50 protein-coding genes and 1 riboswitch (1 of these 51 running past the window's edge) are annotated in these 57671 nt (G+C 45.3%); of the genes, 11 read left to right on the forward strand and 39 right to left on the reverse strand.

Annotated features, from left to right (window positions below; all coding sequences use genetic code 11):
* Window positions 1-539: 539 nt before the first annotated feature.
* From C7R73_RS10875 to C7R73_RS10900, 6 genes are all read left to right on the forward strand, one after another.
* Window positions 540-1934, forward strand: coding sequence for an L-cystine transporter (locus tag C7R73_RS10875; RefSeq protein WP_106450532.1), 1395 nt, complete (start codon window positions 540-542; stop codon window positions 1932-1934).
* Between the two features lie 326 nt (window positions 1935-2260).
* The gene (locus tag C7R73_RS10880; protein ID WP_106450533.1) at window positions 2261-4135 is read left to right on the forward strand and encodes a heavy metal translocating P-type ATPase; all 1875 of its coding nucleotides are present in this window, start codon (window positions 2261-2263) and stop codon (window positions 4133-4135) included.
* Window positions 4136-4217: 82 nt separating this feature from the next.
* Entirely contained in the window at window positions 4218-4928 is a 711-nt protein-coding gene (locus C7R73_RS10885; protein WP_106450534.1) for a Crp/Fnr family transcriptional regulator, read from the forward strand.
* A gap of 110 nt (window positions 4929-5038) precedes the next feature.
* Window positions 5039-5329: a hypothetical protein gene (locus C7R73_RS10890; protein ID WP_106450535.1), complete on the forward strand. Its 291-nt coding sequence runs from the start codon at window positions 5039-5041 to the stop codon at window positions 5327-5329.
* Between the two features lie 48 nt (window positions 5330-5377).
* Window positions 5378-6301, forward strand: coding sequence for an exonuclease domain-containing protein (locus C7R73_RS10895; RefSeq protein WP_161525930.1), 924 nt, complete (start codon window positions 5378-5380; stop codon window positions 6299-6301).
* Between the two features lie 11 nt (window positions 6302-6312).
* Window positions 6313-7167: a MurR/RpiR family transcriptional regulator gene (locus C7R73_RS10900; protein WP_106450537.1), complete on the forward strand. Its 855-nt coding sequence runs from the start codon at window positions 6313-6315 to the stop codon at window positions 7165-7167.
* A 366-nt stretch (window positions 7168-7533) separates the two neighbouring features.
* Here C7R73_RS10900 and C7R73_RS10905 read toward each other — a convergent pair whose 3' ends face one another.
* The 7 genes from C7R73_RS10905 to C7R73_RS10930 form a co-directional block, all read right to left on the reverse strand.
* Complete coding sequence (locus tag C7R73_RS10905; protein WP_205076515.1) at window positions 7534-8424, reverse strand: DMT family transporter; 891 nt, start codon at window positions 8422-8424, stop codon at window positions 7534-7536.
* 182 nt (window positions 8425-8606) lie between these two features.
* Window positions 8607-8735 carry a hypothetical protein gene (locus C7R73_RS13895; RefSeq protein ID WP_256327902.1) on the reverse strand — a complete coding sequence of 43 codons (129 nt, stop codon included), beginning with the start codon at window positions 8733-8735 and terminating at the stop codon, window positions 8607-8609.
* Between the two features lie 50 nt (window positions 8736-8785).
* A complete protein-coding gene (locus C7R73_RS10910) occupies window positions 8786-10006 on the reverse strand; it encodes a MalY/PatB family protein (protein ID WP_205076516.1) in 1221 nt (406 codons plus the stop codon).
* Between the two features lie 305 nt (window positions 10007-10311).
* Window positions 10312-12120 carry a DUF4153 domain-containing protein gene (locus C7R73_RS10915; RefSeq protein ID WP_106450538.1) on the reverse strand — a complete coding sequence of 603 codons (1809 nt, stop codon included), beginning with the start codon at window positions 12118-12120 and terminating at the stop codon, window positions 10312-10314.
* A 45-nt stretch (window positions 12121-12165) separates the two neighbouring features.
* Entirely contained in the window at window positions 12166-12996 is an 831-nt protein-coding gene (locus tag C7R73_RS10920; RefSeq protein WP_239992628.1) for an ABC transporter permease, read from the reverse strand.
* Window positions 12993-13922 carry an ABC transporter ATP-binding protein gene (locus C7R73_RS10925; protein WP_106450539.1) on the reverse strand — a complete coding sequence of 310 codons (930 nt, stop codon included), beginning with the start codon at window positions 13920-13922 and terminating at the stop codon, window positions 12993-12995. Before C7R73_RS10925 ends, C7R73_RS10920 begins: the two co-directional genes overlap by 4 nt.
* Window positions 13923-14116: 194 nt before the next feature.
* Complete coding sequence (locus C7R73_RS10930) at window positions 14117-15100, reverse strand: lactate/malate family dehydrogenase (RefSeq protein ID WP_106450540.1); 984 nt, start codon at window positions 15098-15100, stop codon at window positions 14117-14119.
* 158 nt (window positions 15101-15258) lie between these two features.
* On the opposite strand from C7R73_RS10930, the gene C7R73_RS10935 reads away from it, so the two are divergent.
* Both C7R73_RS10935 and C7R73_RS10940 read left to right on the forward strand, forming a co-directional pair.
* Window positions 15259-15915: a TetR/AcrR family transcriptional regulator gene (locus tag C7R73_RS10935; RefSeq protein ID WP_106450541.1), complete on the forward strand. Its 657-nt coding sequence runs from the start codon at window positions 15259-15261 to the stop codon at window positions 15913-15915.
* Window positions 15916-16020: 105 nt separating this feature from the next.
* Window positions 16021-18042, forward strand: a complete 2022-nt coding sequence (locus tag C7R73_RS10940) for an ABC transporter ATP-binding protein/permease (protein WP_106450542.1) — start codon at window positions 16021-16023, stop codon at window positions 18040-18042.
* Window positions 18043-18113: 71 nt separating this feature from the next.
* Here C7R73_RS10940 and C7R73_RS10945 read toward each other — a convergent pair whose 3' ends face one another.
* Entirely contained in the window at window positions 18114-19517 is a 1404-nt protein-coding gene (locus tag C7R73_RS10945) for a hypothetical protein (protein WP_106450543.1), read from the reverse strand.
* Window positions 19518-20531: 1014 nt separating this feature from the next.
* Between C7R73_RS10945 and C7R73_RS10950 the strand changes: the two genes are divergently transcribed.
* On the forward strand, window positions 20532-21344 hold the full coding sequence (locus C7R73_RS10950) for an AraC family transcriptional regulator (RefSeq protein ID WP_159072203.1): 813 nt from the start codon (window positions 20532-20534) through the stop codon (window positions 21342-21344).
* Window positions 21345-21366: 22 nt separating this feature from the next.
* Here C7R73_RS10950 and C7R73_RS10955 read toward each other — a convergent pair whose 3' ends face one another.
* A complete protein-coding gene (locus C7R73_RS10955) occupies window positions 21367-21942 on the reverse strand; it encodes a P-loop NTPase family protein (RefSeq protein WP_106450545.1) in 576 nt (191 codons plus the stop codon).
* 138 nt (window positions 21943-22080) lie between these two features.
* Between C7R73_RS10955 and C7R73_RS10960 the strand changes: the two genes are divergently transcribed.
* On the forward strand, window positions 22081-22659 hold the full coding sequence (locus tag C7R73_RS10960) for a GNAT family N-acetyltransferase (RefSeq protein ID WP_106450546.1): 579 nt from the start codon (window positions 22081-22083) through the stop codon (window positions 22657-22659).
* 122 nt (window positions 22660-22781) lie between these two features.
* Here the strand turns inward: C7R73_RS10960 and C7R73_RS10965 are convergent, their stop codons facing one another.
* The 11 genes from C7R73_RS10965 to C7R73_RS11020 all read right to left on the reverse strand — a co-directional run bounded on the left by C7R73_RS10965 (window position 22782) and on the right by C7R73_RS11020 (window position 32060).
* Window positions 22782-22958, reverse strand: coding sequence for a hypothetical protein (locus C7R73_RS10965; protein WP_414718270.1), 177 nt, complete (start codon window positions 22956-22958; stop codon window positions 22782-22784).
* Window positions 22959-23047: 89 nt separating this feature from the next.
* Window positions 23048-23638: a hypothetical protein gene (locus C7R73_RS10970; protein ID WP_106450548.1), complete on the reverse strand. Its 591-nt coding sequence runs from the start codon at window positions 23636-23638 to the stop codon at window positions 23048-23050.
* Window positions 23639-24118: 480 nt separating this feature from the next.
* The gene (locus C7R73_RS10980) at window positions 24119-25318 is read right to left on the reverse strand and encodes an ABC transporter permease (RefSeq protein ID WP_106450550.1); all 1200 of its coding nucleotides are present in this window, start codon (window positions 25316-25318) and stop codon (window positions 24119-24121) included.
* Window positions 25315-25998, reverse strand: coding sequence for an ABC transporter ATP-binding protein (locus C7R73_RS10985; RefSeq protein ID WP_106450551.1), 684 nt, complete (start codon window positions 25996-25998; stop codon window positions 25315-25317). Before C7R73_RS10985 ends, C7R73_RS10980 begins: the two co-directional genes overlap by 4 nt.
* Window positions 25999-27243 carry an efflux RND transporter periplasmic adaptor subunit gene (locus C7R73_RS10990; protein WP_106450552.1) on the reverse strand — a complete coding sequence of 415 codons (1245 nt, stop codon included), beginning with the start codon at window positions 27241-27243 and terminating at the stop codon, window positions 25999-26001.
* A gap of 3 nt (window positions 27244-27246) precedes the next feature.
* Window positions 27247-27744: a hypothetical protein gene (locus C7R73_RS10995; protein ID WP_106450553.1), complete on the reverse strand. Its 498-nt coding sequence runs from the start codon at window positions 27742-27744 to the stop codon at window positions 27247-27249.
* Window positions 27745-28746: 1002 nt separating this feature from the next.
* Window positions 28747-28944, reverse strand: a complete 198-nt coding sequence (locus C7R73_RS13850) for a hypothetical protein (RefSeq protein WP_239992629.1) — start codon at window positions 28942-28944, stop codon at window positions 28747-28749.
* Between the two features lie 629 nt (window positions 28945-29573).
* Complete coding sequence (locus C7R73_RS13750) at window positions 29574-29735, reverse strand: hypothetical protein (RefSeq protein WP_161525931.1); 162 nt, start codon at window positions 29733-29735, stop codon at window positions 29574-29576.
* A gap of 544 nt (window positions 29736-30279) precedes the next feature.
* A complete protein-coding gene (locus tag C7R73_RS11010) occupies window positions 30280-30768 on the reverse strand; it encodes a hypothetical protein (protein ID WP_106450555.1) in 489 nt (162 codons plus the stop codon).
* Window positions 30769-30848: 80 nt separating this feature from the next.
* The gene (locus C7R73_RS11015; protein WP_106450556.1) at window positions 30849-31124 is read right to left on the reverse strand and encodes a class IIc cyclic bacteriocin; all 276 of its coding nucleotides are present in this window, start codon (window positions 31122-31124) and stop codon (window positions 30849-30851) included.
* A gap of 81 nt (window positions 31125-31205) precedes the next feature.
* Window positions 31206-32060: a helix-turn-helix domain-containing protein gene (locus C7R73_RS11020; RefSeq protein WP_106450557.1), complete on the reverse strand. Its 855-nt coding sequence runs from the start codon at window positions 32058-32060 to the stop codon at window positions 31206-31208.
* 2391 nt (window positions 32061-34451) lie between these two features.
* On the opposite strand from C7R73_RS11020, the gene C7R73_RS11030 reads away from it, so the two are divergent.
* The gene (locus C7R73_RS11030) at window positions 34452-35321 is read left to right on the forward strand and encodes an Rgg/GadR/MutR family transcriptional regulator (protein ID WP_161525932.1); all 870 of its coding nucleotides are present in this window, start codon (window positions 34452-34454) and stop codon (window positions 35319-35321) included.
* A 279-nt stretch (window positions 35322-35600) separates the two neighbouring features.
* On the opposite strand, the gene C7R73_RS11035 is transcribed toward C7R73_RS11030, so the two are convergent.
* From C7R73_RS11035 to glmM, 19 genes are all read right to left on the reverse strand, one after another.
* Window positions 35601-36371 carry an energy-coupling factor transporter transmembrane component T family protein gene (locus tag C7R73_RS11035; RefSeq protein ID WP_106450560.1) on the reverse strand — a complete coding sequence of 257 codons (771 nt, stop codon included), beginning with the start codon at window positions 36369-36371 and terminating at the stop codon, window positions 35601-35603.
* Complete coding sequence (locus C7R73_RS11040) at window positions 36368-37855, reverse strand: ABC transporter ATP-binding protein (protein WP_106450561.1); 1488 nt, start codon at window positions 37853-37855, stop codon at window positions 36368-36370. The genes C7R73_RS11035 and C7R73_RS11040 overlap by 4 nt, the downstream gene beginning before the upstream one ends.
* A 14-nt stretch (window positions 37856-37869) precedes the next feature.
* The gene (locus C7R73_RS11045; protein ID WP_086630042.1) at window positions 37870-38448 is read right to left on the reverse strand and encodes an ECF transporter S component; all 579 of its coding nucleotides are present in this window, start codon (window positions 38446-38448) and stop codon (window positions 37870-37872) included.
* 36 nt (window positions 38449-38484) lie between these two features.
* Entirely contained in the window at window positions 38485-39159 is a 675-nt protein-coding gene (gene tenA / locus C7R73_RS11050; RefSeq protein WP_106450562.1) for a thiaminase II, read from the reverse strand.
* A 147-nt stretch (window positions 39160-39306) separates the two neighbouring features.
* A riboswitch (TPP riboswitch) is annotated at window positions 39307-39432 on the reverse strand.
* A 173-nt stretch (window positions 39433-39605) separates the two neighbouring features.
* The gene (locus tag C7R73_RS11055) at window positions 39606-40268 is read right to left on the reverse strand and encodes a transaldolase family protein (RefSeq protein ID WP_106450563.1); all 663 of its coding nucleotides are present in this window, start codon (window positions 40266-40268) and stop codon (window positions 39606-39608) included.
* Window positions 40269-40274: 6 nt separating this feature from the next.
* Window positions 40275-40643, reverse strand: a complete 369-nt coding sequence (locus tag C7R73_RS11060) for a PTS glucitol/sorbitol transporter subunit IIA (RefSeq protein WP_106450564.1) — start codon at window positions 40641-40643, stop codon at window positions 40275-40277.
* A gap of 73 nt (window positions 40644-40716) precedes the next feature.
* On the reverse strand, window positions 40717-41724 hold the full coding sequence (gene srlE / locus C7R73_RS11065) for a PTS glucitol/sorbitol transporter subunit IIB (RefSeq protein WP_106450565.1): 1008 nt from the start codon (window positions 41722-41724) through the stop codon (window positions 40717-40719).
* Window positions 41725-41787: 63 nt separating this feature from the next.
* Window positions 41788-42336, reverse strand: coding sequence for a PTS glucitol/sorbitol transporter subunit IIC (gene srlA, locus C7R73_RS11070; RefSeq protein WP_106450566.1), 549 nt, complete (start codon window positions 42334-42336; stop codon window positions 41788-41790).
* 40 nt (window positions 42337-42376) lie between these two features.
* Window positions 42377-42829 carry a transcriptional regulator GutM gene (locus C7R73_RS11075; RefSeq protein ID WP_106450567.1) on the reverse strand — a complete coding sequence of 151 codons (453 nt, stop codon included), beginning with the start codon at window positions 42827-42829 and terminating at the stop codon, window positions 42377-42379.
* On the reverse strand, window positions 42830-44710 hold the full coding sequence (locus C7R73_RS11080; protein WP_106450568.1) for a BglG family transcription antiterminator: 1881 nt from the start codon (window positions 44708-44710) through the stop codon (window positions 42830-42832).
* A 15-nt stretch (window positions 44711-44725) separates the two neighbouring features.
* The gene (locus tag C7R73_RS11085) at window positions 44726-45529 is read right to left on the reverse strand and encodes a sorbitol-6-phosphate dehydrogenase subunit (protein ID WP_106450569.1); all 804 of its coding nucleotides are present in this window, start codon (window positions 45527-45529) and stop codon (window positions 44726-44728) included.
* A 382-nt stretch (window positions 45530-45911) separates the two neighbouring features.
* Window positions 45912-47720 (reverse strand): glutamine--fructose-6-phosphate transaminase (isomerizing), encoded by a 1809-nt coding sequence (glmS, locus tag C7R73_RS11090; RefSeq protein WP_106450570.1) that lies wholly within the window; start codon window positions 47718-47720, stop codon window positions 45912-45914.
* 451 nt (window positions 47721-48171) lie between these two features.
* A complete protein-coding gene (locus C7R73_RS11095; protein ID WP_106450571.1) occupies window positions 48172-49320 on the reverse strand; it encodes a mannitol-1-phosphate 5-dehydrogenase in 1149 nt (382 codons plus the stop codon).
* Between the two features lie 12 nt (window positions 49321-49332).
* Window positions 49333-49770 carry a PTS mannitol transporter subunit IIA gene (locus C7R73_RS11100; protein ID WP_086630053.1) on the reverse strand — a complete coding sequence of 146 codons (438 nt, stop codon included), beginning with the start codon at window positions 49768-49770 and terminating at the stop codon, window positions 49333-49335.
* A 16-nt stretch (window positions 49771-49786) separates the two neighbouring features.
* The gene (locus C7R73_RS11105) at window positions 49787-51529 is read right to left on the reverse strand and encodes a PTS mannitol transporter subunit IIBC (RefSeq protein WP_106450572.1); all 1743 of its coding nucleotides are present in this window, start codon (window positions 51527-51529) and stop codon (window positions 49787-49789) included.
* A 394-nt stretch (window positions 51530-51923) separates the two neighbouring features.
* Window positions 51924-52358 carry a PTS mannitol transporter subunit IIA gene (locus C7R73_RS11110; RefSeq protein ID WP_106450573.1) on the reverse strand — a complete coding sequence of 145 codons (435 nt, stop codon included), beginning with the start codon at window positions 52356-52358 and terminating at the stop codon, window positions 51924-51926.
* Between the two features lie 33 nt (window positions 52359-52391).
* On the reverse strand, window positions 52392-54425 hold the full coding sequence (locus tag C7R73_RS11115) for a BglG family transcription antiterminator (protein WP_106450574.1): 2034 nt from the start codon (window positions 54423-54425) through the stop codon (window positions 52392-52394).
* Window positions 54409-56100 (reverse strand): PTS transporter subunit EIIC, encoded by a 1692-nt coding sequence (locus C7R73_RS11120; protein WP_106450575.1) that lies wholly within the window; start codon window positions 56098-56100, stop codon window positions 54409-54411. Before C7R73_RS11120 ends, C7R73_RS11115 begins: the two co-directional genes overlap by 17 nt.
* A gap of 250 nt (window positions 56101-56350) precedes the next feature.
* Window positions 56351-57671 carry the 3' portion of a phosphoglucosamine mutase gene (gene glmM / locus C7R73_RS11125; protein ID WP_106450576.1) on the reverse strand. Its footprint extends 32 nt past the window's final position, so the window shows 1321 of its 1353 coding nt (coding positions 33-1353); its start codon lies beyond the right edge, outside the window; the stop codon is at window positions 56351-56353.

Here is a 57671-nt window from a genome sequence, read left to right on the forward strand (position 1 = left end):
TCTGTAAAACTGTTTAAATATTTTACTGTCCTATTGACGGGTGGCATACCAATTTAGAGGTGGCCCCTGCTTTTTGTTGGCGACGATGTCCTAAAAAATAGATTCCGGAAAATTATTCATCTTTTCCGCGCCCACCACATCAATCGCCAATCCACTTATTCCTGAATCGAGGGATATCAGTTGCTTTCGAAAAATAAGCATGTTATCATGAAAACACAAATGAAAATATGTTGTGCGTTGAAGAGAAGAAGTACCTTTCACGGTCATCAAAGAGAGCCTCAGTCGGTGAGAAGAGGCATGGTCAGGAAAGCGAAAATGCGTCTCGGAGCAAAATGATGCGTTAGTGTCATTTCGGTTTGTACCCGATAACGTACTGAAGTATGGCTGATTTTGCGTACTTCATAAGGCACAATCCGCGAGGGTCGTGCGAATAAGGGTGGATCACGAAGAGCTTTCGTCCCTGTATTCCAAGCATTTGGAGTATAGGGACGAGGGCTTTTTTACGTTCTCGGGATAGATAAATAAAAGGAGGAATTCAAATGGACATCATTTCCATTGTCATTATTTTAGCCGTATTTGCGGCATTGCTTTTCGCACTTTATCGTTTGGGCGCCAAACATGTCAAGTTCTCCAAACGCGTTTTCATCGCGTTAGCTTTGGGGGTTATCTTCGGGGCCGCCATCCAGCTGCTATTCGCATCGGACAGCGCAATCACCCTGACTGCCATCGATTGGATCAACATCGTCGGTAACGGTTATGTCCGCTTCCTGCAGATGCTGATCATCCCATTGATTTTCGTATCGATCGTGGGCGCTTTTACTCGCATTGAAGAAACCAAAAATCTGGGCAAAATCAGTGGATCCGTACTCGGCACTTTGCTGGGTACAACCGCCATCGCTGCCCTTATCGGATGGGCATCCGTCATCCTCTTTAATCTTGACGGCGCACAATTCACGCAAGGTTCCGCTGAAACTGCCAGGATTGAAGCCTTGACTACCCAACAGACCCAAGTCGCTGACTTGACGATCCCTGGCCAAGTGCTCAGCTTCATCCCGACCAACATCTTCCAGGATCTGGCCGGTCTGCGCAGCACAAGTACGATCGCCGTCGTGGTCTTCTCCGCTTTTGTCGGGATCGCCTATATGGGCATCAAGAAAAAACAACCCGAAAATGCCGCTTTGTTCAATAAAGGCCTGCAAGTCATCCAATCGATCGTTATGCGCATCGTTACCTTGGTCCTGCGCCTGACTCCTTACGGAATCTTGGCCTTGATGACTAAAATGATGGCGACATCCAGCTACCAAGCCATCGTCAACTTGGGCCTGTTCGTGATCGCTTCCTATGCCGCCTTGCTTGTTGTCTTGCTGGTGCACAGTTTGATTCTGGCAGCTGTCGGCGTCAACCCAATCACCTATTTCAAGAAAGCTTTCCCGGTATTGAGCTTCGCCTTCACTGCCCGTTCCAGCGCCGGCGCACTGCCATTGAACGTTGAAACACAAACGAAAGCGTTGGGCGTCGATGATGCCTCCGCCAACTTCGCCGCCAGTTTCGGCCTCTCCATCGGTCAGAATGGTTGCGCGGGCGTCTACCCTGCCATGTTGGCGACCATTGTGGCTCCAACTCTGGGCATTGACGTCACCAGCATCGGTTTCGTACTGACGCTCATCCTGGTCGTGACAATCAGTTCCTTCGGGGTTGCCGGTGTCGGCGGCGGTGCGACTTTCGCAGCGTTGATCGTATTGGGCGCGCTGAACTTGCCTGTCACAATCGCCGGATTGGTCATCTCGGTTGAACCGGTCATCGACATGATGCGTACCTTAACGAACGTGAACGACAGCATGTTGGCGGGCGTCGTTTCTTCCCGCAACATCGGGGAATTCGACTCCTCCATCCTGAACGACAATGCTGCTGTTGTTGATGGGGATGCTATCTAGTCTTTTCTTCTATATAATATTCGGCCCTACCGAAGAACTCAGCTGTCTGCAATTTGCAGGCAGCTTTTTTGTGTTCGGATACCATTGAGCCACGGAATCGATGCGTTCCTCCGGCGAGGCTTCCCACATAGGAGAACGACGGTAACTTGCGGCCTCTTCTCCTGCGAGCAGGTTCTCGTCGGAGCACAAGTCTTAAATGCGGGCCGTACTCCGGCGTAGCCTCCGTTCGCCGGAGCTGAGTGACTAAAGCTTGACCATAATCAAGTCGCTTTCCTGCCTGATGACGTATGATTAGGCTATAGGAAATACAAGAGGAGGTCATCCAAATGATCAAATGGATCAACAAATACAAAAATCGCATCACCGCACTCTCAGGAATCCTGATTGCGCTCGGCTTCATCCTGAAAACACTGGGATATGCCGCTGCTGCTGAATACGCGCTCATCCTCGCGACGCTAATCGCGGTGGTGCCGATCATGTACAAAGCCTACCTGGCGCTGCGGATGAAGGCTTTCAGCATCGAATTGCTGGTGACGATTGCCGTCATCGGTGCGCTGTTCATCCGCGAATATACGGAGTCTTCCGTTGTGACTTTTCTGTTCCTGTTCGGTGATTTCCTGGAAGCACGCACCTTGGAAAAGACCCGGTCTTCTCTGCGGTCCTTGATAGACATGGCACCCCAAGAAGCCATAGTAATGCATGGCACTGACCAAGTCGTCGTGCCCGTCGAGGAAGTTGCTGTCGGTGATCGGCTGTTCATCAAACCGGGCGGCAAAATCCCTGTCGACGGCATCATCGTGAATGGTCAGGCGGCCATCAACGAAGCCGCTGTGACGGGAGAAGCGATTCCGGCCAATAAATCCTTGGATGACAAAGTCTTTTCGGGGACATTGGTGGACGACGGCTTCATCGAAATGATCGCGGAAAAGGTCGGCGATGACACAACTTTCGCAAAAATCATCGAATTGGTCGAAGAGGCGCAGGAATCCAAATCCAAGGCCGAACGTTTCCTCGATGCCTTCGCCAACTTCTACACGCCTGCCATCGTGGTGCTCTCCGTCATCGTTTACGTTTGGACGCGTGACCTGCATCTTGCCATCACTTTCCTTGTGATCGCCTGCCCTGGCGCCCTCGTGATCGGTGCACCGGTTTCAAACGTAGCCGGCATCGGTAACGGCGCCAAATACGGCGTGCTGGTGAAAGGCGGCGAGGTCATGGATCGCTTTTCTAAAGTCGATACGCTCGTTTTCGACAAGACCGGCACCTTGACGAAAGGCAAACCGGAAGTGACCGACATCCATATCATCGGCAACATCGACCGCAGGGAACTGCTGCAGCTGACGGCTTCGGCGGAGCGCATTTCCGAACACCACCTCGGGCAGACAATCGTGAAATACGCACACCAACAAGGGCTGGAAGCATCTGTTGCGCCGAAAGATGTGGAAGTCATCAAAGGCCACGGATTGAGAGCGACAGTTGAAGGTCACCTTCTCTTCGCCGGAAACCGCAAACTGATGGCACAGTCCGGAATCTCGATAAATGAAGCCGCAGAAAGCTATGCGATTGCACGCGAAAAAACCGGCAATACAGTCGTTTTCGTGGCCATTGACGGCACGCTTGCCGGGCTCTTCTCCATTGCCGATCAGATCCGCGAGGACGCACCGCAGGCTTTGGCCGAGATGCGCCGCAACGGCATCAAACAGATCATCATGCTGACGGGGGACAACCGCCATACCGCCCAAGCGGTCGCCGAACAATTGGGACTGGATGCCTTCCATGCCGAGCTGTTGCCGGAGGACAAAGTGCATTTCGTCAAACAACTGCAGGCGAATGGCGCCGTCGTGGCGATGGCCGGCGACGGCATCAACGATGCGCCTGCCATCGCGACAGCCGACATCGGCTTGGCCATGGGCGAAGGCGGGACCGACATCTCGATGGAGACGGCCGATGTCGTGCTGATGGCAGACAAGCTGATGCAGTTTTCCCACGCTTATTCGCTGTCAAAGGCGACCATGCGGAATATGAAACAAAATATCGCCATTGCGGTCGCGGTCGTCATATTCCTTTTGGCAGGCGTGCTGATGGGATCCGTCCATCTCGCCAGCGGCATGTTCATTCACGAAGCCAGCATCCTAGCCGTCATCCTGAACGCCATGCGTCTGATCGGTTTCGGCCGGAAAATTAATGCCGCCCCAAGATGAAATTCGCATGCAGCCGCCGGGTTGCGGTACAATTTAAGCAACCAAGACTGCATGACCCGTTCCGAAAAGGAGAATCCACCCTATGAACAATACCCATAAACCGGCGCACACTTGCAGCGGAGACTGCACCTGCAATGCACATCGTTCCTGCATTTCGCTTGTGCCGATCTTCAATCACCTGGAGCCGGATCAGATGGACGAAATCATGTCCGTCACCCATCCGGCGACCTACAAAAAAGGCGAACTGCTCTACCGCCCCGGCGAAGCGTCGGATACGCTCTACATCCTCCATTCCGGCCTGATCCGCATCTACCGGCTGGCCGAATCCGGGAAGGAACAGCTGGTCCGTTTCCTATATCCGGGCGATTTCACAGGAGAGTTGGCCCTCTTCAGCGAATCGAAGCACGAAGCCTATGCCGAAGCGGTGAAGGAGACCCAAGTCTGCCGGATGAAAAGGAGCGATCTGCAGCACTTTTTATTGAAATACCCGGCCATCTCCCTGAAATTGCTGCAGGAATTCTCCAACCGTCTGGAAAAGTCGGAAAGGCAAACGACCTACGTGGCGACCGAAAAAGTCGAAGCCCGTTTGGCCCTGTATCTTGCCGAACTGGCCACGAAGGACGGCGACACCATAACTTTGCCGATGTCGAAGAAGGATCTGGCTTCCTACCTCGGAACGACTCCGGAAACGATCAGCCGCAAGATGGGTTCGTTGGAGGACCAGCATCTTATCAAGCAATTGAGCCACCGCGAAATCGTCATCCTCGATCTCGATGGCCTGCTATTTTTATGAAACACTCCCGCCTTTCCGCATAATCGGAAAGGCTTTTTTGTCGGATCACAACCGTATTACGAAGAGGGACTTTGTGGTAGAATGGGTTTACGAAAAAGGGGGAAATTTTGATGACAGAAAAAATGAAGCAGGGGCTTTTGTTGGCCTTTGCAACGGTTGTCGGCTTCGTGGTCGGCTACCTGAATCCGGCGACTTCCCAAGCACTCTTATCAGGCATCGGCTGGATTGCGGGGATCGGCATGTTCTTCCTCTTCCGACGTTCCAATAAAAACCCGTCACGGGACTATACAGCAAGCTGGGCCTATCAGTTGATCCGCATGCTGTTGTTCTTCATCATCGGCGCGGCTTTGGGCAGCATGATTCCTTATTACCAACAGATCATGGCCTTGCAGCAGCAATAGGCCATCTATTCATTTTTCACTAAATAACCAAAAGGAGTATGTATGCACATGGATTACGTCGCCATTGACTTTGAAACTGCAAACAGCCGTGGTGACAGCGTCTGTTCCATCGGCTTGAGCCGCTTTTCCGACGGGAAGGAAATCGACCGCTACTATGCGCTCATCAATCCGCGCCAGTATTTCAGCCGCGGGAATATCCAGATCCACGGCATCACCGAGGCCATGGTCGCCAGGGAACCTTCCTTCGACGAACTTTATCCTGACATCCGTTCTTTTATCGGGGAAGATCCGCTGGTGGCCCACTTTGCCCAATTCGACATGAGCTGCCTGCAGCAAACGATCGAAACCTACAAACTGCCGAAGATGCAGAACGAATTTTTCTGTTCCTGCAAGATGGCTCAGCGCATGCTGGACCTGCACAATAACCGGCTGCCGACAGTCTTGGACTACTTCGGCATGACGATCGATAACCACCATAACGCCGTGGAGGATGCGGTCGCCTGCGGGTTGATCACCAGCAAAATGCTGGCGCAATACGACTACGACATTCAGGGATTTCTGGACGAATACCAATACCGGATGGGGAAATTGTTCTCGCATGCTTTCGGAGTGGCGAAAGGCGGCAGAAGCACCCCCGCCAAACGGGGGAAAACAGCCGCACCGCTGAAGCCGAAGAGCCTGCTGTTCGACAAGGATCACGTCTTTTACGACAAGCACGTCTGCTTTACCGGCCGTTTCCAAAAACTGAAGCGCAGCGATTTGGCGCAGCTCGTCGTCGATGTCGGCGGCCATTTCGATGCCAACCTGAGCTACGAGTCCCTTTACCTGGTCGTCGCCGACAGCGATTGGCGCAAAATCGGTACCCCAAGCGAGAGCCGCAAAATCCAATCCGTCCGCGAACTGCAAGGCAGCGGCCACAATCTGACCCTGCTTTCCGAATCGGACTTCCTGCGCATTTTTTTGAAGAAATGAGGTGACAATAGATGAATATCTTCAGCAAAATGGACAATTTAGTGAGCCTGACCGAAAACGAGAAAATTTTGGTTTCCTATATAAAAGAAAATCCCGAAGCTTTCGTGAAGATGACTTCCGCGGAAATCAGCGAAGCCAGCTTCATTTCGAACGCAACGATTTACCGTTTATGCAAAAAGCTGGACCTGGCCGGCCTTTCCGAACTGAAGATCCTGGTATCTTCTTCGGTAGGCGACTATCTGAAGGAACGGACGACCCTGGATTTCAACTATCCGATCCACCCCAACGAAACCCAATACCAGATCACGCGGACGATGCAGGAACTCTATGAGCAGACCGTGGTGTCCTCGCTCAACAATCTGGATCTGGAGCAGCTGCGGCAGGCAGCTTCTTTGATGAAAAAGATTCCGACTATCGACCTATACACCTCTGCCGGGAATCTGTTTTTCGCCGAAAACTTCAAGTTCCAGATGCAGGAAATCGGCAGATTCGTCAATGTCCCGATCGAGGAGTATCATCAACGTTTGACGGCAGCCGCCAGTGATCCTTCGCATCTCTCCATCGTTGTTTCATACGGCGGCAGAGGCACGGTCATTCCCGAAATCGTGAACATTCTGAAGAATAACCGATCGCCCATCCTGTTGATCACATCCACTGAAGAGATCTCTTTCGCGAGTGCTGCCACGCACCATCTGTACATGAGCTCGAACGAAAGTCATTACAATAAGATTTCCTCATTTTCGACCAGGCTTTCTTTGTTGTTCTTGTTGGACTGCCTCTATACCAGCTATTTCAAACTCGACTACGAGCACAATGTCACACTGAAGATGGATTACTACAAAAAAATCAGCCGGATTTCTTTGTGATGGTCCATAAGGGCTGCAACTCCTTCTGAAAGGATCCTCTCAGTGTTCAAACTATACGGATGCAAGTTGTGAGAGATTTCTTTCATTCCGGGTTCGGCATCTTTTTTTACAATTAATTATGGCTTATACTGAATGCATCCATAAAAGAGGAACCTTCATTTCTTAAGGAAATCCTCCCGGCGTGAGATCGCTCAGTCAGTTAGCGTCGGAAAAACGACTCCATTCTTGAGAAGAAATTGTCTTACCCGCGTACTGCCATACGCAATGAGACATTCTGCTCTACGAAACCCGGACAAATTTGTTCGGGTTTTTGTGTTTTTACGGCAAAAAGCGGAAACGAGGTAGCCTCGTTTCCGCATTTTTTCTCTAATCTTCGCTGACCGCTATTTGTTTCTCTTTGTTGCCAAGAAATTCATTCAGGAAGGCTGCAGCCAGGATCAGAACGCCTCCCGCCAATTGCACAGGCGACAAGTCTTCTTTCAGGAATACCGCGGAAACCACGATTGCCGTCACCGGATCGACATAGCTGAGCACAGCGAATGTCTGGCTCTCAACCGCTTGGGCGCCTGCAAACATCAGCACATAGGCAATCCCTGTGTGGATGATCCCCAAAACCAGCAGACTGACGATGGAGCCTCCCGTCAATTGTCCCAATCCAAACCCGGAAGTAAGCGCGACATACGGGGTCAATATTCCTGTTGCGATGACGAGCGTCAAAGCCGTCAGGGGGATCCCGCCAAGGCCTGCGATTTTTTTGTTGGACATGATGGCTACGGCATAGAAAAACGCCGCAGCCAACCCGAATCCGATCCCGACCGGATGATTGTACGTCCCCGCGTTTGGGCTAACGCCGATGATCAAGAACATCCCCAGCATCGCCAGCAGGACGCAAGCGATTTTCTTCGCGGTCAAGGATTCCTTGAAGACGAACGGCGCCAACAGCGTCATGAAAATCGGCTGGAAATAATAGCTCAATGTCGCATTCGATACCGTCGTATAACGGAAAGCTTCAAACAGCAGAATCCAGTTCATGCCGACCGCAAAACCCGAAAGCAACAGAAATTTGGCATTTTTTCTGACCAACGCCAAAGGGATGCTTTCCTTGCGCACCCACAAGGTCGCCCAGAGGAACAGGCTCCCCAAAGCGCCCCTGAAGAAGGCGACCTGATTGGAAGCCAGATCGATATTCTTAACGAAGATGCTGATTGTCCCGAATATCAGCATCGACATCATCACTTTCCCTTTTCCTTTCGACACAACCCCACACCTTCCCTTAATTGATGAAAATAGTACACCCATCATATCACAGAGTTTACCTGCCGGGACAGGTCTGACGCAAAAAAATACGGAACGCGCAGCCACCCGCGTTCCGTATTTTTGAATGAATCATTTGCCCTAAACCATTACTTCATGCGTTCCTCATGCGACTTTGTCCGAAACTAGTCGATTGCCGCAGTGATGATGGAAGCCTCCCTGATTTCTTCTACTTTTTTTGGTTTCTTTGCCTTTTCAGGTTTCTTTTCAGCGAAATAACGGACAACGGATTCCCATCTAATAAAATTTTTCATGGTATTGCTCCCTCCTTCATGATGAAACGCACATCTTACTGGTTTACTGGTTACTGTTGCATTCGGTACAATGCTTGCCCGAGACGATTGAGCGTGTCTTCAATCACTTTGGTCGGCGCCGCCAAGTTGATGCGTTCGTAGCCCTCGCCTCCATCTCCAAAAATATAACCTTCATCGGTAAAGAACTGCGCTTCCTCGCGCATGAACCGTTCCAGTTCTTCCGGTTCCAATCCCAACGTATTGAAGTTCACCCATTGCAGATACGTCCCCTCAACCAAGGGTGCGGTTATCTTGGGGAAATTTGCAGCGAAGAAGTCACGCACCAGATGTTGGTTCCTGTCGATTACCGGAATCAGATGGTCAAGCCACTGTTCGGCTTCATCGTAGGCGATTCGGCACCCTTCCAACCCTAGTGTCCCGACCATACCGCAGGCGACACTTCCGAGCGCATCGGACATTTTCTTCCGCAAAGCCTCATTTTGGATGATTAGGTTGGAAGTGCACAGCCCAGCCAAATTGAATGTTTTGGAGGGCGAAGTGCAGGTGATCGTCCTTTCAGCCACTGCGTGGGAAAGTGTCTGGAAAACCTTATGTTCGTATCCAGGCATGATCAGGTCATGATGGATTTCATCCGCGACGATGATCATGTCATAGCGCAACACGATATCCGCCAAGCGCGCCAGCTCCTCTTCCGTCCAGACCCTTCCGACCGGATTATGCGGGCTGCAGAAAATAATCAGTTTGTTCTCCTTCTTGCGGCAAAGATGCTCAAGCCCTTTGAAGTCGATCGTGTAATCGTCCGCGCGATTCAAGAGAGGATTCCTGACGACTTTCCGTCCCGCATTTTCGATGGCTCCAAAGAAAGGATAATAAACCGGCGTCATGATGATGACACCCTCACCCGGCTGGGTATACGCCCTGACTGCCGCATAAAATGCTGAAACGACACCAGGACTGGTCAAGATCCATTCCTTCTCAACCTCAAAATTGTGCCGGCGCCGTTGCCAATCGATGACCGCTTGATAATAGCCTTCCGTAGGTACACTGTAGCCCAATATGTTGTCTTCCAAATATTCCTGTAAGCCTTTGGTGATTTCGGGCGCAGTCCGGAATTCCATATCCGCTACCGTAAGAGGCACCACGTCATCCGCTACATCCGGCATCCATTGATACATCTGTTGCCATTTCACGGAGCCTTTGTTTTTTCTGCTGAGGACCGACTCGAAATCATATATTTTTTTGTTTCCTTCAATCTCCATCCCATACACCATATTATCTCTCCCTTCCCACTTGTGTAAGATTTAGTCACACAAGAGTCGGATCAGCACCTCATTTCAGGATGCAATTCAATTATTAAACTAACTATAAGGTGATTTTTGGCCATTGTCTACTTTCCCATAACAAACTAGGTAATAAAACCTCACACGCCATTAAAACTCCTTCTTAAATCCCTATCCAATTACCTTTCTTCCGCGTCACCATTCCTCACATGGCCTTTCGCTGAAAAAAAACAAAAAAGCCCCGGATACGCTATATTTGCGCATCCGGGACTTCAGAAGCATTTTTCCTGGAAAATTTACTTGAATTCAATGAAGAGGTAGAGATCTCCACCTATGAAATCCGGTGTGCGTTCCAAAGAATTGACCAAAATATTCATTCTGATGCGGTCATTTTCGGTGGTTATCGTCGCATCCTCGACCGTCAGATTCCCTTTATCGAAGCCGGAAGTCGTAGCCTCCTCGAAAATGGCATCGTACACTTCGCGGGTATTATAAACGATCAATTCCTCTCCTGCCGCATCCTTTACAGTCAAGACATAATACGTGCCATCCAACCTTTTTTCCAATTGGTATTGTTGTCCATCCGCTTCAAAATCGGTAGTTTCGACGGGGCTCGTTTCGACTTCAGAATAGTAAAGGTACTGATGGACCATAACATCAAAGTTTGCAATTCCAAGGACGGGCTCGGCATCCCAATTCAGGTAGACGAATTCACCTTCGCCTTGCGGATACTCCGTGTCGGAATAAGTCATGTCAAATCCGTAGGTATCGCTGAAATCACTGTAGACATTGAAATCGCTCGGTAAGTAGGCTACCTCTTTATTGTAGCCCATGTTGTCGATGTAGGAAGCGACCTTTGTGATGACGATCTTATCGCCGATGGAAACATCACTTTTCGGAACGATTGCGTTATTCACCAACATATCATTTTCAATCAGTTTCTGTTCCAAAAAGCCGATTTGGTTGTTCTTGCTGACGGTAAAGGCATCAACCGGCGGAATGATGGAAATAGCCGAAAGCACAAGTAAGGCGATGGCAATCAAACCATTATGCTTCGGTTTCATGAAACTGAAGATCACACCGGCGATCGTCGCGAAGATGCCGAACAGGATGACATAATATCGGCCATGCGTGACGCCCATCTCCCGTATTTTCAGGAAGGAGGCGATGGTCTGAAAGACGACTATCGGAATCAAGACCTTTGGAAAAATCTTGCGGAAAAGGTCAGCAAATTTATTCTCGAGATTACAGGCGAGGATATAAACGATGATGACGATGATTGCATAGGAAACAAGCAGCGGCTCCAGAAGATTGGTTGTCCAGAACTCCCCTCCGATGTTCCTGACGACATAGACCACGAGGATCAACGTATAGATGGCCGTCAATGGGATGACGATGTAGGAAATCAGGATTTCCAGGAAACGCGGCACCATAAATTGGCGATCGAGCGTTTCCCCGCGCTTTGCCCATGCCTCATCCGGAATCATTTCTTCGCGTTTGCCCGGATAGAGCGGCGTCATCGACAAGAAATAGATCGGCGCGAACAAGGAAAACACTATATTCATCAGATGCGAGAGAATCTTGAAATCGATATTGAAGAGCAGGTAATCAGTGGCGTAGAAAATGGCGCTGATTCCGCCGATCAGCACTCCAGTGAAGAGCACTGTCGTAAAGAAAGCTTTCATAGCCGACAAAAAACTCCGGTGGAAAGGCACCTTCACACTTTTGATCGATGGTATCCAAATAAAAGCAATCATAAGAGCGAACAGCGCCACACCCGTTTTTATAGTTATGGCTATATTGTACTGCGTCTGCGGTCCGACCGCGAAGAAATAACCGATCGTGAGCAGCACCGCGCCGCCCATCAGCAGATAGCGTGTATTCAGTTGCGTATAGAAACGTTCATAAACCATTTGGCCGACGATGCTCAGCATAGCCCCCACCAAAAAAGTCAACAGATAGCGGGCATAATCCTCGCGTGGATTTTCGATCATGAAGCTGTTCAACACTGCGACTGCGATCAAAAATAGCACGGTCAGTGGATAACGACTGATGGAACGCCCCATTCCTTTGTAGGCCTTCCAAAACGCGTCTTTGAATTTCATTTTTGTCACTCCTCACTTACAATATGGTCGATAGGAAAAAGAATTTTATTCAACCTTCTCTGCTTTCCTGCTTTTCTTTCGCTTATGCGTAAAATCGGCCCGCTGGAACGTAACTGTTGCCATGGTGAGGAAGACAATGCCACATCCGAATACGGCAAGGCCACTCATCCATGGCTTGAATATGAACCCATTGAAATTCAACGCTAATCCATTTTTTACCATTTCGGCGTCGGTTCCATTGTTTTCCAAAACAATCGCTCGAAAAAACATGGTCGTATAGGTCATAGGATTCGCATAAGACAGGTATTCCAAAAGCTTCGGAAAAAGGCTCACAGGAACGTATGCACCAGATAAAAAAACCAGCGGAAGAACTACCGCTTGGCCAACGATTTGGTAGGTTTGCGCATCCCGCACAATCGTCGCAACCCAAAGTCCCAGCGCAGAATAGACCACCCCTACCAAGAACATGGACAGGAAGACCAACACGATTGTGTGCGGCCTTTCGAATCCCAAGCCGGTGAACATCCCGATCACAAAAATGCTGAAGCCTTGCATCGTCGCAATCAGGGCACCTGCCAACAACTGTCCGAATGCTACTTGGAAGCGATTGATGGGGCTGACCAGTATTTCCTTCATGTACCCTGAACCGATGTCCTCAATCGTAGTCGCCGCGATGTTCAATGATGTTTGAAATACGGTGGCGATCGTCACACCGGCAATGACATGATTGACGGAATTTTCTTGCAGCTGACTTTGAAAAAGGGAGGACAATACATAAATGAAAGCAAAAGGCGTAAGAAAAGTAACCAGCAAGCGGATCCGGTTGCGCATGAAGTTACGCAGATTGCGCAAGCATAATGTCCAGACGGCTCTCACCCCGCATCACCGCCTTCACGGATTTTTTTTCCTGTAATTTCAAGAAAAACGTCATTCAGGCTCCCTTTCGTAACCTCCAAATCCAGAACATCCTCCTTCAATGAATGGATTGTTTCAATAAATTTTCCCATGTCGTCCACCTCAAGGTGCAAGTATCCCCCTTTCTTTTCATAGCGGAACTCCTGCTGCAATAAATAGATTTCAGCTTTTGGGGAATCCTTCACCTTCAATACGGCCCGCGTTTTGGTATACCGAGTTTTCAAAGCTTGCGGGGTATCATTGACGATGATTTTTCCGTCGTCCATGATAGCGATCCGATCACACACTTCCGCTTCTTCAATATAATGGGTCGTCAAAAAAATCGTTATATTTTTCTCCTTCTGCAGCTTCATGATATATTCCCACATGCGATTTCGAGTCTGCGGATCAAGGCCCGTCGTCGGTTCGTCCAAAAAAAGAACTTTCGGATAATGGACAAGCGCGCGTACAATCTCAACCCGACGCTTCATCCCGCCGGAAAGGGTAGAGACGAGACTATTCCGCCATTCCAACAAATCAACGAGATCCAGCAATATTCCGATTCGTTCCCCTATCTCATTCCTTGGCACCCCATAAAGGATGCAGTGAGCAACCAGATTTTCTTGCACAGTCATCTGTTGATCCAGTGTAGGTTCCTGAAAAACGATGCCTATCGCTTTGCGGACTTTTTTCCGTTGCTTAGAGACATCTTCTCCATCAATCAAAAGCACCCCCGAGGTTTTATCGATCATCGTACACAAGGCATTGATCGTGGTGCTCTTGCCTGCACCGTTCGGACCCAGAAAAGCAAAGCTGCTGCCTTCTTCCACCTTGAAAGAAACATCCTCTACCGCAAGATAATCCCCATAATATTTCGAAAAGCCCTTCACCTCGATAATGGCTGCCATCACTCCACCTGCCTTCCCAAAAATAAGGTAAGCGTATCCAACGCTAGGATTGTCGCTGACAAGATAAACCCTCTACACCATAATTATGGATATCCATGAGCACCTTTGTCAAATTTTGCGATGCCTTTAAGGCCGTCGCACCAAAAATTCCGCAATCAAAAAAAGAGCATAGCTTTCCACTATGCTCCTACTTCTTAATCTTTGAAGGGACCCGTCTTCGCATCCTTCATCGCCAATTGGATATAGTCGATGGAAGCATTGAGTTTGGCGGTTTCCCACTCGTTCAAAGCAACCCCGAATTGTTTTTCTACGCCGTTACGGCCGATCAGGCAAGGCATGCTCAAAGCCACATCGCCGTCGTGACCGTACTGTCCGCGCAAAATCGCGCAGACGGGGTGGACGCTCTTTTCATCCAGCAGGACGGCTTGCGCTAAGGTGATGGCGGATTGCGCAACCCCCGCATTCGTCCAGCCCTTGCCGTTCAGGACGTCATAGGCCGACTTCACAACCGCCGCCCCGATCGCTTCGGGATCCAACGTTTCCACTTCCGGGAAATGGGTTGCGAACTCCTCATAGCAGATGCCGTTTATGGCCAGTCGGCTCACCACCGGAAAGGCGGTAAATCCGTGCTCGCCCATCATGTAGCCGGTCACGCTCTTAGGATCGACACCGTACTGTTGCGAAATCACTTTCCGCAGACGGGCAGAGTCCAGCATCGTGCCGGTCCCGAAGATCCGTCCTTCCGGATAATCGAATTCGCTGGCCGCGATATAGGTCACCGTGTCCAATGGATTCGTGATCAGAATGATGATGGCCTCTTTTGTATATTTGGTGATTCCCGCCATCACTTCCCGGATGACCGCCGCATTTTTCAAGGTCAAGGAGGCGCGATCCGGAATGGCATTTGGATTGTTATCATCCTTCAGGACACTCGGCCCGGCAGCGATGATGATGACGTCCGCATCCGCACAATCGGTGTAATCCCCCGCGTGTACATCGACATTGGACATATAGGTCAATGCTGTCGCATGCGCCTGATCCAAGGCTTCCCCATGGGCAACATCCTTCAGAATATCGATCGTCGTGATTTCCGCAAATAACCGCAATTTCATAGCGTCCGCCAACACATAGGAACCTACGTGACCCACACCCACCACAACCAATTTATTTTTGTGCATCTTTTCCCCTCCAGTTCTCATCATACTTTCATCTTAGCACCTTTTCGACGATTTATCACATGTATTTCGTGAAAGAGGGCCAGTCATGGTGTCGGCTTGCAATAATCCGCAGGTCCGAGTACTATGGAAGCAATATCACACAGAGGAGCATACGTTAAATGGAAAAGTTTGTGGAAGCTTTAAAACAAAAAATTCGCAGCAAAGAAGGCCTGTCGCCCAAAATGCAAGATATTCTGGATGCTTGCGTGGTGCTATTCTCGACAAAAGGATTTTCCAACACCAGTACAAAGGACATCGCAAAAGCGGCCAACGTTGCCGAAGGGACCATATACAAGCACTTCGGGACCAAGGAAAATTTGCTTTACGCTACGATTTTCCCGATTCTGCGCGATATCATCTCAACGGAAGCGCTCGCCCAAGTGCAGCAGTTCCGCGATTCTGCGGAGAATGCGCCATTTGAGCGGTTCGTGGAATTCATCGTGCGCAAGGATGTTATGATGCCCGAAGAGCATTTCCAATCCGGCAAAATTTTTATCAGCGAAATGATGTACGACAAACAGCGGTACAAAGAATTCATCACCATGATCCCCAAGGATTTGATAGAAGGCATTTACGCGATACTTGACGGCTATAAAGAAAAAAATGAAATCATCGATTGGCCGAATCCCGTCATTTGGCAATTCATCATGAGTATCCTGTTCGGCAATCACCTGACCCATTACGTCCTTTTCACGGATACAAAGCGCGACAAAGAAGCCGAAATCGCTTATCTGACCCAACAGATCGTCAAAGGCCTCAGACCCGACAAGCAATAGTATTGACAGTCCGTTCCCGAATCGCTATACTTGACTAATCGAACGGTGAGTAAATACTCACTCATCGTCATTTCTTTCAAAATAATAAGGAGGCATCCCATTACTATGGCTTTTGTCGAACTAAAAAATCTGAATAAATTTTACCCGATCAGCGGATCGGAAGACTTTCAGGCACTGAAGGACGTCAACCTGTCCCTGGACAAGGGCGAATTGGTCTCGATCGTCGGGGAGTCCGGCAGCGGGAAGTCGACCTTGATGAACCTATTGGGCGGTCTGGACAGCCAATTCTCAGGCGAAATAACCATTGACGGCCAAAAAATGAGCACGTTCAAGGAAAAAGATTTCGTGAATTATCACAAAGAGAAGATCGGCTTCGTCTTCCAGAGCTTCAACCTTGTTTCCCACCTGAGCGTGCTGGATAACGTCACATTGGCGATGACGCTTTCGAACGTCGACAAAAAAACGCGGGTCGCAAGGGCGAGAGAAGTCCTGAAGCAACTCGGCCTTGATGACCAATACAAAAAGAAACCCAGCCAGTTATCCGGCGGGCAAAAGCAGCGTGTGGCCATCGCCCGCGCGTTGGTCAACGACCCGGATATCATCATTGCCGATGAACCTACCGGAGCCTTGGACTCGCAGACGACTGACCAGGTTTTGGACATCATCCAGGACATCGCCAAAACCGGCAAACTTGTCATCATGGTCACCCACTCGGAGAAAGTAGCGGCCCGCTCCACGCGCGTCGTCACGATCGATGACGGAAAAATCATCGGCGATATCCGTCAAGGCGAAATCGCCTTGCACGACAATGCGTTTGAACTGCAGCAGAAAAGTAAGAGCAAAAATCTCACTTTTTTTGCGGCAATCCGCTTAGCCCTTCTTAATATGAAGGAAAAGTTGGCGCGGAACATCCTGATTGCTCTCGGCGGCAGTATCGGCATCATGAGCATCATCGTGATGCTGTCCCTTGGCGAAGGCGTCAATGATTACCTGACCGAAACGATGAACGCCAATGTCAATCCGCTCGTCAGTGAAGTGCGGATGCCACTCGTCATCGAAACCAATGCCAGCGAAAATACCGATTCATCGACGATGATCATGACTCCCACCGGCGCAGAGATCCCTGCAGGTTCCGCGCCCTCGGGTCCACCAGCAGGAGTGACACAATCCGATCCGTTCGGAGAAGAGAATCTGGAGGAATTGCGGAACATCCCGCATGTTGCCGAAGTCAATCAAGCCTACACTTCGCTTACGATCGGCAGCGACAATGTCATCTTTGAGGAGAATAAATATTCCTTCATGACTTTCGGTACGACCTCTGGCATGACCGATTCCAACATCCTGTACGGAGCGTTCCCTGAAGAAGGCGAAATCCTGATCACAGAAGGCATCGCCAACCAGATGGGCGCTACTGCGGAAGAAGCAATCGGAAAAGAAGTGACCCTCGACGTAACCATAGACGGTGATTCCTTGGAGAAAAATTACATCATCAGCGGCATTTACACAGCCGGCCAAGCCATCGGCGCATTCGAGTCTGTATACATGTCGGCTGATTCCTTTGAAACATTGACCGCAGAGAACAATATGGAAGTGGAGCCCAATGTTGTCTACTTGGTATCCGACGATCCTGATAATACCCAAGCCATCAAAGACGAAGTAGCCGCTCTAGGTTACCGCGGTTCATCAGCGGATGCCCTGGCTTCCACGTTCACCCAGATGCTGGATATTTTCACTTACATCCTTTCTGGGGTTGCCGGCATCTCCTTGTTCGTGTCCGCCATCATGATTTTGACGGTGCTCTACATCAGCGTTGTGGAACGCACGCAAGAAATCGGCGTCATCAAAGCAATCGGTGGCCGGAAGAAAGATATCCGCCGCATCTTCGTTTCCGAGTCCTTCCTGATCGGCCTGTTCAGCGGAATTCTGGGCGTAGGCATCGCCTACCTCATCACCGTTGTTGGAAACATTGTTGTGGAGAATCTGTTTGACACGGCCATCCTGAATATGACACCGGCCTTTGCAGTATTCGGCATCGTCACCAGCGTGATCATCAGCATGGTCGCCGGCTTGATGCCTGCCCAAAAAGCAGCCCGCCTAGATCCAGTAGAAGCCCTAAGACACGATTAAAATAAAGATTCAGAGTTCAACTACGAGCAACCAAAAGAAGCAACCGGATTTTTTCGGCTGCTTCTTTTTATTTATTCCGCAAGTCGGATCTGTGCATAGAAGGCGTTCATCTGTTCGGCCAATTCATCCTCCTGCATTTCATGGAAGATGCTCATGACATTGTACAGGTATCGCAACAACCAATCAAACGCGTCCTTCTTCATGGTAACGCCTTCCTTCGTTTCTTGCTCGATTTCTTTATGCAACGCATCTACCCAATGATCCCCGAGGACAATACGCACCCGTTGGAACTGCTCCCGGAAAAGCTGTTCGGTGGAAACTTCGCCTTCCCCCGCCATCCACTTGTTCCGGTTTGCACTGCGGTAATAACGAGGGATGAATTGCTTGAAATAAGGATCGGATTGCTGCAGCAAGAAAAAGGCCGCTTCATATTTCCGGTCGGTTATGTACCTGTCCAACAAATAGGAAACCAAAATATCCCGAAAATCGATCGAAAGTTTACGGACTACCAAATCCTTGTAAGTGTCGTTGACGGGCACTATATCCAACTTGGCGTATAAAGGCTGCCTGCTTGCCCCCACCACCAATTCTTCGCGTTCCAACAGCTTGTGCGCCTCTTCCTTCGCCTTGTCATGCATTCCACGGGAGCGAAAAACGACGAAACGGACCCATTTCAGCAGTGCGCCTTCTTCGGCTGTCAGCTGAATATCCGGATTACCATCCAAAACCGCCGCAAAATTTTCCAATTTCCGGACCGTATCTGCATAATCATGATGCTCCCACTGAATATAGCTCATCTCATCCTTTTCGTAACGAAAGCTGATGAAAATCATCTGCAGCCACAGTTTTTTTATGTCAGAATAACTGACGCGGAAGTGTAACTGTTGCCGTAACACTTCTTCCATCTGTGCTTTTATTCTGTCAGGTTTCCAACCTGACCCAATTGCCTCAGCTTCAAACAACTGAATGAGTTCAATCGATTTCCTGACATTATATTTTTTCTCTGTCATTAATTTGTTTACAATAGGCCTGAGAATGAGGTGCGACAACTTCGCTTGATTCCTGAAATAAGGGAAAATAAAGTAATCTTCATTCACTCTTTTCCGCAAGATACCCGCATGCAAGGGCTGGTGACCGAGGGGACCGATTATCGGCGAAAAGTCCTTCAACTCATATTCCCCTTCCATGAATTCCAGATTTGCATGATTGAAAGGATATCCCGCAGGAAAGTTTTGTTTGTAATAGAAGAGGTACCATTCGTGCGCTTCTTGTTCGTTCAGCAAGAGCCGATCCACAGCGATGTCCTCATCAGCAAACCGCTTCGCGAAACGTTGCGCCTCGTGGGATAATCGATAATATTGTTGCGTATGCAGGAAATCATGCAACGTGTGCTCTGTCACCGCGACTTTGTCAGCCAGTACATAGTCATGAATCGCGTAATAATACTCAAAAAACAGGTCGTAATCGCCTTTCATCTCTTGCACCTCCGGACCGTAATCCCTTACAATTCTAAGTCCATTTTACCATATTGCTCACAAAACAAAGCAAGAAAGCCTACGCGCCTGATAAAATCGGCTGCCAAATACTGAAAATTGTACAATTAACTGAAAACTGAAACAAACATCCTACATAGAATTTATAAAAATTTATACAAATTCCGTTCAGTTGATATAAAAATGTTCAGTTATTTAATGACGTTTTCACGAGATGGTGCTATACTATACATGAAATACCGTTTATCGCATTAGGGTACAAATATACTACAGCGCCTGAGGAATCCCAACCCATAAGCATTTCCAAAAAAGTATCCCTTCCCGGTCTCTCCCGCCCCTCACTTTTTAATGAGCAGAAATCCCAGCATTCAAAAAACAAATATTTTTACATCAGCTATATTGCCGAATTAGGCACTAACCTTTCACTGGAAACGCCTTTAAATAAACTCCCGATCGTAACCAACTGTTATAATATTGATTTTTGTTCGATTTTTAATAAACAAAAATAGCGTTTCTGCCTATTATGTTCCGACGGTTTTTCGGTTATCCCGAAAACGAAAATCCATGTTGAAGCGGCCATTAAATTGCCCGCCAAAAATGGATAGTGATCACTTCATCCTGAAACTTTTATTGCAATCGGCCGCGATTGGGAGAAGCGGAGCCGATCCCTCAAGCCGTACGCTTTAATGGAAAAATATTTGCCCCCTCTGTCGCATCAATAAATTGCTTTCGTTAACGGCAACATACTTTCCGCAATAAGTTTATTATTTCTAACTTCTCTCTTGTACATGTCAGATTTAATTACAGACATATTACAAATAAGCCTTTTTGTGACAAGGATTAAATTTTGATATTTTTATAAAATGTACTAGACAAACAAAAAAAATAGTATATTATTATTGTTATTGGCTCGTTCGGATGATATGGAATTTGAGTCAATTAATTTTCAAATTGTCGAACCGTTGCTATCAGATAGATTACGTTAGGAGGATAAATATGTATACCATGTCCAACATAAAAAACCTCTCCTTGAAGATTGTACTCGCTGAAAAGAATACAATCACAGCCGCCCAACCTACAAACTACCAAAAATTCCCTTATGTTAAACTTTTCTACGTTACATCTGGGGATGTTTCTTTAATAATGAAAGAAACGACGGAAAAGCTTTCAAAAGATCAATTGATCTTATTGAATCCAAATGTAGAGTACTATTGGGACCTGACAGGAGATAAAGCAGCAGAGATCATCGAAGTCGGTATCCACGGTCTAGAGTTCTCAAAAATCGGGGACGCAGAAAGCGATTTCTCTTATTACCGCCACAACGACGGTGAAAAAGAAACCGCAACCTTCCTGAATCTTTTGCTGGATGAAATGAGCACACGCAACCAAGGCTACGAAGAGGTCAGCAAACGCTTCGTCGAGATCATCCTGATCCACTTGTTGCGTCTGGAAGAATTCTCGATCCGCAACTCGCTGAACAAAAAGAACCACAAAGAAATCCAAACGGTCAAGAATTACATGAAAGTGAACTACCACAAGAACATCACGTTGGATGACTTGGTGGATCTGGTCCACATCAACAAATTCTACTTGATTCGTATCTTCAAGCAGGAAGTCGGCATGTCGCCGATCGACTACTTGATCCATATCCGTATCGATGAAGCGCAAAAAATGTTGCGCAACACCAATATCGCAATCGCCGATATTGCACACTTGGTCGGCTTCCAGTCACCGTCACATTTCTCGAAAACATTCCGGGAATTGTCGAACTGCACGCCTTCGCAATACCGTCGTCAAGGAAACCAATAACACAAAAAGAAGAAGCCGCTGCTTATGCGGCTTCTTCTTTTTGTATATCCACTTGTTCACCCAATGCCCGCAAATAGTCTGCCGCCTCGCGCGGTCTGCGGAAATGCTGGATTTCGATGCCGTCCGGCGCCTTATCCAATAAGGCGACCAAGCCCGGGCGGTTATTTTTGTTGAAATTCCAGATGAATTTCATGAATTCCCAATCGAAGCGCTCCGGACAGCCTTCCCCCATATCGGGACGGGTGCGCTTGCGGTTCAAAACGACCCGTTTCAACGCGCGATAAAGGCACAACCTTCTTGGGTAGTCGAAAAAGATAATCGTATCGGCGCGCTCCAACCTGATCGGCAGACTCCGTTGATAATTGCCGTCGATTATCCAGCTGTCCGCTTGCACAAGTTCTTTTTGGATCCGGTCCTGTTCCGCATCAGCGCGCAATTCCCAATCGGGCAGCCAATATAGTTTATCGAGATGATGCAAGGGATTGCCCGTCAATTGCCGCAGCTTGCGAGAAAAGGTGGATTTCCCCGATCCGCTGCATCCGATGACGACGATTCGCTTCATTGCCTTCCCACTCCCGCTGTCCTTCATCTTCGCCAAACCGATCCCTCCATTCGAACGAGACATTTTCTTCTATCAACCAGTTTACCACAGCAGAAATGCAGTGAACAGTAACTGATGCGCCTCCGCAACTAATGGTATACTGGAATTAAAAAAAAACGGAAGGAAAGATGCAAGATGATGCGCAAAGCCCGAAAAGAGGACTGTCCGGAACTCTACGACCTGATTCACGAAATTTTCGTTGATATGGAATTGCCGCTGCTCGATCTGCTAGAACCGGATGTCCTGAAAGCCGCGATGGTCCGAGCCATGCAAGAGGACGTTTACCGATTCAGCTTCCGGAATGGTCTCGTCTACGAAGAAGCAGGAGAAATCCTCGGTTGCTGCTTCGGCTATCAGGGAGCTTCTGAACCCATCATCGATGCCGCACTCCGGACCGCGTTTAAGGAAATGAAAATCACGGCACCCTGCCTTTTCCCCGACAGCGAAACGTTTGCCGGCGAATGGTATTTGGATTCCATCGTGACGAAAGCGGCAGCGCGTGGAAAAGGTGTCGCCTTCCAATTGCTGCAGGCACTGCCGACACTCGCCTCAGCCGCGGGTGAAACCGTCATCGGCCTGAATTGCGAAAAGGACAATCAGCAGGCAAAAAAACTCTATGAAAAGGTCGGCTTCAAGACCGTTTCCGAGCGGATTTTGAGTGGGCATGTCTATAATCATATGCAATGGGCCTTCTACGGAACAAACATCAAATAAAAAATCAGCTACCATCTGTAAAGCAGTCACGCTATTTATTTAAAAATAATGAAAAAAATATTATAAATAAAGCACAGCATAGCGTCACTAATAACCCTAACTTTTTTAGTCTGTTCTCCATTCTAATCTTTTTCTCCATCTACATTGTATTGAGATTTTGCTTTTGATTTAAGTTTATTCCGTTCACGTCTAACTCTTAACAACTCAAGCAACGTTAAAAATGATGCTGTATAGAATCCAGAACCAATGAAATCTCTATTAATAAAATATTCTATAGCAATTCCTACTAGACTTGCCATAGTTAGACTTATTAGGACATTAAGATACGGATGTTTCTGATAAAATTTCTTATAAAAATTCATGATGTTTAAACCTCAAATCTGTCTATTTATAAAGTTTTATATCTTGTTGCTACAGCTCTTCCAGCACCATCGTATCCAGTGCTCTTATAAAAGCCTACCCATCCATTTCCATTTTTATCCCAGTTATTAGCAACGGCTACTCCTGGAGCACCTCCTAGTTTTGTCCAACTACTAGCCGTCAACAAGCCACCCACTGCAGCAGCAGGCAGACCTACAGTGGCCGCTACAACCCCTATTCCCGAGTACAGAGCTGTATTAACTGCTCCAGCTAGTACGCCTGTTGAAACGGCAATACCTGTGTACTCCCATGCCCCCCAACTATAAACAGCTGTGCTTGCGAGGCTAATTGAGTTTGATTTTGAATTATGTCCATTATCTTCATAAACAGTTACAATGGCTCCTTCATCTGTATATTCTATAACTACATTTTCTGAGAGCGTGTCAATTAATGGTTGTTTAATATTGTATGCTGGATTTGTTTCATTCTCAATAACCCACAAAGGGGTTTGATCTTCATTATTTGATTCTGAGGCACTAGCTGTCGTTCCTGGAATAACTGTCCCCAAAACTAGTGCTGTTAATAATGAAAATTTAAAAACTTTTAGACTCTTTTTCATCTTAATTCTCCATTCTATCATTTTTTCAATACCATTAGAAGATTGACCGTATCCACATTAAACCTCATTTTCTTCATTCAAAGCGTTCTTCTCATTTATAAGTTTCATATTAGTCATACCTTCTTTGTGTGATATCTATACAGAATTTTATTAACTGTCGAAATGAAAAAAATATTATAAATAAAGCACAGCATAGCGTCACTGATAACCTTAACTTTTTTCGTCTGTTCTCCATGTGTCTACCCTCTTTTTTTGACTGTCCTAATAAACATGTACCAGTTAAGTGCTATTCCCAACATTAATAGTATTCCTCCAAAAATGTAAGTATTCTTACTTACGTTCTCAAGGTAACCTAATAAGAAAATAAAAACTAAAGAAATGAGCACTATTCCAAACATCAAATTAACAAATATATAAAGTGATTTTTTCATACGTCATACCTCCAAATATTCAGTGTCACCTAAAATGGCACCTCTTGGATTATCTTAATGTTTCAATCAGGTCTTTTTTAGCAGCTGCTGAAGCAGGCATGACAGAAAAAATTAAACCGATTCCAGTTGATACACTTATGGCTAAAAAAACAGTTGAAAATTCAATCGAAATTGGAATATCAATGATAGATCCAATGATATACGCCAAACTGATGCCTACAATATAGCCCACAATCCCTCCAAATAAGGTCAGTGTGACGCCCTCCAAAAGAAATTGCATCCGAATGGAATTTTGGGTCGCTCCCAGCGCACGTCGAATCCCAATCTCCTTTGTCCTTTCTGAGACAGAAATGTACATCATATTCATTACACCTACACCTGCAATAAATAGTGATATTCCGGCAACTGCTGAAATAAATACGGTGATTGTGCGGAGGATTTTACTGATCCCGTCAGTTAATAACGCGGTGTCGAATACTTGATACTCACCAAAGGCCTTCATTGCGCCCTTTTCCTCGAGTTGTTCAATCACATCCGTTGTCACGGAACTAGGCGTGGTTCCCTTTTCCAACGTCACTGTTAAGGAAGATTTTTCAGCAGTGTCATTGTAATAGTGCAGATATGTTTTTTTGGGAATTTGAATGTTGCTTTCCGGCATAGAAAACATGCTTGCTGACTCCGAACCTTGATAAATCCCGATTATTTTAAACAACTGGCCATCTAATTCAATGCCACGATCCAATGCGTTTTCAGCACTTCCATACATCTCTTTTGCGGTAACGGAATCTATCATAGCTACTTTATCCAGTGTTTCGTTTTCATACGCGGTCAGCTGGCGTCCGATAATGGGATCATTACCCAGATCATTTATTAAAGAAACCTGCTTATTTTGTTTTTTCCCCTTGATGTAAATGCCTTTATAGATGTTCGAATAATCTGGGTCAGGGTAATTTGCAGATTTCACTCCCGCAACTTGCTTTACGGTTGCAATGTCTACATCTGTGAAATAATCCAAACTACCAGAGTTCAGACTATCATTACTTGGCGCATAATTTACTTGTATGGTTACTTCATCAGATTCACCATTCGTTAAACTCTTTAACGTTTCTTTCTCAAATCCGTGCCCGATTGATAAAATAGTGATGACTGAGGCGATCCCAATAACGATGCCAAATATGGTCAACAGGCTTCGTTTTCTGTTTTTTAAGATTGCTTTAGTAGCTGTTCGCCAATTAACGTATACATTCATGGGCGTAACGCCTTATCTTCAATAATCTCACCATCGCGAATACTTATTAATCTTGAACAATAAGGGACCATATCAGGGTTATGTGTAACGAGAATAATCGTAACCTGGTCTTGGATATTCAAATCCACAAACAACTTCATAATTTCCTCGGAAGTATGTGAATCTAATGCCCCTGTCGGTTCATCCGCGATGAGGAATTTAGGTTGGTTGATCAACGCTCTGGCAATTGCCACTCGCTGTTGTTGACCACCAGATAATTGTTTCAGGTGTTTATCCGCCTTATCGGAAAGACCCACTTTCTTCAAAACAGCCATTACCTTTTCTTTTGTTTGGTGAAATTTATAGCCATTATAAAGCAAAGGTAATTCAACGTTTTCAAAAACAGTATTATTTTCGATCAAGCTAAAATTTTGAAACACAAAACCTACAGTTTGATTACGAATTTTTGAGAGGATTTCATCCGAAGAAGTCAATAAAGCCTTTCCCTCGAATAAGTACTGTCCTTCGAATTGTTTATCGATGAATCCCAGTAAATTAAGTAATGTTGATTTGCCCGAACCGGACGGGCCCATAATGGCAATCATTTCACCTGGAGAAATCGCCAGATTGATATTTTTTAGGACATGCAGGCGTTCTTCGTCATTCTGATAGTATTTATTCACATTAACCAAACTGATCATCTAATTCACCATCACTTCTTGGCCGTCTTTTAAATCTTGGGATGGATTGGAAATGATTCGGTCCTTTTCTTTTAATCCCTCTGTAACAACAAAAACACCCTCTCTATTTTCTGCCAGGATGGCTTGTTTTTTGACAGTTCCTTTGGAGTAAACAAAAGCATACTGCTTCCCATCTTCGTTCAGGATCGCCTTTTCGGGTATACGCAGTTCATTAACGGGTACATTGATTTGACAACTATACCCATATTGCAAATTTTCTGATGGTTTTACTTCGAAGGAATAATTTGCCAAATTAGATTGTGCAGTTGCAGTCCCATCCGTTGCTGCAGACTCCGGCAATGGACTTATTTCTGTAATCGTACCTGCGATTTTTTTATTGCTGTTCAGCAATTGGATTTCCACAGCTTGATCTTTTGTTAAGTATCTATAATCATACTCGGAAACTAACGCTTTTATGATCGTGTCTTTACCCAAAATTCTAATAACGGGAACACTCGCATTTGTTTTCCCTTTCGGTTCAACGATGGCGGTCCCGTCAGTTGTCGCTGCTACATTTGTTGTAATTTTATTCTGGGCAAGTTCCATGTTTTGAGTGGACGTGGATAAATCCAAGTTCGCGGAATCCAGTGCCTGCTGCGCTTGTGAGATGACTTCTTCCTGAGAATAAATAGCTTCTTTATACTGATCCATTTTAGCTTGTTCTTCTTGGCGAATGGTTTGACCTTCCATTGAATCTTCATCAGCATTATTGAATGTATTGAATGCTTCATTCAAACTATTTTGAATGTTTTGTTTTTTTGCATACGTGTTGTCTAGATTTTCTTGCGCATTATTCACCGCTAAAGTCAGTTTATCGAGCGTTTGTTGCTGTTCCGTTATTTGATCTTGTACAGTTTCGTTTTGATAGACCAAAACCACCGTTTCTGCACTGATTTCTTGATTATTGGTTACTAATATGTCGGAAACCTCGCCCTTTGTCTGGTCAAAGTAGAATTCCTCTACATTTTGAGCCGCGACGGATCCATTAAAGATTAAATCATCGGCGTTTTTTATCGTTACCGCGTCATAGGAAGCCACTGCAGGTTCCTGCTGCTGTTTTTGATCGAAATAAAATGCAACGCCGATTGCTGAAATGGCGACTATACTCCATGCGGCACTGAAAATTATGCGCTTTTTTTTGGACAATGGTTTCATGTTAAATCCTTTTTTATTCGTTTGTTCAGCCTTTGCCTTGTCTCTCTTCATTTCTTACGCCTCTGTTTCGGCTTTAAATAGATAGATTATGGACAAAATCGCTGGTAGGGAAACAAGCGATTGTAGCCCAATACCTACGATAGAAATCATGCTGGCAAATTCGGTAAATCCTTGAATTTCTATTTTGGGAGTAAACAGCAAGGAATAAATAATCCCGGTTACTATCCAAAATATATGGAGGTAGTACGGCGTTTTTGCAGTTGAGATGCCTTCTTTTAGTTTTTTATGTGCAGAGATGAGCATGATCAGGATTGTAATCGAGATGATTACGCCGATAATGGCATAAGCTTTTGTTCCGATACTATTTGCTTGTTCATATAATTGCGTGGCTGAAGATCCGTAGACAGCTTCTGTGTAGAGCGCTTTGTCAGGATTTAAGACTCCCGCTAGCCCTATAATTGATGTGAGCAGCCCAAGAGCTTTTAAAACTAATAACACCATATTCCAATTTTTAACCTTTTTAAGGTAATTCTTTTTGTCTTTTGTCTTCATTTTAGATTGCACACCTTTTCATCAAGAATTTTTAATATTAATTGGTTAATAAAGAAAGGGTTATCAAAACCCAAACATTTACTCTATTTCTTTCGGATAATCAAATGAAAAAAAATGGATTTTTTATAAAAAGAGTGCTGAAGATTCTGGTCTAGAATCTTAGCACTAAAATACTGAGCTACCTTTCAAATCGCACTTCAATCCTTTAGGCAGTAACGTGCTCTTACTGATTCCGAGCATTTTTCTACCTTTTTGTAAGAAGGTTCTTCAACCTTGGATTCCTGATATAAATTTAGGGTGGAGCGCTGAAAGCTTGATAAATCAGTATTTACCTATTTAATCTCGTAATAAATCATTATGGAGATTTATTACGAGGCGGATAAAAAAGACCGTAGGTATGATTCTTTTCGTGCCACTTTATAATAATAATCCGAGAATGAAGGTTCAATTAGTTCATGGATAGATTAATTTGTTGCTGAGCGAATTTATTCGGATGGCCTTCCCGGACGCTGGATTTCTATTTAATAAGTTCGTTTCCCATCACAACCAATTCCCATTCGAAAACCGAAATTTTTTTGAAAATAAACCTTCCAGTCTGCTTGTTGCGAGTTATGTGTTTTCATTTCAAGAGCGTAGGTTTAATCTGATCATTTATGTCTTCAAATTTATTCCCTAATTTTCCATCGCCATGACATACCCTACATATTTTTATTCTGGGATTGCGACTTGGCTATTACCATTAATGTCTACAGCGGTGCATACAGCTCCTCCTTCGGTAGCGGTGGGTGTAGCGAAGGAGGAGCCAGCAGAAGGCGAGCGGCCCTCTCCAGTTAAACCTTATGTTGCATAGTATTCATCTGGATTGATATTTTGGAATTCATCTACTACTTGGTACCCATTAATCGTATAAGTGTATCTATAATAACTTGGAACGTGGGTAGTTGTGTTTGGATAAGTGATAACAGCCTCGAAGTTAGTTGCGCAACCTGCTTGTTGGATTGTTCATTCCATATAAGCCTGATCCTCATAACGGTTCAGCACACTGTCTTGTTGAGTAATATTATAGGCATTGACCACACCCACTATGGAGTCCGCAATGACATGTCCTTCATCGAGATTTGAGTTCTCTGTACCAGGAACTTTTGCTTCATCATAATAGCCTCCTTCAGAATTAACTGGTTCAGTGGTATTATCTCGCAATATAATTTCTACTGCGACAGCGTGTAGATGGACACAAGCCGATTGCGCCTCTTTAAGTATTACGAGAAAAATATAGCTAGATCGGTTAAAACATTGATATATATGCGTTTTCACATAGCTATATATAAGACACACAACTAGGTATAGCGAGTCTCGAAGTACTATCCAAACATTGATTTGATGGATTTTTTACTTGTTCCTAGTAATGTGTTGGCGGGAAAACAGGTTTAAGATAGCAGGTAATCTCATTCGTACAGGACGTAGACAACTGCTGAAACTCAGCTCCTACCAGTACACAAGGAACTATTCTATCAAGTCCTCAGAAATATCCAACAGCTCTTTTAGTAAATGGAATAACCCAAATTTAAAATCGACTTTCTATTCAAGGAACGAGTGCGCCAAAACATGGCTGAACAGTCATGTTTTACCTAAATAAGTTAGATTTCTCAACCTGTTGGAATCAGAAATCTAATAAAAATTATGGATTTCAGTAAAACTTATTGCAATAGATCATTTTTTTATAAGTATGAATTGTGCAGGGGTATAGTCGCGAGATAAAAACATCTGATGTTTTCCCAATTAAGTTTATGTGACAGCACTTAATTGGGAAACATAGCCTTAGTATGCGATTATTTAAATTGATTATTTTTGTAGAGGCCCGTAATAGTAACTATTAAAGTAAATATAACTCCTAAAATTGCATCGGCAGGAGAAAAAAAATACAGTAGAATAGTAATCAATAACCCTACTAATATCAAAAGTTTGAACATATTTAATGTTTTTTTATTCATAATTTTCCTCCTAATAATATGCTATTTAAAATAGAGTAAGCATTAATCAAAAAAATTAACACTGAAAAACAGAGTGAAAATAATGGTTTACTATCTTCTTGGAAAATAATAAAGTAAATAATAACACTTATTGTGATATAACCCATTAAATTTATTGTATTAATTAATGAAACAGTAGGATAGAGTGAAAAAATAAGTGTATAGATAATTAACGATATGTTTATTAAAAAAAATACTAAGTTATATACATTATATATTAATATTTTTTTTCGTTAATATTTCTCTCGAAGGGTAACGCTGCTTTTGTATATATATTTAAAAAAATATTAGTACAAAAAGAAGATAAGTATATAATACCTATACTGAAAATGCTAATAAATAGAACTAACATATTACGACTGATCTGTAATGTATCTAAAGCAAAAAAATAGCTCTGATTATCTAGATATCTAAATGTTATAATATTTTTTATCAACACTATAATAACCAAAAATAGAAAATATATATAGTGCGGAACATGTAGAATCCTTCTCATATATCCCACTTAGTTTCCTCCATTTATCAAATATAACGCAAGCCTGGTGGTAATTTGAGATTCTATAAAAGCTATATTAATTAAATACACATAATATTTAGCAAATAAAATTATGTGTTCTCTAATTCTATAACTTTCAATCATTTCAAATGCATTAACTTCGATATAAAAAAACAATATTATTTCAAAAAACCCATGAGGTAATATTAAAAACAAGTATTCACTATGAATTACTGATAATAATATCCCTAAATTAACACTATTAACGCCAGCTATTAAAAAAATCGCCCTTTTTTCTTTTAATATAGAACAAAAGATAATGACGATAAAAACGGTCGTGTTACTTTTTACAATATCTTTTAAAAAAATTTTATAGGAGCTGTCTGCAAAAGTAACATTCCTTGTAATATCAGTTTTAGTTAATAGAACTAAACCAACAATACCTCCTAAAATAATCATTAATAGATTCAAATATATCAATTTCTTTTTATCATTCATATTTCCCACCATGTAAAATAATAAGAATGATAATATAAGCTGAATGTACACAGGTCTATTATCATTCTTATTTTAGTTGATTAAGCGCTCCAAATACCCATTGCGAAAGTTATTGAACCAACCCACGCAGGCAGAGTAATTCCTGCAAAAAATGCAAATGCGCCTACCAGAGTACCTCCACCTGACATAAAGTCAACCATTTTTCTTATTGTAACAGGTGCTAAACTAACTCCAAATAAATCTGCTACATAGTAAATACTTAAACTGGAAATCGAGGTTAAGAAAAGAATACCCAAAAACAAAATAATAACTCTCTCAGTCTTATTCAGATTCATACCTTCTATTGCCTTAATCATTTTGTCACCTCCCTTCCTAAATAGGATACTTAATTTTATTAATAGCTTTCTTTTTTATGCAAAAAAGAATAATAAAAAAAATTATTCTTCAAAATAAAAATATACTTCTTCAACTACATCTCTTTTTAAACTATCTAAACCTAGCGCTTCCAATAATTTTAAAGCTTCTCCACAACATTCAAGCCAACCGCGTTTCTTTAATAACCTTAAAACAATTCCTTTTCTTGAGTAACATACAGCTAATTGCATAAACATTTTTTTATTTTTGCACTCTTCAATTAAAATATCTAAAGACTTATGAGCAATTAGTAGCTCTCTTTTTTTTATATATAGCAAAATTAAATTTGCTTGTATATTTAAGGATAATTCTTCAGCCTCTTTTAATTCGCTTTTTTTAAGACTATCTATAGCTTTTTCTGAAATATAAACTGCCGTTTCCAAGGGGAATATAAATAATATAGCATTTATTAAACATATTTCATTGTAGTACCATTTATCATGCTTTTTTAAATTTTCCCAAACGTTAATCCCATATTTACGAGCTAGAATAATGTTGTTCTTCTCATTAATAATAATTAACGCTTTTGAAATATTTATTAGATCTTCCAAAGCTATATTATCTATGCAGGCATTTAAAGCTAAAGCTTCCCTCAATATTTCTTTTAATTGCGTTGCGTTATTATACCGAATTTCTGAGAATTTTTTATATATTTTAAGTACTCTTTGCTCAGTTTTTATCATTTCTTGGAATTCATAGTAATTAATCTGCAATTTTTCTAATATATAAATTAATTTAGTTGATCCAATATCCGTTTCTCCTTTTTCAAATTTTGAATAAGATGATTGACTCATAATATTTTTACTAACATATTCTTGAGTAAAATTTTTATTAAGTCTAATTTCTTTTATTAATAGACCTATATGTGAATAATTCAATTTATCACCTTTTCATGTTTATTCGTTTTTGCATAAAAATATAGTTCTTTTTTTAGCTGTCTTATAATGATTATATTATTTATTCTAAAAGTAATGGAGGTGCCATATGTTTTGTTTTAATTTGCCAACAATATTAAATCACCTTTCACATTTTGAACAGTTTAGTAATCCTTTAAGGGCATTACTTTAATTGGGTAGTCAAAGGAACCTTGAAAATTGACGGCAAAAAAAAGCTATCCATACTGAGGTGCTTATCACTGTGATAACTAAAATAATGGCCTAAACGTACTTGAAAGCAAGAAATCTGTTGGATTACCTCGTAAGGACCCCGTATACCATTCTTGGAACAGTCCTACTTTATAACTGGCTTTGCCGTTTTCTACTTTCTTTAAGTGCGTCTACAAAGGAATCCGGATACTTACGCTGAGTTTGTCTGAGGGTGCGACGTTCACGTCACTTGATTTTCCCTTGCTGTGTTCAACAAAATACAATATTAATGGAATCGAAGAAAGAATTTATAACCGGGCTTGTGGATAAAAAATACGGATCGAAGCGCTGCCCATTTCCAAACAACAAACCAGCCTTCTTTTCCAACTGATCAGTCTAAGGCACTAGGTGCATTCTACCATCCTGAAAATCAATCTTCCCTTTCCCAAATGGGAAGATGTTTTTTTAGGATAATGCAGTGTAAGCAGCCATTCTTGATCGCTTGATCCATCATTCCAGAGTATTCCAGATTACCAGATACTCTTATCGCATGAAAAATTATAAACTGGAACGCGAAAAACGTTCCAAGAAAAAAAACACCAGACGAGTCTCGTTAACCGACCGGTGAATCCAACATCCGCTTTCCACTGAAAAACGACATTTTTGAAACCGGCGTTGACATTTTTGGAGCAGAATCTATTTTATTTTCAACAGGTGTATCAACTATTAGTTGGGGCAGTTTTTAGGATTCAGCCTGCAAATAATGCATATAAAAAAGAGATTATAGAAATTATTTAAGGTGGTGAGAAGTAGAAATGAAAAAGTTACTAAATAACAGTATTTTCTTTGGAATTAATATTTTACTTTTACTAGTTTCATTAATATATTTATTTACAAAGTAGAGTTATAATTGTTTGGAAAACGGTATTCTCGTAAATGCTTTGATTACAGTATAGTATAAAGGCAATGAAGGTAATCTTTTAACTTAAAATATTCAAATAACTGACATGAACAATCGAACCGTCAATTAGGAGCCACTTTATTATTTTAAAGTGGCTCCTTTTCATTATGGATTAAATGTTTGTCTCTCAGGCTTTGCTATGGCTTATTCGGAGTGTCTCGCTTTCCTGTTTTTGAAGAGATAGCTGGAATAATTGGGATCGTTGTAACCGATGTCTATTGCCATAGCAGACAACTTGTCTTTGAATACAGCATTTAATATGGTTCTTTTCGGAGATAGTTGAAAGAAACTTTTGCTTGGCGGATATCAAAATGAGTGTGAGGGATCTACTACTCGTTAGTTGGTAGCGAGTTGTGAGCGTAATAAATCATCAATATGATCGTTTATGATAATCAAACGATTTTTCAGCAACTGTTCTTTTTTAGTCAATGCCAAATTCCCGCCCTAATTCTGGAATAATTTAACTTCCAAATCAGTTTCGAGATATTGAATATGCTGCGTATGTCTTTTGTCTTCATTTTAGATTGCTCACCTTTTCATGGAGAATTTTTATTATCAGTTAAACTTTATAAAATTGGTTAAAAAGTTCGTTCTCTATATTTCCCTCAACTTTAACTTCAATCTCGAAATCTTTTTAACAAGGTTAAAAAGACTGATTAATAGCAACAGTAAAAGTAAAATTGAAGGTGTTGCAATGATACTATATATAAAGAATGCCACTAATATAAAGTCGGTAAATATAAAAAATAAATCTTTTAGATACAGATGTATATTGTCGAAAAGATGTTTAAACAATGTTTTCCCTCTCACATATCCAGATTAGCGTTACTAATAACCCTACTTCAGGCTGAATGGTAATATATTTGCAGAAAACCAAAATCTAATAGTTTATCGTTCATATATTTTACATATTCTGATATACTGATAAAGTCAAACGCTCCCATTACATCATGACAAAAGAATGGAACGCTATCAGACTGTTGGAAATCTAAAATTGTACTCTTTTCTGCCACGCCAGAAATTTCTTCAGCAAAACCATGTGCATCTATTCACAGAAAATTATAAAATCAAAAAAATCATAAATCCCCACATAGTAATGCCTCCTAAATAATATTGTTATAAGGAGTATATTTTTACATGGGTGATTAACGGAAAAATGACACGAACAAGAAACTTTTGTTGCAAAGATGAGACGTTTTATAGTGCTGATAAAAGGAGTTCTTATGGAAATTTATGAAGCAGTCGCAACTCTTAGAAAAGATAAGAATATAAAAATTGAAGAAGCGATTGGCAACAGTATGTCCAGAGCCAGCTTTAATCGTTATATTAACGGGAAAACTGATTTGTATACCTCGCATTTTTTGGAACTATTGGAAAAATTACATGTAAGCTTGGAAGAAATTGAATTTATGTGTAATGGGTACACAGATAACGTTGAAAAACAATTAATGAAAGAATTGAAGCATGCGTTTGAAGATCAGAATATTCATGAGCTTAATTTTATACTGCAGCATTGCCGGAACGAGTATGCCCTCGACAAAAATGTATTATATAGTCATTTGGCCTCACTGACAGAGGTCCTTCTGGCAAGGCTTGAACATAAAAATATCGATCTTAAAGAGAATGAATTGTATAAATACCTGGTCAAAACGGAAACATGGACGCGTTACGAACTTGTTATGTTCAATAATTCTATGTTCTATTTCGATGCCGAAGCTTTAAAACAAATATTGCCAAAAGCAATCAACAAATTAGCTTACTATAAAGAAATTAATCCTTATGCAAACGAAGGATTCAGGCTACTAATAAACGCCATCATTGCATTCATCAGTAAAAATGAAATTCATCAGGCGCTAATATATATTCGTATATTGGAAAAACATCCATTGAATGAAGATCAAGCTTATGAAGCTCTCTTACAGAAATTTTTGATTGGAGTTAAACTCATTTTGATTGATGACTCCAAAGGTAATGAAGTAGTTAAGGATTGTATTCAGGCTATGCAATTCTTAAATATGGAAAAGATGGCAACTATGTCTACTGGACTCATAGAACATATTTTGGAAAACAAACAAAAAAATCAGCCACAGTGATTAAACACTGCAGCTGATTTTTTATTATTTCAGATCAAAAAGAAAGGTGGAGCCGTTCGCCGGAGTGCTTTCGACCGGCAAAAACGGTCAACAGCTCCGGCCAGGGTTTCATTCGCCGGAGGAAACCGGTAATAACTGGGCTCTTCTCCGATGCAGCTTCAGCTGGTCGGAAGACACCATCTGAATGTGGGGTCAACTCCGGCGAAGCCTCATTGGCCGGAGCTGGGCGGAGTTGGTCGGAGTTGGGCAACACCCAAAACTTCTCCGTGCAAAAACACCTCACCCCATCCAATGCTTCGCCCAAAAACTCATGACCGCAAGCAGCGCCATATATGCCAGGAAAACGAAATCGTTGCCGGAAAATCCGATCTCATAGTAATAAGTTCGCTTCACATTGCCGGAAAACCGTTTCGCTTCCATCGCCACGGCGATGCGATGCGCGCGCCGGATGCTCCCTGACAACAACGGGATGGTGTAGACTTTCATCTTGAAGAGGATACCCTGCAAGCCGTTCACCTTTTCGCTGCCGCGCACTTTGCGGGCATTGCGGATCGTTTCGAACTCCTCCGTCATGATCGGGATCAACCGCAGCGCGGCCATGAAGCTGTAGGCGTATTTCGGATTCAGCCGCAGCTGCTGCATCAACGAATAAAACAAGTTGACCGGCCGTGTCGTCAATGCGAAGGTCAAGCCCAAAACAGCGAATACACCTGCGCGTAGACCAATCAGCATACCCCGCAAAAAACTTTCCTCGGTGATGCGGATCAACCCCCATTTGAACCAAAGCGTGTCGCCTTTTCCGAACATAATCATGGCACTGGCAGTGGACACGAAAATGACGCAGAAAGGGATCAACAGCAACAAAATCCGCTTCAACGGCTGTCCCGTAAACAACAGGAACAGGACCAAAAGCCCGATGCCGATCGCCGCCATGCCCTCAAGGTTGCGGACAAACATAACAGCGATGCAAAGCAACAGCGACATGCCCAATTTCAGGCTGGGATTGACCCGGTGAAGCCAGGTCTCTTTGACTAATTCCCATTCCCTCATCCGCATATCCCCCCTTCTAATCGTAATTCAGCGGAGAATGCAGTCCGCATGTCCGTAGCCGATCCGGTGGTGTCCCGGATTTCGCCATCTGCAACACTCCAAAACGTTGTTCCGTAGTTCCGGGAGAGTGTTTCATCGTGGGTCACCATCAGGATGACGGCGCCTTTTTTTCGGTAGCTCTCCAAAAACCCCAGCAAAGCAAAGGTGTTTTTGGAATCCAACCCGAAAGTCGGTTCATCCAAAAGGATCAGCCGCTGCCCTTGGATGATCGTCGCCGCTACGCTCAGGCGCCGCTTTTGCCCCATCGAAAGTTGGAAAGGATTTTTCTCTCGCTGTCCGCTCAACTGGAAAAGCTCCAGATATTCCTCCACAAGCTTCTTGATTTCCGGATTTCCCTTGCCGTCCATCCGGAGCGAATAGGCCATCTCTTCATGGACCGTATTCGCCACGAACTGGTACTCCGGATTCTGGAAAACGAAAGCCACCCTTTCGGCCAACTTTTTCACTTTTTTGATCGGTTTCCCCTCCAGCTCGTAGTCCCCGCTCGTTTTGATGAACTGCATGATGGCATGGAGGAAAGTGCTTTTTCCGGCTCCATTTTGGCCGCGGATGATGATCCATTCACCCGGATAGGCTGCCAGCCTTTCTCCACGGATTTTTGTATCCCCATTGCGGAATCCTTTGAAATCGCGCAGTTCCAGCAGCGGACTTTGCAGCCTAAAGGACTTCTGCTCCCGTTGCAGCGGCGATTCCGCCAGATGTTGGTCCCATACCCCCGGAAACCAGATGCCCTGCTCCTTCATTTCGTCCTTGTAGGCCGAGAAGATTTCTTCGTTCGGTCCATCGGCGATGATGCGGCCGGATGCATCGAACAATACAAGCCGTTCGGCGAATGCCAGCACATGATCGATTTTGTGTTCCACAATGACGACCGTTTTGTCCCTGCAGACTTGCTTCAGGACTTCCCAGATCGTTTCCGTCCCTTCCGGATCCAGCATCGCGGAAGGCTCATCCAAAAAAAGCACCTCCGGATCCAAGGCCAATACCGAGGCAATCGCCAGCCGCTGCTTCATCCCGCCGGAGAGGCTCGCGATGGGGATGTGGCTGTCAGCCAATTCCAAGCCCACCTGCCGGAGCGCGAAGTCTATTTTGGCAGCCATCTCCTCACGCGGAACAGACAGATTTTCGAGCACAAAAGCGAGTTCTTCATCGACGTACGGCATGCAGAACTGACTGTCCGGGTCCTGGAAAACATAGCCCCAGGAAGCCGGCGTCACGAGCTTTTCGGCCTTCATCGGCACTTCGATTGATTGCGGAATCAGCCCGCTCAACACCTGCAGAAGCGTGGATTTGCCGCAGCCTGACGGGCCCAAAAGTAGCACTTTTTCACCGGCTGCGACCGAAAAGGACAGGTCCCTGAACAACAAATCGGCGTCGCCGGGAAATTTCAACTTCAGCTTTTCCACATACGCTTGCTGCGCCATTTCCGCCATCCTCCTTAATCCATATCTGTGAAATCTTCACTCGTCAGCGGGCGGACAAGGTTCGTCACGCCGGTATCCTCCAGGACTTCCGCCAAGTAATAAGCCAGCACGCCGGCAAAGAAAATCGAGCCCGCGAATCGGGCAAGCAAGTAAAGCGCCAAGTTCCAAGGAGCCAGCTCAGCGATCTGCCCGTTCAAAGCATCCACCAAAAGCGAACCCACACAAGATGCCGAAGCTGCCAAAGCTGCAACCTTCAGGTCAAAACGTTTGTAGCGGAAAGCCATGAACACCAATTCCGCAAACAACCCTTGCACCACGCCGGAAAGCAAGACGGTCAGACCCCAAGGCGAACCCAAAAGGAATTCGCCTGAAGCTGCAGCGATTTCTGCCAATAGCGCCACACCCGGCTTGCGGATGATGAAATAGGCGACTGTGCCGGCGATGAACCACATGCCGTACAACAACTGATCAAGATGCAGACCCAACGGCTGCACCGCATAATAGACCGTTCCCCATAGGATGTAGACGATCCCGAAAGCGATGGCGATGACGATTGTCACCAAAATATCTGTAAGCTTCAACTCTTTTTTCATTTTGTTCTGTCTCCTCTTTGTGTTTGATTTTGCCTCTTATTGCTCCAACGGTACCGGCCACGTTTCCATGCGATAGGCCATTTCCCAAAATGCGTATTCGTACTGGCTGCTGATGATGAAATGCTCTTTCATCCTTTCGCGGTCGGCTTCACTCACGGCGGCGGCAATCTTATCCAGATGCTCAATCTGCTCATCCACCCGGTCCTGAAAATCTTTCCCGCCATAAGTAGCGATCCATTCCTGATAAATCGGTTCTTCCGGTGCTGCATCAATGAAGGCGTCGCCGATTTCGGCATAAAGCCAATAGCAAGGCAATACAGCGGCGATGACATCCCCCAAATGCCCCGCGTGCCCGGCGCGATAAAGATGGGAAGTGTAGGCGTATGTTGTGGGCGCGGGCTTGAAAAGCTCTTTTTCTTCCGCGGTGATGCCCAGCCTTTTCGAAAATTGTTCATGCAGGCCGATTTCGGCGCTGTACGTATGCTTCGCGAAGTCGGCGAACTGGTTGGTCGTCGCGATATCCGGTGCTTTGGCCGCGCCGAGTGCCAAAATTTTAGCGAAGCGCGTCAGGTAATAGGAATCCTGCTGGATGTAAAAACGGAAATTCTCCAACGGCAAGGTGCCGTCCCCGATGCCTTTCACAAACGGATGCTCCATGCTGGCCGCCCAAATCGGTTCGACCGCTTGGCGGATTTGTGCTGAAAATGTCATTGCTTTCCCTCCATATGCTGCGAGCAATCCGCCAGGGTCCCGACTCATCCGAACGGCCGCTCTTGATTTTTGCAAACAAAAAAACCACTCTCTTCCCAACGGAAAAAAGTGGTTGTAGGTTCCTTATGCAATAGGGACTTCCTTAGCCAAAAGAGGCTGCCACTTCCCTACGCTGGTACAAACCAGATCAGGTTCTAAGGGTCTCGAAGTCCTACTTCGATCTCAGCTTTTTGGCGGACAGTCATCGCCGGTAAAGCACCCCTAGTGGTAAAAAAGAATATTCAGTTCGTTTGCTGTTGTTCCTATCGTATCATAATTTCCTCTGAAGTCAACTCGCTCTTAGACCAAATCGCCTTTTATCAGTTACCCCACCACCAAACAGAAAAGACTGTCCCGATGGGGCAGTCTTTTCTGTGAGTGAAATCCACATGATCAAGTTCAGTGAGTTATGCTCCGTATTTTCCAAACAACGCTTGTCCATCCGCTTCAAAAACCTGCAATGCCTGCAATGCCAAATCCTTGTTCAGCATACTGTTCAGGACATCCGGAGGGATCGTGGCAGTATGGGCGCCCGCCTCCAAAGAATCGATGACTTGTTGGGAATTTTTGAAGCTCGCTGCCATGATTTTGGTCTTGTAGCCTCTAGCATCGATGAAAGTCCGCATCGAACGGATCGCCTTGTAGGGATCGATGGCATTGTTCAGCATCCTGTTCACATAAGGTGCCAGGTAGTCGCATCCGGCTGCAGCAGCCAGGATCCCCTGGTACGCAGAGTAAATCAGCGTACCCAGGATCGCTCTCTCCGGATCGTCCTTTTTCACTTTGTTGATTGTTTCCAATCCTGCTTGTGTAACGGGAATCTTTATCGAAAGTCGGTGATTTGCATCAAATGTCTTTATTGCTTCATAATCGGCAAACATTTCTTCAGAAGTCGTACCCAGCAATTGCACAAAAAGTTCCGTCGGCTCCAAAGCCAATAAATCTTGTAATTGTTTGAAGCGACTGCCGGAACCGGTCGACAAAATCGTCGGGTTGGTGGTGACTCCTTTCAAAAATCCGCTTTTCCAAAAACTTCCGATAGCTTTGATGTCGTTAGAATCTATGTACATAAGCTACTACCCCACAGTTTCAGTGATTTTGATGATGGTGCCTTCCGCGATTTCGTTCACTGCTTTGTTCTCAACATACAGCGAGCCTGCCAATTCAGCGACTGTTTCTCCGCTGAAATTGATGGTGATGTGACCCAGATCCCTGAGGTTTTTGTTGACCACATTACCCACTGCTGTGACGCGATAACTATCAGCGCCGATAACCAACGCGTGTCCTAGTTGAATATCCTGCTCCAGTGCATTTTGTTCGATCAGGAAGCAATAAGGTCTCAATGCTTCCGGAGCATCGTCTCCGAACAATACCATCATATCCTCAGCTAAAAACTCCTTAGCATTAGGTCCGATTTCTGTGACTACCGTTGAATAAATTGACATTTTTCTTCACCTTTTCCGATTATTAGTTTTTAACCAATGGCTGAACGAATCCGTTCAGCCTTTCTTATTTTTCTTAATACAATCCGAAGCTTGCTAACCAAGCGACGAATACGCGGGGCACACCGTTCAGGAATCGAGAATAGAGAACGGATGGTACGCCGACTTCTACTGTTTTGGACTCTGCTTCCTGCAAGCCTAACCCGACTGGAATGAAATCGCAAGCATTTTGTGTGTTGATGGCAAACAAAGCCGGTAAAGCTAAGCTTGGCTCGATATTGCCTTTGCCGATTTCAACACCGATCAATGTTCCGATAACTTGCGCGATTACAGCACCAGGTCCCAATAGCGGTGAAAGGATAGGCAAGGAGCAGATGAAGCCGATGACCATCAAGCCCCAGACATTTCCTGCCAACGGAATCATCAGTTTAGCGAACATATTACCGATTCCGCTGCCCTGGATGATACCGATCAGCATCGCTACAAAGGCCATGAACGGGATGATTGTCTGCAAGACTGTCTGCACCGCTTCACGGGCTGATTGCAGCATGATCGCGATCCCTTTACCTGCAGCCAAACCGACTTTTGCTACTATGCTGCCTTTTTCTGCGTTTTGTTGCGTCAATTTTTTGTCTGTAGTGTAAGCGACTTTCTCTTCTACTACTGGCTCTGCAACTGCTGTGCTGACTGTCTCAATATTTGCTGTTTCGCCAGTGACTTGGATCTGATTCAAGCCAACATTTGAAACGTAAATGTCTTCATTAATGTATTTAGCCAAAGGACCTGATTTGCCGGTGGCAACGACGTTGATCGTCGGGATGCCTTTTTGAGGATAGATGCCGCATCTCAATGTTCCGCCGCAGTCGATGATAGCCAAAGCTGTTTCATCATCCGGAATGGATGTTTTGAATCCATTTACGGCTTCCATCCCTGTAAGTTCAGCGATTCTGTCGACGATGGCAGGTTTTTCTCCGCCGCCTACGATGTAGATGAATTTATGTTTTTGCTCTGTTGGTGTGATGATCAGTGGTCCGCCCCAGCCGCCGGAACCTTTTTCGACTTTGATGCTGTTATATTTTGTCATAATGAATACCCCTCTCGTTCTCATGCATTCTATTTGTTTTATGCAACAACTTCTTGGTGGTAATTATTGGACTTTCGCGACTTTGCTCAATTGGATGCCTGTTTTTTTGCAGACATAAGCAGTTGTGAAGTCCGTTACGTATGCGCCTACAGCATTCATCACAAGCCCGACAAGCAGATAACGGATAGCCAGCGGTGTGGTGCTCAATCCTAACGTTTCAACACCTGAAGCGATTCCCAGGAATACGAACAATTCGCCTGCATTGATATGTGGGAAAAGACCGTTACTCGTATGGTTGTACTGCGCAAGTGCTGCATAGAAACTTGGCTTGTAGAATTCCGGCAAGAATCTTCCTAAGGTGAATGATGCGGGATTCCCCAACATGAAGGCTGCCAAGAAAGGTAAGATACAGTTTCTGACCAAGGAATATTTAGAGAAGCGTTGTGCGAGGCCATTGATTCTTTCCTCACCGATCAGCTTGATTACTACGTTCATGAATACCATCAGCATCAAGACGATTGGAACGATGCCGGTCATCCAGCTCATAAATGTATTTGCACCTAATTGAAATAATCCGATAAAGCTTTCTGCACCTTTAACTAGAAAGTCCATATTTAACACTCCTTATTTTATGTATTATTTCTGACACGATTTAACCGAACTTAATGTTTGTAATTTTTTTGGTCAATTCCTTAAAGGGAGATTCTTTCTCCGGAATGATTTCTCCGTTTATGAACATCCGGTAATTAGTGACCGCATTCATGATGGTTTTGCGGGTGATCTTGATTTCAGCCAGCACATCCGGATCATCTGCCTTGATGGCTTCGATCAGTCTGCCGTTGAAATTGTTGTATGGTTTGAACCTGGCCAAGATTGTTGTCCCCTGAAGCTTTTTGCCTCTGACGATCATTCCGTTGTTGTCCAGTTGGAACATGATGATCGTTCCGGAAGTCAGTTTTCCTGCCCGTTTGCCTATCGCAACTCTGCCGTCCGCCTTCAATTCGTTGTATTCATTGCCGAAATGTCTGATTTGAAAAAACCCCAATGCGCTTTGGATCAAAAAAGCGCCGACAACCAGAATACCCAATGCAAGCATATTATTCATCTATCTCGTACCTCTTTTCTCCAGCATCTCAATCAACCCTTGTGCATCATCCACTTTTTTAAGATCATTGATCAGAGTTGGATCATTGATGACCTTAAAGACAAAATCATATACCTGCATCAAGATTCTCTCTTGCTGCTCAGAAATTTTCTCGGGTGTCACTAGAAATAACATCAAGGAAAACGCGTCGTTGCGGTTGGCCATCGTGATGTTCCCTAGGACAAACACCAACTTGTTGATGTTAGGGTCGGTCAAATGGGGAAAAGCTACCTTGTTTTCATAGATCATTGTGTGTCTTTCTTCTTTTTCCACGAACCGGTCCAGAATGTCTTCGGACAGGCGGTATCTTCTGGAAAGGTAGGACATGATCTCTTCCACGTAATCAAAGTAACCCATTTGACCTTTCAGATTGACGAGGTGATAACTGATGTCCTCGTTTGTCAGGTATTTGATGTTATATTGGTCTTTTTCGACTGCATAGATCTTTTGGGCCAAATCGTCCGGGCTGACCAATCTGTCGATCTTGATGACAGGGACTTCGGTATCCACGGAAATCTCTTCGGTTGTGAAAAGCAACCGGAATCTCTTCAATTTTTCTTTCGGCAGACTGTCGGTGTTCAAGTGAACGATATTCATCTCACTTCCGACTATCTCTTTGATCTGCCTGCAAATCAGCTCAAAACTCCCTCTTCCAAGGTTGGTGATGATGCCGACATCCCTTGTGCTTTTGCCTTTGGAATCGTTCGCTTGCCTTTCATCCAGCATCAGTGCGTAATAGACAGCCAAATAGCTGATATCGTCCGCGCTGGCACGCAATTGGTACAAGCGATTCAGTTCGGAAAGCGAAATCTTCGCCAGCTCAAAGGCTAAGGGATATTTGAGTTTTATCTGTTCCAGGTACAGATCCGTGTTTGGAATCCGGAAGACCAGCCTGTTTATCAAGAAAAGCAGATGATATTTGACTTTTTCGAAGAAGGCGTCTTCATCGATTTCAATCATGACCTGATCGCGCACCGTCTTCAGCATGCTGGAAACGACTTGTCTGAGAACCTCTTCGTTTTCGGCATTTTCGGTCCCTTTTACGTAAGCGGAGTTCCTTGTGTTGATCGGGAAGGCAAGAAAAGCAATTTCATGCTCATTCAACTCAACCGCAAATTTCTTCTGAAGCAGTTGGGTATAGGCGATGATATTGGCCGAATCCGCCTCGAAGTTTTTGTACATCGGAATTTCGGAATCTATCGTATGCTCATGCGCCACCCTGTGAACGCTTACAGCCAGTGCCTTATAAAGCAGTTCTTTCGCCTGCTCATCCAGCTTGTAGGCTTGGCCGAGTCCGTCAAGCGCAGCCTGGATTTCTTGGTCCGGCAGAAAGGTCATCTGCAGCAACTCGAAGACTTCATAGATCAGGACCAAGCGGGTGCCGAATTCACTGCACTGGAAGGTGATGCCTTTGTTCGGGATTCCGACGACTTTCGCATTGTATTTCTCCAAAAGCTGCTTCAGCTTTTTCAGGTCGTTGTTCACCGTGCTCCTGCTTACGCTCATTTCTTCGGAGAGGTCTCCGATATTCAGGTACTCTTCTGTGCATATCAAGCGGTACAACAGATACGCGATCCTGCATTCTACCTTATTGAAGTCCTGATGGATATTGTAATGAAGTGTGTTGAATATGTTCGTCCCCTCCTTTCTGACGATGGCTACTTGCGATTCATCCTTTTGTTGGATTTTTAAGAATCCTTCGTAGACATCGTTCAATTCCGAAATGATCGTTTTGATCTGGTATCTGTTTTTTCCCGATTCTTCCTCGAGACTTTGAACATCTGTTTCTTTATTTGAAAGTAAACTTCTCAGCAAAACTTCTCTATCGCTTGCCGTTGACATGTTAATGCCCCCATACTATCCTCTAGATTTTCCGCCTGTAATGTTGATTGTTGTACCAGTGATATAAGCGGATTTGTTGGAAGATAAGAATGCAACCAAGTAGCCGATTTCATCCAATTTTCCGACGCGTCCCAGTGGAATGCTCTTTTCATAACCTGTATCCAATTGCTCAACCGGTATGTTTCTTGTGTAAGCCAATGCTTCATTGTAGGCAGGAGTTGTCAATCCTGTTTTTTCGTTGATCCCCGGTGCGATACCGACGACTTTGATGCCAAATTTACCAAGTTCTTTTGCCCATGAACGCGTATAAGAATTCGTAGCGCCTTTAGTTGCTGAATAGATGCTTTGACCGACCGAACCTTCCATGCCGGACTCGGAAGAGATATTGATGATCGTGCCTTCCACTTTGTTCTTCAGCATGTTTCTGACGACGGCTTGGGTAGTGAATACCATTCCTTTTTGATTGACTGCTGTCATTTTGTCGAATGAGGCTTCATCGATTTCGTAGTTTCTTTCGTCACTGTATACATCCACCAATAAACGCGGCAAGTTCATACCTGCATTATTGACCAAAACGTCGATTTTGCCAAATTTCTCAACAGCTTTTTCGACCATTGCCTCGATGCTTGCGATTGAAGTCACATCTGTCTTCACATTAAGTTTACCATAAACACTTGTTCCCGTTTCAACACTTAAATCCGCTACAACGACGTTTGCGCCTTGTTCTTTCAAGTGATCCGCGATGTGTAATCCGATCCCTGAATTTCCTCCTGTAACGATAACCGTTTTTCCGTCTAATTCCAACCAGTTGTTTGCCATAATGTTTTGTATCCCCTTTCAATCTCTATATTCCAGAGTATAGACTAAATAAAAAATAAATTAATACAGTCCTTGGATCGGAAATCGTGTCCGGTATTTGAACTAATTCAAATGCTGGAATTTAGAGGGATGGGGTAAAAACTATATTTGCGGTTCTGATTCCGTAAAAAGCGCGCCACGAGTGGGAAAAACTGATTTTTTACGCCTGCGGTTTCAGGAGCAGGAAAACTTTTCCCGATTAAAAAAGCCAATTAGTGCAACCCTTCCTCCTCTGCTGTGCTATTATCTTTGAACTAATCGGGCCTATTCAAACGCAAAAAAGCATCCGTCCGCTTATCCAATGATAAGCGAACGGATGCTATAATTATGCATTTAATTAAATTTACTCAACCGTAACGGATTTAGCCAAGTTTCTTGGCTTGTCGACGTCATAGCCACGGTGAAGCGTTGCGTAGTAAGCCATCAATTGGGTTGGAACGACTGTCATAAGTGGCGCCAAGGCTGGGTGAACAGCAGGCAAGATGATTTGGTCGTTCTCGTTGGCCAAACCTTTCATTGCAAATACGCAAGTGTTTGCGCCGCGTGAACGCACTTCTTCTACGTTTCCGCGGGTATGGCTGGCAACATCAGCTTGGGTAATGATAGCCAAGACCGGTGTTCCTTCTTCGATCAAGGCGATTGTACCGTGCTTCAATTCTCCGGCAGCAAAACCTTCTGTTTGGATATAAGAAATTTCTTTCAGTTTCAAAGCAGCTTCCATCGATACGAAGTAATCCAAACCACGTCCGATGTAGAAAGCATTGCGGGTGTTCGGCAAGTAGATGTCTGCCAATGCAGCGATGCGCTCTTTGTCATCGATGATTGATTCCATCGCATTTGCGACGATCCCTAATTCATGGACCATGTCGATTCCCATATCATGACCCGTTCTCGCGCCTAACGCATCCGACAAGACAGCCAAGACAGCGATTTGCGCCGTGTAAGCTTTCGTCGAAGCGACTGCGATTTCAGGACCTGCATGCAACAGCAACGTGTAGTCCGCTTCACGCGACAAGGTCGAACCAGCCACGTTTGTGATCGTCAAAGCTGGGTATCCCCATTCTTTTACTTTCACCAATACTTGGCGGCTATCCGCAGTTTCCCCACTTTGGGTAAGGAAGATAAAGAACGGATTGCCTTTCAACAATGGCGGGTTGTAGGAGAATTCGCTGGCAACATGCACTTCTGTCGGGATCTGTGCAATTTTTTCCAGATAATGTTTTCCTACCCAACCGGAATGGTAGCTCGTTCCGCAAGCCACGATATGGATGCGGTCAGCCTTCAGCATAGCAGTGGTCAATTCTTCAGGAACCGTCAGGCGCCCTTCTGCATTTTGGTATTTTTGGATGATGTTACGCATAACAGCAGGCTGCTCATCGATTTCTTTCAACATGTAGTAAGGGTAGGTCCCTTTTTCCAGGTCGCTGGCATCGATTTCGGCCGTATAGGGATTACGTGTTACCGTTTTTCCGTCCAATTTTTCGATTGTGACGCCATCAGCCGTCAATGTGATCATTTCGCCGTCATGGATCTCCACATATTGGTTTGTGATCTGAACAGTAGCCATCGCATCGCTGGCAACGACGTTGAAGTCATCACCCAAACCGATTAACATTGGGCTTTTGTTTTTGGCTGCGTAAAAGACATCGGGTGCTTGCGCATCGACCAACGCGAAAGCGTAAGAGCCTCTTACGATCGACAAAGCGCGGCGCAAAGCTTCTTTACCGTTCAAATTTTCTTCAGCAGCGATCTTTCCGATCAGCTGCACAACGATTTCTGTATCTGTTTGGCTGACGAAAGTGACATCCTGCAAATACTCATCTTTGATTTCTTTGAAGTTTTCAATGACGCCATTATGGACCAATGTGAAACGTCCATCCGCAGATTGGTGCGGGTGCGCATTCTCTGCGCTCGGCACGCCATGCGTTGCCCATCTTGTGTGTCCGATGCCTACATGCGCCTCGACCTGTCTGTCGACGATTGCACGCAAATCCGCGATGCGGCCTTTTTCCTTGAACACATGACCTTGGTTTTCAGCGTCTACGACAAAAATACCGGCTGAATCATAACCACGGTATTCCAATTTTTCTAATCCATGCAACAATACCTCTTGTACATTGCCTTTTCCTACATATCCAACTATTCCACACATAAGCGTAAAAATCCCCTTTATTATCTCGATTTTTTCTGGGTGTGGGGATTGATCTCTGTAAGACCGTTTCGGGCTCTGCAGCCGCATAAGGGTCTTTTTTACTTCAATCCTGTAGACTACACTTGCCTTGGGTCATCCGCCGAATCTTTCGATAAACCCAATCCTCGTCACTTCAGGGCCGATGTTCCTGTGCTCCCTGAAGTCTGGCGCTATCCATTTGTTCTTCCTCTATCCTCCTAGCTTTATATTTTCCAGAATACATGCATTTTATCCTACAAACAGTGACATTGTCAAAGCGTATTTCGTTCGGTTTCACTTGTAATGCTGTTTTGAAGCGCTATTTAAGAAAAACTTATATTCGTTGTGCCGTTTGATTTCATCAAGATGTATCAAATGGTCCCTTGACCGGCACAACGGGCATAGTTGAAAGTTGCTGATTGAACTGCAGTGATCAAGCCACCTTATAAGCGTACTTTTCGACGTTCTGTTTGATGCTGCCCAAGATTTTTTGGTTGTCTATCCCGGTTACTTCCGGAATGATTTTATCCAAGCCTTTTTGCAGGATCATTTCCTTCAATTCTTGACACTGCTCATCTTCAGGGTCGAAATAATTGAAGACCATGCCGATCGTTTCCAGCAAGTGGAAAGGCATCTCATCGATTTGGGTCAATTCAACCATCGGACGGATGAAGCGCTCATGATTGCCCAATTTTCTTAAAGGCGTACGCGCCACACGGGAGATAGCATCGGAAATATATTTATTTTGGAAACGACCGATGATTTTCTCGATATATTTCTCGTGTTCCGCTGCATCGAATCCCCATTTCGCAATCAGCAATTTGCCGGTTTCATGCAAGACGGAGCGCAATTGGATGACGACCAAATGATCCTGCATCGCTTCATCGATTGTTTCATAGCCCTGCAGAGCGCCCGTATAGGCTACCGTAGCATGTCCCGTATTGACGCTGAAAAGTTTGCGCTCGATGTAAGGCTCCAGATCGTTCACATAGGAAACACCTTCCAGACGGATCGGGCTTTTGCAGGCAGTCCCTTGTACGACCCACTCACTAAATGGCTCCACTTGCACAAAGAGCGGATCCGCATGTTGCTGCATCGGCACGATACGGTCCACCGCCGCATCGGGAAATCCGACGTATTGGTCAAGATATGCCGTATCCGTGCAATGTTTCTTGACTTCCTCAGCCAGGAAAGTCGAGCCGCCGATCATGTTTTCGCAGGCGATGATGTCGATGGGCTGCTGGATGTTCCGGGCAGCACGCGCCTCGATCCCTTGCGCGATCAATTGCGCGATTCTAGGCAGAATATTCGGACCGATGGCAGTCGTGAGGAGATCCGCTTCTACGATCGCCTCAACAACTTTGTCCGCTTCTGTTGCATTGTTCAGGCCTGTGACGTTCTGGATTTGGATCTGTTCGCGTGACTCGTCCGCCAATTCGATCGTATAGTTGCCTCGCGATTTCAAGGCTTCGATGATTGTATCGTTCACATCCACAAAAGTGATTGCGTAACCGTTGTGATTCAAAATTTCCCCGATAAAGCCGCGGCCGATATTTCCGGCACCAAAGTGTACTGCTTTCATTTTCATCTCTCCCTATGCAATGGCTAAGCTGCCAGTGATTTCATCTTTTGTCAAAGCGTCTGCCAAAGTCACGACGTTATCGACGTCGCTGCAATACAGCGCAATTTTTTGGATCAACTGCAGGTGATCGTCGCCGACCCCTGCGATGCCGAACAACACTGTAGCCAATTTTTCTTCCTGCTCGTCGCCGAAGTCAACGCCGTCAGGCACTTGTACAACGCAGATGCCCGATTTTTTCACGTGGTCCTTGGCAGCATCGGTGCCATGGGGAATCGCGATGAAATTCCCCATATACACTGACAACATCCGATCCCGTTGCACCATGGCCTCCACATAATCCGTATCCACACAGCCTGCTTCCACTAATTTTTGGCCGCAAAAACGGATGGCTTCTTCTTTTGAAGCAAAAGCTTTATTCAAAACGATCATTTCTGTATCTAAATTATTCATTTTAATCTTCCTCTCCTTAAGCGATTTGCTTCAAGTTAGCGACGACGCTCTCATATTTAGGCGTAGTGATCAGACTGTCGACTGACAGATGGACGGCTGCAGGAACTTTTTGCTTTGCCGCTTGCGTCAGACTGTTTTTGCTGATGACCAACGTTTGCGGTGTTGCTTCAAGCTCGTTGATATGCACTTTTCTTAAAGGTATGTTCAATGCTTCCCTGTCCAAAATCCGTTCCACTACTTTTTGTCCCATAGTGGCGGAGCCTTTGCGGTCATCATGGACCAAGACGATTTCGTTGATGTTCGCCAAGTCAAAGTCCAGGACCGGCGCTGGTTTTGCAACGACTGTTTCTTTCAGATCGGTGCCGGACAAGGTGGCCACGATTTCATCGTATTTTGGCGAATTCAGGAAATTCTCGATCGCTACAAAAGTTGCATTCGGTGCTTTCTGTTGGGCCCGATTCTTCAGTTCTTCCTGGGTAACGATCAACGTGTTTGCTGCATCCGTCAGATTATTGATGGCGCGGTTGGTGACGTCTTGCGGTAACCCAGCTGCATTGATTTTTTTGCGTAAAATGGAAGCACCCATTGCGCTCGATCCCATCCCTGCATCGCAAGCAAAAATGATGTGTTGGATCCCAGTCAGGCTTGTTGTTGTTGATACTGCGCCTTTTGCGTTTAATTTTGCGGCTTGGGTCGCTTTTACGCTTTCTTCAAATGTATCGACTGCTTCTTTGGAGTCGGCCTTCAAAATGACCGCAGCTACTGCAAAAGATGCTGCTGCACCGGCGACAACCCCCAAAATGACTGGCAAGTAAGAGCCCATCGGCGTCATAGCCAAAATCGCGATGATCGAACCTGGTGAAGCAGGAGCCCGCAAACCAGCGCCTAAAAGTTGGAAAACAAAGCTTCCGGAAACACCGCCCGAGATGACTGCGAGGAATAACAACGGTTTCATCATGACGTAAGGGAAATAGATTTCGTGGATACCACCCAAGAAGTGGATGATCATAGCGCCCGGCGCTGTCGATTTTGCTGAACCTTTGCCGAACAGTGTGAAAGCCAACAACACGCCCAAACCAGGACCAGGATTTGCTTCAAGCAGGAAGAGGATCGAACGACCTGTCTCGCTGACTTGTTCCGTTCCTAACGGTGTCAAAATTCCGTGGTTGATTGCATTGTTCAGGAAAAGAATTTTTGCTGGTTCGATGAAGATATTCGTCAAAGGAATCAATTGTGCGTTCAGGATCGTTTCAACCCCAGCCGCCATTGCTTGTGTCAAACGGTCAACCACTGGTCCGATTGCCTGAAACCCTACAAGTGCCAAAGCGAATCCGATCAAGCCTGCCGAGAAATTGTTGACGAGCATTTCAAAACCGGTCTTGATTTTGCTCTGGAAAATCGCATCAAATTTCTTGATCGTGAAACCACCCAACGGTCCCATGATCATGGCGCCCATGATCATCGGAATTTCGGTCCCTACGATCACACCCATTGTGGCGATGGCGCCGACGACCGCACCGCGTTCGCCTGCGATCACTTTACCTCCTGTATAACCGACCAACAGAGGGATTAAATACGTTAGCATCGGGCCGACCATCGAAGCGAAGGATTCATTCGGCAAATAGCCATCAGGGATAAATAATGCCGTTAAAACTCCCCAGGCGATAAGTGCCCCTATATTCGGCATCACCATACTTGAAAGCGTACTGCCTAACTTTTGAACCTTTGCCTTCAGCGAGGCTTGTTGTGTCTGTTCCATCTTTTGTTTCTCCCTTCAAACTGTTTCTTTTGATGTCTTTATTGTATGCGCTTCCGCATTGGGATTATAGTCGTGCTTTGGCACGTTTATTTGTGCCAGGTCTTGCCACACGTATTCGGAGCGCAGTTGCCGGTATCTGCTCTACTCTTCTCCGAGGAACGGAGGCTTCGCAGGAGTTCGGCCACATTCTGCTTGTGTTCTCCGATAAGCACGGCTTCATCGGAGTTAAGTAGGATTATTACCAGCGTGCTCCGGGAAGTAGATCCTTCATCGGAGCTGCGCCCTCATTCCTTCGCGCTCCTCCGCTTAGCGGGCGCAGGAAAACAAAAAAGCAAGCAGCCTCCCACTAAATGGGCTGCTGCTTGCTTTTGGCACTTATTTTAAATTGTATCTGTTAGCTGTTTTGGAGAATGGTTTGGACTGTCTGCAGATCTTTGGCATCGCTCAATGCCATCACATTTTCGATATCCGAGCAGAAAAAAGCGATGTCCTGCAAGGCCTCCAATTGTTTTTCCTTCAGTGCCACCACAAAAAGAATGGTTGCGATTTGCAGTTCCTTGCCGCTGCCGAAGTTGACGCCGTCCGGTACCTGGATCAGGCAGATGCCCTCTTTATCAATATAGGGCTGCCCGTCGCTGTCACCGTGAGGCAAAGCGACAAAATTGCCGACGTAGATGCTCACTTTACGGTGGCGCGCCAGCATCGATTGGATGTAAGGCTGGGACACCAATCCTTGCGCCACGAGAAATTCCCCGGCGGCAACAATCGCCGCTTCGGCGCTGCTGTACGTTTGATCCAGCAGAATATGCTCATCTTTGATCGTAATCATACGGACTCCTCCCTTCCTTACCACTTGATTTCCTTACTTTTTCACTTCCTCGATCAAGAGGGCCGACAACAATTGGTAGATGATTGCTTCATTGCCGGAATTGAATATCTCCATCCCCAAATCGTTCATGATGATCGCTCCACTAATTTTGCCAAGCATCTTAGCGACATTCTCTTCAATCGGATCGGGGGCCAGCATGACCAGCATCCGCGTCAAAGTCATCGGTTCTTTGTCCATGCCGACTATTTCCAAGGGCGTCTGCAGATCAAAGACACAAAAACAAGGCTGCAAGACAGCGGCATGGGAAGCGTGGAACAAAGCAAAATGGGTATTGGGAATCCCGATCGGCGCTTGTTGATAGCGATTCATCAATTTGTCCCGGACTTTTGCCGGGTCTGCGACGATTTCTGCGGAAATGTTTTTCACGGCCAAAGCGACGGTTTCGGAAATGCTGGCGCTGTTTTTCAACGGCTTGACGAAAAAGTGCTTCAACAACTGGTTGATTTCATCGATGAATGTCATGACTTCCTGATAGTCATCATTTTCAGGCAGGCTAGGCTTCGCCGCAGGTTGAACATGCCGCTTCGTATGATCGATTGCGCGGAAAGCCTCTTTGAGCTGCTTGATTTCGTCCTCCAAAAGCAACGGGGAAACCAACAGATATTTCCCGCTGTATCCCGGCAACAGTGAAGTGGAGATGGTCAGATCAAACTTTTCCTCCAGATTGAGTTTTCCGAGGTCGGCGATGCGGAAAAAGACGATCTCATTGATGAACGGAAAATGTTTCCGCAAACGCATTTCCAGCATCCGCGTCGAAGCCAAGCCGCTTGGGGAAATGCCGGCAATATCCACCGCAATGACTTTCGGGCTGCGCTCCAGGGAATTGGCGAAATGCAGCACCATATAGGCGATCTCCTCTTCGGAGAATTCCTGCTGCGGGAACACTTTCGGCAAGGCATTGCGGATTGCACCGGCAACTTCCGAATATTGGCCCATGATCCGCTCCAGGATGGGATTGTTCAGGCTTCCTTGGTTCAGGATGGCGCGGCTCAACGCCGCGGAAAGGTGCGTCAAGAGCATTTTGTAGAGATTGCTGTCTTCAAAGAAATTGACTTCGGCATCGCGGCTGACGTTTTCGATCAATTGCTTCACTTGATAAGCCAAACGCGTATCAAAGCTTTCGTTAAAAAAATCGTTGTCCAAGTCACTGAAGAAATCGCCCAACAGATTAGCGAAGAAGACGACTTCGCTGACCGCGTACAATTGCTTCGTGTGCGCTGCGATTTTGGCAAAAATTTGCTTCGCCAAATCCAACAACTCCTTATTGATTTGTCCCGCATAGGAATCCTCCACCAGTTGGCAGCCTCGCGGCACGCGATCCATGGAAATGGTCAGCATCAAAATCAAAAATTCCAGTTTCCGATCACTCAAGTCGGAAAAACGGGGTTCGACGATTTCCCGCACCAATTTTTGGGCGAAAAGCAACTGCTCTTGGTTGACGAATTGCAGAAAGAAACTTTCTTTGTCTTCCAATTCCGAAAAGTGGAAGAAGTGGTACTCATTGATCTCGATTCCCAAAATATTGGCCAACAGGAGCCGGCGATACTTTTCGCTGCCGGCAAGTTCGTAGCCGCGATTCCGCGTGATTGTTAAGGGCAACCGCGCCAAACGCAGCTCCAACTGTTTGATGTCGGCAAAAAACGTGGTGTTGCTGATCAAGTATTCATCCAGGAACGTCTGCATGCTGATAGGCTCATCGCTGTTCAACAACTGCAGCAAAATGGCATGTTGGCGTTCCGTGGCGGATAGTTCGGAAGGCTCATCCTCAGACACGATGGAAAGGATTTTTGCTTTTGCGGCATCCTCAGCAAGCAATCGGAAACGGCCCCGGCTCGCTTTTTCCAGCTTTGCGCCGATGGATTCCAAAGAAAGCTCCAGATTTGCCAACTCGCGGTAAACCGTACGCTTGCTGACTTTCAGCAGGCTCATCAAGCGTTCCACGGTGACCGGTGAGGCAGAATGCAGCAATTCTTTTAAAATGATGGTCTCTCTAGGAGTTAGAAACATCTGATAAGTCTCCCCTTAATAGTTTCTCGTATTTGTTCGTTGCGATAAGATGCTCGACGATCAGCAATGGGCCTTTGGGCAGGACGTTTTCAGAAGCAAAAGTTTCCGTGACGACATACAGATTCCTTTGATCCGCAATCACCTGTTCCAACGGCTGCTTTTCGATGTCGATCCTCATATGATGCTTTTCCGCTAAGTTCCGGAACGCTTGCACCGCCATAGTCTGCGAACCCCGGACACCATCCGAGTATAAAAAGACGACTTTTTGATACGGCAGTTTTCCCTCCAACTGTACCGGCGTAATCTTTTTTTCTTGTTCATCGGTCAGCAGCGCGACAACTTTCATGTACTCTGTCTGATCCAAAAAATTTCCGATTGTGACAATCTGGGCGTGCGGGGCTTGTGTTTCGGCCAAATGCTTCAGCTCGTTCTGGGTAATCAGCAACAGATGCGGATCATCCTGCACGCGGTAAATGGACGTGTAATCCACGGGAATCGACACGCCGCTCTCTTTCAATTGCCGCCGCATAATGCTGGCCCCCATCGCACTTGAACCCATTCCTGCATCGCAAGCGAATAAAATTTTCTGAATTTCCGTCACTTTCGTCACCTTTTCTGAAATTTCTTTTTTTGTCCGGTCTTTCCGGATCACGAAGCCAGCCAGCAAAAAACTTACCAGCGCGCTTGCCGCAATGCCGCATGCAACCCCCAGCAGCATATCCTGGGGCGTATTCGCCAAAATAGTCACGATCGATCCAGGGGATGCCGGTGCTTTCAAGCCCACTTGAAACAACTCAAAAACCAACGTGCCGCTCATCCCGCTCAAAATGACTGCGGCAAACAACCTGGGATTCAATAAAACAAACGGGAAGTATATCTCGTGGATTCCGCCGATCAGATGGATCATAAAAGCCCCACTGGCACTGGCCTTCAGTTCTTTCCGGCTGAATAGGATGAAAGCCAGCAGAACACCCAGGCCCGGACCAGGGTTGGTTTCGATGAGAAACAGCAACGACGTCCCTGCATCACCCGCTTGTTCAATGCCCAACGGCGTCAGAATGCCGTGATTGAGCGTATTGTTCAAGAACAAGACCTTCAGCGGCTCTATAAAAATGTTCGTCAACAAGAGTAGATTTCGCTGAATCAACCAGCCGACCAACAGACTGATTTGCTGCGTGACGCCCGCAATGAACGGACCTATAAAAACCAAACTCAAATAGCCGAGCAGCATACCGATGATCCCCGCCGAAAAATTACGGACCAGCATTTCATACCCTGCTTTGACCCTCGGGAAAATATATTTATCGAATAGAAAAACGTTCCAGCCAGTCAGCGGACCTATCACCATGGCTCCCAGTATCTGCGGGTCTTCAGAATCCACGAGCATACCGATCACCGCGATGGCCGCGACGACTCCAGCCCGTTTCTCGATCAATCTTCCCCCGGTATAGGCAATCAAAACCGGGAGCAGAAACTGGATCATGAGCTGATCCATTTCAATAAAGGATTGTTGGAGCGGACCCTGAAAATATTGGATAAGCGTCGTTATGATCCCCCAAGTAATGAAGACGCTGACGTTCGGCATGATCATTCCGCTGAGATAATGGCCGAACCGCCTTATTTTCAGCAGATCAAACGTTGCTTCCTTCGCATAGGATCGTTTTGCTCTTTTCATGATCACACCTCCCTTTCTTTTTTCTGGGCCACACCCGCTCTGCGTTGGTTTCGCTTACATTTTCGTGGATGTTTCTAATTCATTATACATATAATCACACAGTTGTGTACATTTGCAGTCATTATCCTAGCTGACGGATGCAGTCACCCCGTCAGGTTCAGGAATCACTGCCGACTGACAACAAAAAAGCCGTGGAACACCCCTTACTGCAGTGTTCCACGACCCTAAAATGTTTTACAGGATCTCTATCTTAGATGCCGATTTCCGCTTTTACGACATTTACGATGCGCATAACGTAGTCATGGCATTTTTCATCCGTTTCAGCTTCAGCCATAACGCGCAACAACGGTTCTGTTCCGCTTGGGCGCACCAAAATGCGGCCTTTGCCTGCCATTTCAGCTTCCACTTCTTCAATGACAGCTTTCACAGCCGGAATCTCCATTACGCCGTCTTTTTCGGAAACGCGTACGTTCACCAATTCTTGCGGGTAAAGCGTCACTTCATCAGCCAATTCGGAAAGTTTTTTGCCGGTTTGTTTCATGACGTTCAACAATTGAATACCCGTCAATAGGCCATCCCCGGTCGTGTTCATTTCCAGGAAGACAACGTGTCCGGATTGCTCGCCGCCCAAATTGTAGCCATTTTTGCGCATTTCTTCCACGACATAACGGTCGCCTACTTGCGTCTTCAAGGCAGTCATGCCCTCAGCTTCAACCGCTAAATGGAAACCCAAGTTACTCATGACAGTGGAGACGATTGTGTTTTGATTCAATTTATTGCGCTCTTTCAAATATTTACCGCAGATGAACATGATCCGGTCGCCGTCAATGATGCGCCCATTTTCATCCACAGCGATACAGCGATCGGCGTCGCCATCGAATGCCAAGCCGACATCCGCTTTTTTCTCAACGACAAATTTACCTAGGACATCCGGATGCGTGGAACCAACGCCTTTGTTGATGTTGATGCCGTCCGGATTTGCACCCATTGTATAGAAGTCTGTTTCCAAGTCCGCGAATAAACGATTGACGACCGGTGAGGCTGCCCCGTTTGCCGCATCCAGGCAGACTGTGATGCCAGAAAGATCATCCGGGATGGTCGTCTGCAAATATTGTGCATATTTCAGGACGCCTTCAGGATATTCATCGACCGTACCCAAACCGTCTGCAGAAGGTCTCGGCAAATCGTCCCCTTCTTGATCCAAATAGGCTTCGATTTCGTATTCCTGTTCGTCCGATAATTTGAAACCGTCAGCTCCGAAAAATTTGATGCCGTTATCGCCTGCAGGATTGTGCGATGCAGAAATCATGACCCCTGCAACGGCACCTTGGATGCGCGTCAGATAAGCGACGCCTGGTGTTGGGATGACTCCCAATTGCAGCACTTCGATACCTACTGACAATAATCCGGAAACCAATGCATATTCCAACAATTGACCTGAAATTCTTGTATCACGCGCTACCAGCACAAGCGGATGCGCGATATCTTTAGCGTGCTGTCTTAGGACATATCCTCCAAAACGGCCTAATTTGAAAGCTAATTCTGGCGTCAATTCGCTGTTCGCAACGCCT

This window comes from Trichococcus alkaliphilus, assembly GCF_003008695.1.
In the GTDB taxonomy this organism is placed as follows: Bacteria; Bacillota; Bacilli; order Lactobacillales; family Aerococcaceae; genus Trichococcus; species Trichococcus alkaliphilus.

What these genes read in the sequence shown, in the direction of transcription:
- C7R73_RS11060 (WP_106450564.1), bottom strand. Translation starts at nt 40,643, where the DNA reads ATGTCAATTTATTCAACGGTAGTCACAGAAATCGGACCTAATGCTAAG.
- C7R73_RS11120 (WP_106450575.1), bottom strand. Translation starts at nt 56,100, where the DNA reads ATGAAAAGAGCAAAACGATCCTATGCGAAGGAAGCAACGTTTGATCTG.
- C7R73_RS10995 (WP_106450553.1), bottom strand. Translation starts at nt 27,744, where the DNA reads ATGAAGACAAAAGACAAAAAGAATTACCTTAAAAAGGTTAAAAATTGG.
- C7R73_RS10925 (WP_106450539.1), bottom strand. Translation starts at nt 13,922, where the DNA reads ATGGCAGCCATTATCGAGGTGAAGGGCTTTTCGAAATATTATGGGGAT.
- C7R73_RS10980 (WP_106450550.1), bottom strand. Translation starts at nt 25,318, where the DNA reads ATGAATGTATACGTTAATTGGCGAACAGCTACTAAAGCAATCTTAAAA.
- C7R73_RS10965 (WP_414718270.1), bottom strand. Translation starts at nt 22,958, where the DNA reads ATGGCAAGTCTAGTAGGAATTGCTATAGAATATTTTATTAATAGAGAT.
- C7R73_RS11095 (WP_106450571.1), bottom strand. Translation starts at nt 49,320, where the DNA reads ATGAAAGCAGTACACTTTGGTGCCGGAAATATCGGCCGCGGCTTTATC.
- C7R73_RS11055 (WP_106450563.1), bottom strand. Translation starts at nt 40,268, where the DNA reads ATGTACATAGATTCTAACGACATCAAAGCTATCGGAAGTTTTTGGAAA.
- C7R73_RS11035 (WP_106450560.1), bottom strand. Translation starts at nt 36,371, where the DNA reads ATGAGGGAATGGGAATTAGTCAAAGAGACCTGGCTTCACCGGGTCAAT.
- C7R73_RS10945 (WP_106450543.1), bottom strand. Translation starts at nt 19,517, where the DNA reads ATGAAAGGCGATTACGACCTGTTTTTTGAGTATTATTACGCGATTCAT.
- C7R73_RS10910 (WP_205076516.1), bottom strand. Translation starts at nt 10,006, where the DNA reads ATGGTGTATGGGATGGAGATTGAAGGAAACAAAAAAATATATGATTTC.
- C7R73_RS11010 (WP_106450555.1), bottom strand. Translation starts at nt 30,768, where the DNA reads ATGAATGATAAAAAGAAATTGATATATTTGAATCTATTAATGATTATT.
- C7R73_RS10970 (WP_106450548.1), bottom strand. Translation starts at nt 23,638, where the DNA reads ATGAAAAAGAGTCTAAAAGTTTTTAAATTTTCATTATTAACAGCACTA.
- C7R73_RS10940 (WP_106450542.1), top strand. Translation starts at nt 16,021, where the DNA reads ATGGCTTTTGTCGAACTAAAAAATCTGAATAAATTTTACCCGATCAGC.
- C7R73_RS10985 (WP_106450551.1), bottom strand. Translation starts at nt 25,998, where the DNA reads ATGATCAGTTTGGTTAATGTGAATAAATACTATCAGAATGACGAAGAA.
- C7R73_RS11045 (WP_086630042.1), bottom strand. Translation starts at nt 38,448, where the DNA reads ATGAAAAAAGAGTTGAAGCTTACAGATATTTTGGTGACAATCGTCATC.
- C7R73_RS10950 (WP_159072203.1), top strand. Translation starts at nt 20,532, where the DNA reads ATGTATACCATGTCCAACATAAAAAACCTCTCCTTGAAGATTGTACTC.
- C7R73_RS11110 (WP_106450573.1), bottom strand. Translation starts at nt 52,358, where the DNA reads ATGATTACGATCAAAGATGAGCATATTCTGCTGGATCAAACGTACAGC.
- C7R73_RS11030 (WP_161525932.1), top strand. Translation starts at nt 34,452, where the DNA reads ATGGAAATTTATGAAGCAGTCGCAACTCTTAGAAAAGATAAGAATATA.
- C7R73_RS10885 (WP_106450534.1), top strand. Translation starts at nt 4,218, where the DNA reads ATGAACAATACCCATAAACCGGCGCACACTTGCAGCGGAGACTGCACC.
- C7R73_RS10915 (WP_106450538.1), bottom strand. Translation starts at nt 12,120, where the DNA reads ATGAAATTCAAAGACGCGTTTTGGAAGGCCTACAAAGGAATGGGGCGT.
- C7R73_RS10930 (WP_106450540.1), bottom strand. Translation starts at nt 15,100, where the DNA reads ATGCACAAAAATAAATTGGTTGTGGTGGGTGTGGGTCACGTAGGTTCC.
- C7R73_RS11075 (WP_106450567.1), bottom strand. Translation starts at nt 42,829, where the DNA reads ATGAATAATATGCTTGCATTGGGTATTCTGGTTGTCGGCGCTTTTTTG.
- C7R73_RS11115 (WP_106450574.1), bottom strand. Translation starts at nt 54,425, where the DNA reads ATGTTTCTAACTCCTAGAGAGACCATCATTTTAAAAGAATTGCTGCAT.
- C7R73_RS10935 (WP_106450541.1), top strand. Translation starts at nt 15,259, where the DNA reads ATGGAAAAGTTTGTGGAAGCTTTAAAACAAAAAATTCGCAGCAAAGAA.
- C7R73_RS11080 (WP_106450568.1), bottom strand. Translation starts at nt 44,710, where the DNA reads ATGTCAACGGCAAGCGATAGAGAAGTTTTGCTGAGAAGTTTACTTTCA.
- C7R73_RS10875 (WP_106450532.1), top strand. Translation starts at nt 540, where the DNA reads ATGGACATCATTTCCATTGTCATTATTTTAGCCGTATTTGCGGCATTG.
- C7R73_RS10880 (WP_106450533.1), top strand. Translation starts at nt 2,261, where the DNA reads ATGATCAAATGGATCAACAAATACAAAAATCGCATCACCGCACTCTCA.
- C7R73_RS10900 (WP_106450537.1), top strand. Translation starts at nt 6,313, where the DNA reads ATGAATATCTTCAGCAAAATGGACAATTTAGTGAGCCTGACCGAAAAC.
- C7R73_RS10890 (WP_106450535.1), top strand. Translation starts at nt 5,039, where the DNA reads ATGACAGAAAAAATGAAGCAGGGGCTTTTGTTGGCCTTTGCAACGGTT.
- srlA (WP_106450566.1), bottom strand. Translation starts at nt 42,336, where the DNA reads ATGGACTTTCTAGTTAAAGGTGCAGAAAGCTTTATCGGATTATTTCAA.
- C7R73_RS11015 (WP_106450556.1), bottom strand. Translation starts at nt 31,124, where the DNA reads ATGATTAAGGCAATAGAAGGTATGAATCTGAATAAGACTGAGAGAGTT.
- glmS (WP_106450570.1), bottom strand. Translation starts at nt 47,720, where the DNA reads ATGTGTGGAATAGTTGGATATGTAGGAAAAGGCAATGTACAAGAGGTA.
- C7R73_RS10990 (WP_106450552.1), bottom strand. Translation starts at nt 27,243, where the DNA reads ATGAAGAGAGACAAGGCAAAGGCTGAACAAACGAATAAAAAAGGATTT.
- C7R73_RS11100 (WP_086630053.1), bottom strand. Translation starts at nt 49,770, where the DNA reads ATGAATAATTTAGATACAGAAATGATCGTTTTGAATAAAGCTTTTGCT.
- C7R73_RS11105 (WP_106450572.1), bottom strand. Translation starts at nt 51,529, where the DNA reads ATGGAACAGACACAACAAGCCTCGCTGAAGGCAAAGGTTCAAAAGTTA.
- C7R73_RS10895 (WP_161525930.1), top strand. Translation starts at nt 5,378, where the DNA reads ATGGATTACGTCGCCATTGACTTTGAAACTGCAAACAGCCGTGGTGAC.
- srlE (WP_106450565.1), bottom strand. Translation starts at nt 41,724, where the DNA reads ATGACAAAATATAACAGCATCAAAGTCGAAAAAGGTTCCGGCGGCTGG.
- C7R73_RS11085 (WP_106450569.1), bottom strand. Translation starts at nt 45,529, where the DNA reads ATGGCAAACAACTGGTTGGAATTAGACGGAAAAACGGTTATCGTTACA.
- tenA (WP_106450562.1), bottom strand. Translation starts at nt 39,159, where the DNA reads ATGACATTTTCAGCACAAATCCGCCAAGCGGTCGAACCGATTTGGGCG.
- C7R73_RS13750 (WP_161525931.1), bottom strand. Translation starts at nt 29,735, where the DNA reads ATGAATAAAAAAACATTAAATATGTTCAAACTTTTGATATTAGTAGGG.
- C7R73_RS11040 (WP_106450561.1), bottom strand. Translation starts at nt 37,855, where the DNA reads ATGGCGCAGCAAGCGTATGTGGAAAAGCTGAAGTTGAAATTTCCCGGC.
- C7R73_RS10960 (WP_106450546.1), top strand. Translation starts at nt 22,081, where the DNA reads ATGATGCGCAAAGCCCGAAAAGAGGACTGTCCGGAACTCTACGACCTG.
- C7R73_RS13895 (WP_256327902.1), bottom strand. Translation starts at nt 8,735, where the DNA reads ATGAAAAATTTTATTAGATGGGAATCCGTTGTCCGTTATTTCGCTGAA.